Genomic DNA, 57,168 nt, shown 5'->3' with positions numbered 1-57,168 from the left:
AGAACGCGACGGCTTCTTGCGCGACGCCGATAACGTCGCAAAGGCCATGGTCAGTTCGTGTTACGTTGGGTGCAGACATGAGATCATTCAGCGCCGAACGTTCGCTCGCAAGCATGGGAAGATTATCGTTCGGCGCGGTTTCTTCAATGAAGATGAGCTTCAGCCTTCCCGGTTCAACGCGTTCAATGAAAGGCAGGGACAATCCCAATTCGCCGCCCATCGCCACGATCAGGTCAATGGTTCCCGGCAGATACTGCCCCGCAGTCAGGTACGGAATCAGAGTTGAGCGCCAATCCCCGAGTGATATAAGTGAGCGCGGACCACCAATGGCTGGCTTTGAGCCTTCCAGTGAGGACGCCTCTTGGTTGAGATCGTATTTTCCTCCCGCATAGATGCAGTCAAAGCACGCAAAGTAGTCTCTCGTAAAACCTAACCCAATCAGGAAAAGCAAATAGCTCTTCGGAATGCACGTTATGTCTATCAGAATCCGCAGGGGGCGCTTGACAGCTACATATTTCTCGCGAATCCAAGCCTCCAAGGTCGAGAAATTCTCCTGAGAGTCCGTTGAAGGCGCTAAGCTCACTGTCTCGGCAATCGTCGCAAACTTCCTGATTTCTGCGAGCATCGCCAACTTCCTGTCTTCGATCGCGTCGTTCCATGACTTGAACTTGATTAAGCTTAAGCGGGGCAGGTCGCCCGAAAGTGTGGCCAATGCCGCTGTTGCGCGCGTCTCCCAACTGAGCGCGGCGATCAGCAGGTCATATTTGCGCGGCGGCCTCCAGTCGACAGTCAGGTCTTGCTGCCGAACGGTCAGCGATCCGATCGCTGCCTCCTTAGAAATCATCGTGCAATTCTCTAAATGGGAGGGCAATCTGCGCGTCACCGAACTTCCCCGCCATTCCTGCCATAATCTTCGCCCAGGCGAAGGGGCTCAGTTCCTCCGGCTTCAGACATAACTGACTGATCTCGTTCGGAGTTAGCCGGACCGCCTCATAGGCACCACGATACGAGAAACGGAAATGAGGCGCGAATCGCCTATGGAGCCGGAAGGCGAGCGCTTTCGAAACATTGTCCGCTTGGACTGCGCGTACGGCCCTAGGCGTCTCAACAATCCGGAAATAGCCGGCCAGAACGGCCTGTTTGAAAGCGGCTTGTACAAACGCATATTCGTCTTCTCGGGTTTGACTGGAGGCAGGGGGATAATCAATCAAGAAGACGCCACGTTCTGCTGCTCCAAACACGCGAGGGTCACCGGGATTACTTTGGAGAAAGGCGGTTAAGTAACCTAGGCCGTTAACAAGGCGCCCAACGACGTCCGAGTCAATTTCTGATCTTGCTGCAATTCCGTCCAAGTACTTCTCACTCGCGGAATAAATGCCATCATTTTGAATCTGCGCGGATATCTGCGAGCGTGAAGTTACGAAGCGTGCGAGGTTTGCTGGATCATTACTGTCGAGCTTGTGGAAATCACCGTACTTCTCAAAGATCTCGCCCATAACCTCGAGGAAATCTCTAATCGAACTATCGGCAAGCGCGATCACAACGTTCGCGCCGGCTAGCGGGATACGCCGCGCACGCAGGCTTGCCGCAAAATGGAGCAAAGCGTTTTGTTGTTTGCGACGAATCCAGGCATTGAACGCCTGGTCTGAATAGATCGTTCCGTATTGGTCGAGTCGAGCGATGTCCTCTGGCCCGAAGCTGGCGCTGAAGGCTTCCTCGCGTCCCCGCCAATGAAGCAGAAGATAAGCCTCGTAGTAAGGCAGGCGTCCACCTTTGATGTCGAATTTGCGCGCACTCCGCGGATCTATCTTTCGGACGGCTCGTAGAAGATGCTCTGCTGCGGATTTCACTTGCGCAGCCAACGGGCGATGTGACCGACTGACCAACTGTCCCATCATCTCGTTGACGTCTCGCGATCCCAGTCGTTGGTCAAGATCGAAGAAGCGCGAAATCTCTTCCTGGCTGGTGAGCGTTCGTTGATCCTTGGGAAGGGAGAAAAGCAATCGCAGGCTCACTACAGACTGACAGAGTGCTTTGAAGTCGATGGTATCGCGACTGTCGAGTGACAAAACTCGACGGTCTGCATCGGTAAGTGGCTGCGCTTCAATGAACGTGTCGCTGTCGTCCTGAACCGAGCCCACAGAGCTAATTACCCAGGAAATCGGCGCGCGGCTGAGCCTCACCAGCGTGTTGAGACTCTTCCGCTGGATAAAACTCAATGCTTCACAGTCATCAAGACAGAATTTGAAGCTGATCGACCGAGGTTCGAACTGAGTTACCAGATGGACCGATTCCGCGAGGCGCTCCATCAGGAAAGAGAGCAACTGATAAGGTTCACGTGCGGGCAAGGTCTCGACGAACGCAGCCACTGATCCGCGCCCGCAAGCCTCATTCATGCGTCGTACAATTATGCGGAACACGCGAGCGAGTTCAAGAAACGTCCTCGGCGCTTGGTTGGAGAAGGTGGCAATCTCAGGATATTCGGTCGCGCAATCCTCTACGATGCGAAGCTCTTGGCTGGGCTGATAGATTACTGACCCCAAGACGCGCAGCGAATGGCAGGCATCAAGTGCTCGTTCGGCGCATGTTAGTTCCACAGCCAGTGAAAAGAAGCGATGATATTCGAGTACCGGATTTGGCGACCTCGGAAACTGTGCTTCCCATCCGTGATGAGACATTGACGCCGAAACGTGATCCGGAAAGCGGACGTAGATACCCAGGTGCTGGAAATCCGCCAGCTTACGCTGCAGACGGAGCGACTCATTCTGCGACAGGTCTTCCCAGCAGATCGCCTTCAGCAGCGTTGTCTTGCCGACTCCTCGCCCACCATAGACGAACACCGATTTGTCTCCAGCCAACTCCTCAGCAGTAGAGGTGAACCATATCAAGGGACGACCATCACGGTGGTGTTCCCAACGCGTGGGGCGAAAAGGGTTCAAGCCATAGTCGTTCATATCTTGGCCCGTACTATCCAGTGCGAGGCATCGAATTCATAATTTTCGACAGCTATAGATTCGTCTGCTAGAAGAAGTTCTATCGCTTCTCGCAGACTCTCTTCGAGATCAATGGAGAAGAACGCCGGATTGTGATTGACCAAGTCACTCCAATAGCTTTCGCCAACCGACAGAAGATGGCTGTATATCCTCCCCAAGCTAGGATCATGTGAACGTCTGCGGTGCCCAAGAAGAGGGATCGTACAGGGGCTGCCTCGATGCAGGACGCCCGACGCATTGAACCGCCAAGGGTAAATCCGGCACGAGAGTGGCAGCCCCTTCCTGGTGTAGTTAATCTCGATCAGGTTAAACCCATCTGTTGCCGCGGGGGCAGAGATGGTGATTAGACATTGCGATGACGGCGTCGACAGGATCTCGATCGGATCCTCGTGGATGTGACCGTGCAGATACAGGATTGGACGACGTGTCTCCAGTAGAGAGGCACGAAATGCACCCGAATTCACCAGTTCAGTATACGGAGCTAGGCGAGTGAGCCTCTGTGGAAGCAAATTGTGGTGCGCAGCGATTATAAGTAGCGCTTGGGGTTCGGCGGTTGCGGCGTGTTGGACGATTTCTCCAATGCTCTCGTTGGAGAAGGCAGGCGTGTCAAACTGCCGATCATAATAGGCTTGCAGCGCCGAAGCGCCTCCCGCTGCAATCGCCGTCTCGATAGCCTTTCCGATCCCTTCCCTGAACTCAGACGGTATGTATTCCGCCGCGCCACAACCCCAGCAACTGTTCATCAGATTGATATCCGCAACAGAATTGCCTTTGCGCACCGCCATCGAGATGGTCCGCTCAACGGGGAGCATGGGCAAGCCGTTCTTACGAAGATGATCGTTCAGCGGCGCAAATTTCGTCGCCAGGCCTGGCTGTTTCGCGAGATCCCGGTTGATGTCGTGATTTCCCGGCACGATACCAATCTTAACTGCGGCATGATTTCGGTTGCCGCCGATCTGCAGCGAATTGGCAAGAAAGGCAGACGAACGTTCGTAGTGGTCGAGCGCGCCACGGTCCGTGAAATCGCCCATGAAGATCAGTGCGTCTATGCCGCTCTCATCAAGCAGCTTGTAGATCTGTTTGAAAACCACCTTCGTTGGTATTGCCGAGATGACGTTTCGTAACTCGACGGAAAAGGCAGAATCCTTCTGGTCGACATTTCGCTGCGCAAGCGCAGCGGTTGGAAGATGGACATCACCAACCTGCAATATGCGGATTTTGGAAAGCATTAAATAAATTTCTGTCTTGAACTATGCCGTATCACAATTGAGCATCCATCCTCGCCGTTCTGTACCTAATGTAGGTCCGACCCCAGCATCGGTTCAGAAGTGCCACAGAGCGGCAGCGTTTGATACGCACGGGGATAGAATGTAGATCGGGTAGAATTCGTTAGGAAGCCACTTCAACGTCTATGTCGGCGAACGACTGATAGATGCCGTACGGCAGAATGCTACCAAGGGCAACACAGGGTTATGATTTCCGGTTCATCGCCGCTGCAATAACCGATGCGTCACAGACGCTGCACTTCGCGCTAGACTGCAGCTGCGGCATTCTCGATCATACGCTCAACTATCCTGTTCACACGTCGTTGCCGCCGTTCGCCGCACCTATCGATCGGAGGCCTTCCAGCCTCGCGGTGGCCGCGCTATGTGTGGCTGCACGCAACCTTGACGACGAACAGGAGCAAGAATAGACGATAGAAACAGGCACAAGATCGCCCTCCCCTGTCCTTGGATCGTGTTCATGCGAGAACAATCAACTGAGTGCTGCGGGTAGCGATTGGTCCACTTCAGAGCGAAGTTGGTCAAGTGGAAGTGGCCGACGAGGCGACCTGCAGTGCCAAGGACAAACCCAGCCGCGACCACAGGCTGGGTCGTTCTCATCATGCCCCTCCCAGGAGAATTCCGCGCAGGCTGAACCATCGCGGGTGCCATAGCGGAGTCGAGGAAGCTCTTGAGTGCGCCGAAGGCGATCTCGCCATCCGCCGAGCCTTTGAATGTCAGATGGGCTTCCTCGACGAGATCGAGGAAGTAGTTATCCCAAACATCCATCTCGATGATGCGCCAGCGGCCGGCGAAGGCCTGGCGAAGCCGGGAACCTTGGCCATCAGCCGGTCTCCGCCATGAGCTTTGGCAGTCGCACCAGATTGTAGGCAGCGGCTGCGAAGGTGAAGGCCGATCCGAGACGGTCGCGGCCGCGGAACCTGGTCTTGTGCTGGCCGGCCACGACCTTGATCCAACCGAACGCCTCTTCGATGCGCTTCCTGATGCGCTGGCTGACGGCATAGCCGCCATGTCGCGTCGTGCGCCCGTCGACCGCGGAACTGCGGCCGCTCGTGTTCTGCGTCCGCATCCGCCCTGGTGATGTAACACCGACCGGCGACGAGCGAGACCCGGGCCCGCCTGCTGCGATGGTTAGCTAGGCGGGTGCTCGTCCGGCCGTCCCAAGTCTCGCTCCGCGTTTTCGGGACGCGACGCAAGAATCCTGCTATCGTTGGCAACATGGCGATCCTCCTTCTGCTCTGATGATGATGCCGGTCGACAACGGTGATCAAACTGTCTTCGGGGAAGATGATGTCCTGAAAGAAGAACTGATCGTCCTCCGCGGGCGCGAACTGCGCACAGATAGCAAGTGCGAGGGGTCAACCGCCTCCGAAAAGCGTCGCGACTACCTCATTGGACTGGGCCTTTCCGGCGGTGGTATCCGATCTGCCTGCGTGTCGCTCGGGGTTCTACAGGTTCTCGCCGCGCACAAGATGCTGAAGCATTTTGATTATCTGTCCACCGTCTCGGGCGGCGGCTACATCGGTGCCGCCCTGGCCCTGCGATATGCACAGAAGGCTCACAAGGAGAGCGATCCCGACGCTGCCTTTCCCTATCCCGACGAGAGAACGGGCGAGATCGAGCACCTTCGTCATCACGCCACTTACCTCGCCCCTCGCGGCGTGCGCAGTTTCGCGACTGGCTTCGTCGTCGTCGCCCGCTCGCTCATCCTGAACACCTTCATCTGGATAGTGATCGGCGGCATCGTGCTCGCGCTGCTCATGCTGCCGTTGGACGAAGGTCGTCAATGCTGGATTCTTCCCGATACTTTGTGCACCGCCAAACCCAACGCCTTCTTTGACTGGCTTCTGGTGCTCGCCGCGGGACTGGGGCTTGTGCTCCTCGCATTGATGGCGGGCGCGTCGCTCTCGAGCTGGTGGGTGAAGGGCCACAGGCAGCCACAGCGCGCCTGGTGGATAAAACACGTTTTGCTTCCGGCCGTCATAAGCGTTCTGCTGTTGATCATCTGCTATGCAGTGCTACCGCAAGATGCCTTTCTGAAGCCCTCCTCTGCCATCAAGGGACACCATGTCGTCTTGCTGGTCATCCCCGTCGGCCTCCTTTTGGCGATCGTGGTGCCGTTCCTCGGTCCCAAGTTCCCACGATGGTTCCTGCTACTTTTGTTAGGAACGGTGAGCGGGATAGCGGCATACCACGGCAGTAAGTCTCACGCATTATGGGCACTGGCGCTTGCCAGCGGCGCGGCGACGGTATTCGTCCTGCGGAATATCATACCCGCCAACAACAACAATCAGGAGGTTCCTCACGAGTCAGTCGCTGCGGACACTGACGAGTTTACCAACCAGGTCCCCTCGCACAAATACATGCGCCGGCGGTTTCTCGATTCTTGGTCGGGAGCACTCGTGGTGGTCGCACTTGCCTGCGGTGTCGTCGGCCTAGTGCCGATGACAGGATGGCTGCTGCAAAAGCTATTCGGCGGCGTAGGCACAGACGAAACCAACTATGACGAGAGTCTCATATCGCTAATCAACTATATGGGGGCCGCGGCCTCGGCGCTTTATGGTTATTATCAAGCGCACCTGAGAAAGAATTTCGGGATCGGCACCGCCTTTGTAGTGGTTGTAGGCTCGGTCCTTCTTTGCTTCGCGACCCTGGTTTTTGCGCACCGAGTCGCGCTCGACTTGGTCGATGCCTCTCGCAGCCTCAGGATTAACTTATGGACCCTCCCCTGGCACCAAGGGGTCCCGCTGGCGGCGGCAATCGCCGCACTGGCACTTGGTTTTTTTGTCAATACAAACGACCTGGCATGGGGACGTTTTTACCGTGACCGCCTGATGGAGGCCTTTATGCCGAACCTGAGGCAAGGAGTTGGAGGCGCTGTGCAGGTGGGCCATGACCAACCCGCCAGCACTGCCGACCGCTATCGGCTGTCGGCAATCGCACATGATCACCCGCTCCTTGGCCCCTACCCGCTGATCAATACCAACGTCCTCGCACGCAGGTCGCCCGACTTCCGGCAGCGGCGACGTGGCGGGGCGAACTTCGTGTTGAGCCCGCGCTACTGCGGCTCAGACTTAACTGGCTGGAAACACACAAGTGAGGTGCTCGACGATCAGCTCACCGTCCCGACAGCGATGGCAATCTCTGGCGCCGCGGTTAATCCGGGCGGCGGTCTGGCGGGTCAGGGCGTTACCACGAATTATGGCGTCGCCGTCGCGATGTCCCTGCTCGGTCTCCGCCTGGGCTACCACTTCAGGTGGCACGACAAGGGAGGTGTTGCGCACGTCGCCCGACGCTTCCTGAACCCGTTCGGCAATCACTTCATCCCGGCTGCCAGCGAGATTGGCGCCGAGTTGCTCGGGATGCGCTCGCACCATCCCAACTTCGTCGAGCTGTCTGATGGCGGTCACTTCGAGAATCTTGGACTCTACGAGCTCGTTCGTCGGCGCTGCGGCCTGGTCGTAATTGTTGATGGCGGCGAGGAACCTGGGGCCTCCTACGCCGCCTTCACATCGGCGATGACGCTCATTCGCGAGGATTTCGGCGCCACCATTGAGCTCGACCCGAGGGCAACACCTGCCCAGGTGGTCGCCCGGTCGGTCGACAACGAATATCCTCGCGCGGCCGAGTTCGCGAACCGGGGTTACTTCCTCGCCTCGATTCGCTATGCCGCGTCGGATCAGGTCGGCACCGACGCGGGGTGGCCGCAAACAGGGCTGCTGATCTATCTGAAATCAGCGATGATCAAATCCCTGCCGATCTCGGTGCGTGGCTACAAGGGGGCAAATCCGGACTTTCCGTACCAGTCCACTGCGGACCAGTTCTTCTCGCCCGAACAGTTCGAGGCTTACCGGCAGCTCGGTATCGGAATCGCCGAGCAGATGCTCGACGAGACCAAGCTCGGGGAGCTCTTCGCGCCGGAAGAGAGCAGCCGTCCGACGTTCGGGGATCTAACTGCCCGCTTCGTTGAACAGCCGGACCTCTGCAAACCGCCGATTGCAGACCCAGTTTAAGCCAAGACCAACGGCTGCTCTGGGTCATGAATACCGGTTCCGGCGAACGTCCGCTATCCGGGAGCAAAATCAGGCTGCGAATGTCTGCCCAGGGTCAGGAACGCTGGTTGCGGTGAACGTCGGCTATCGGGCAGCGAAAAGGGCTGGTGAAGGGCGGCTTAGGGTCATGATTTCCGGTTCATCGCGCTGCAATGACCGATGAGTCACAGACGCTGCATTTCACGCTAGACCGCAGCTGCGGTATTCTCGATCATACGCTCAGCCATCCTATTCGCGCGTCGTTGCCGCCGTTCGCCGCACCTATCGATCGGAGGCCTTCCAGTCTCGCGATAGCCACGTGTGTGGCTGCACACAACCTGACGATGAACAGGAGCAAGATTAGACATAGAAGCCAGCACAAGATCGCCCTCCCCCCTGTCCTTGCTCGTTTTCATGCGAGAATAATCAACTGAGTGCTGCGGGGATAGCGAGGCCGATTTGGCCCACTTCAGAGCGAAATCGGCGATAAGCCATTGACATTAAAGATTTTGGTGGGCGCGGAAGGTGCTTGGAAAGTCAGAAATCAAAGGCTTATTCCCGATTCCACAAGCATCCGGTCCTGAGTGGGCAGACGGCCTTCCTAATGGTAATTAGCCAGCGACACGTTGACCGTTCTCGTCATGCGCGGGTGAAATCTACGTTCGACCATATACGTCGTCGAAGCGAACGATATCATCCTCGCCGAGATAATCGCCGCTCTGCACTTCAATGATCACCAGGTCAATTCTGCCTGGGTTCTCCAGCCGATGCTTATGGCCGCAGGGGATGTAGGCTGATTCGTTTGTCGCCAGGAACAACTCCTGCTCGCCATTGACGATTTTCGCGGAGCCGCTGACCACGACCCAGTGCTCCGAACGATGATAGTGCATCTGCAGGCTCAGCCGCCGACCGGGCTTCACCTCGATGCGTTTGATCTTGAAGCGCTCGCCTTCCTCAAGAACCGTGTAGGTACCCCACGGCCGGTGTACCGTGCTATGGACCAGGTGAGCTTCATTTCCGGAAGCCTTGAGGCCCTCGAACAGCTTCTTGACGTCCTGAACGCGGTCGCGGGATGCGACGAGCAAAGCATCCGGGGAATCCACGATCACCAGATCGCTGACGCCGACCGTTCCGATGACGCGCTTGTCGGAGCTCACGTAGCTGCCGGTCGTGTCGACCATGTGAACATCGCCGCGGATCCTGTTCCCGCTTTCGTCGGGGGCGATCAAATCGGCCATTGCGTTCCAGGATCCAATGTCGTTCCAACCCATGTCGCAGGGAACCACGGCAAGTTTATTCGTCTTCTCCATGACAGCGTGGTCGAGCGAGATTCGCGGCGCGGAGCCGAAATGCTCAGGCGCGAGTTCGATTTTGGCAAAGCCTTCGCCTTGACTGAACCGGCCGTTCTCGTAGCTGTCGGAGACGGCCTGGATCACCGCGGGGCAATGCGATGCCATCTCGTCGAGCATGGTTTGTGCGCTAAAGCAGAAAATGCCGGCATTCCAGAAGAAGCGCTTGGACGCGACATAGGCTTTGGCTGTGTCTAGATCCGGTTTTTCAACGAAACGGACGACTTTCTCACCATCCGCTTCGATATAGCCGAATGCCGTGTCCGGTCTGGTTGGGGTGATGCCCAATGTGGCGATCCGCCCGAGCTTCGCATGTTCGATTGCCCGGCCCATGACGTCTAAAAATACAGGCAGGTTTCCAACCATGTGATCGGCCGGGAAGACGCATAGAATTGCGTCAGCGCCTTGCGTTGCCCGGGCATGGATCGCGGCTGCCGCCACGGCGGCGGCCGTATCCCGGCCTTCAGGCTCGAGCAGAAACGTGCGTGGCAGAACCACGGACTCTAGTTCGTCGAAGTCGTCCTTGGTAAGGAAGAGGTGTTCCCCAGATGTCACGGCGACGAGTTCCACTACGCCCTTTATCGAACCGGCGCGCAACACAGTGTGCTGCATCAGTGAATGCCCGTCTGCCACTTTGAGGAAAGGTTTAGGGTGCGATTGCCTTGAGGCGGGCCATAGCCGCGATCCGGCTCCGCCGCTGATGATGACGGGAACCACTTTCATATAACAACCTCGATTTCGTCTCTGGAGTGATTGCCCGCGCCCTTTCGAGCGTTAGCGTCACGATCGCCGTCGCTCTGGCTTGGTCTGCGGCCTCCGAGTAACAGCGAAGTTCTGGCGCGTTGCCGAACGGCCTCAGATGACGACGCTATCGGTATCGTACGACGCTTCCATGGCCTCGATGAGAAATGGACATTCAACTATGCCTGTTGGTTGCATCCGCCGAATTGTGCAGGTGACGGGTCTTAACTGAGACCAGAGATTCTTTGGCTGTCTTCTATCAAAATCAAACGACTTGGCTCCTTCAGATCGAACTCAATTACGCGTGGTACGAAAAGGCGTGCATATCGTGTAAAGGCGCTCGTCGGAGGAAACCGAATTACAGTATCGCAGCGCCCGAGAAGATACATCTCAACGAGGGCGGAAATTGCGCCGTCCATCCCAAGTGCTGCAGTGTGTAAGGGGCCGTCTTGATCGGATCGGAAATGCTTGGGGACGGTGAGAAGATCGGGAAACCTGGCCGACAGGTGATCCAGGATTTGCGCGCTGTCCGTGCACAAGAACAGCCGCACAGGCTTGGGGTGCGGTAACGCTTTAGCCTTATCAACCGCAGTGCACACTTGTCGAACGGCGAACTCCGGATCGGCCCAGTAGGGCGCATGGTCCATGATGTCTTCACCGTTACCATGTCGAACATGAACCCCGATGATGCTGTGCCCCTCAAAACATTCTTGGTAAATGGCATCTATGCGTGTTTGAATTTCAGACCGAGGCTTGACACTCTGGAAGACCTGCCGCTCGGCATCCTCATCGCAGCGCCACATCAAGCAAGCGTCACACACTACTGTGTTCGCTTCGACATCGTGTTCGGCCTGAAAGAGCTCGCCCAACTCGTCGCGCTCTTGGAAAATCTGCTCATCTGGGCGGTAAAGGCAGTCGATCGCTGGCCTATTCCACCACTCCGGGAAGAATGGACCCGGGAAGGAAAAGTCGTTGATCCGGTCGTCGCAAATAGCCGGTACGCCAGCGATGTCATTGATCGGTTCGAAGAACACCGGAAAGGCATTTGTGAAGGGTTGGTCGAGATAGCAGGACCCGCGCCAGTCGACGGCTAGCGTTCGTCCTGACCGCTGAGCGTAGCGCCAAGCGGCCGCCAGCGACCATAGACAATCACCGAACCCCGTACGCCTCTGAGAGACGACGAACCTGCGCTTTACCAATCCACTGACCTGCATTTTCGGAAATTTCGTTTCAGAGACGAGGTTGCATCTGGCTTGGGATCTCTTAATCGGTACTAGTCGACCGTTACGCCGGGCGATTTGGTAGAGGCTGCGCGTGGGGCAGAAGAGCTCCCTCTGCACTGCCTATCCTTATCTCTGTGACGCTCGCAAATCTTGACGCCGGGTACTCCCGCTTCCGGTTAAATTCAGCGTTCTCTAATGCGCCGGGCGACATCTGTAAAATTGATTGCGTGGATGTGGCCCATCCATGTGTTGGATACTAAGGCATTCCTTGACGATGGGCCTCTGCTGACGCGAGGCCGCGCTTTGCTAAGCGAAACAGCCGTTCGAGGCAGTCCACAAAGTCCCTTTTTCAAGTCCAATTCTTAACTGCCTCAACGTAACATGTCATTTGCGGGCGTTTCCTGAAGGACGGATGTGCAGGACCCGCCAGCCGTCGAATGTCAGGCGCAGGCCATCCACGTCATTTATGGCCATCATGGCGTCCGGTCCCATCGAAAGATGCGACACGGCGCCCTCTGACGCTTTCAAGTGCGCCAACATGGCGCAACTCGTGTCGACCGGATAGCTTTCGATCCGGCCGGACTGAGCGACTGGCACGCGATGCTGTGCGACGACGGCCGAGAGAGGAATTTTGCGTCTGCAGCCATGTGGAGGATCGTTCCGACGGTCCTGCGGGTTCTCGGTGTCGGAGCCGACACCTGTGCGAACCCGCTCTCGTCCGTTTTCGACAGGCCCTTGAGGTTCATGACCCTGTTGTTCGCCGAGATCACCCGCCAGTTCAGCGATCCAGGTGAAGATCGGCACGCCTGTCGATGCGGCGATCATCGCCTCGGCCAGCGAAGATGATGAAGAGGGCCATTGGGTCAAGTACAAGCGCCGACCAGCGTTTCATTGCTTCAAAGCCCATTTCGGTGCCTACGCCGATACGGCCCTTGTCGAGGAGATCGCCGTCACGGCGCCCACACCGAGGACGGCAACGCCGTTCCTGATGCTCTGCCCGACAATCCCGGCGAAGTGTTTGCCGACAGCGCCTACCGAGGCAATCATCTCGGCGACGCGGTGCGCGCCAAGGGTGGAAGGCCGCGCATCGTCGCAACCGCTGTGGGGGCGCGACGAGGCCGAAAGCTCGATGCCTGGAACCAACCGATCCACAGGATTTGTACTCGGATCGAGAAGATCTTCGGCACCTGTAGCCGGATGCGATGGCGAGGGCTGGCAAAGGCGGCCGTTCAATTCGCCGCACTGCGATCGCCTACAGTATGAAACACAGTTTGATGGTCGCCTCGTCCCCCAATCGTTGAAGCCCAGCTACCGTTTTCGGGCTAGCGCGCCCGAAATTCCTTGGAGGTCAATACGTAATGCCCTACCCGGCTTTTCGCCGCCGTCTCAAATGTGCGGTTCGCCCAAAGCCCCCGACTGCCACGAACTTTGTCTTCGCGCGGAGCGAAACCTCGCGCCCACGACTTTGTGCCGCCGATGTGCCGCGCTGCCCTGTCAAACAATCCATTTTGTGGATGCACCTCATCCAAACAATCGATTTCACTGATCAAAACAATTTCCATTAGAAGACGCTGAAGCAGGCAATGATTAAGATTACTTGGTTAGCGCAAGAGAGCGGTAAGGTGGAGTTGTCGGCTTGGACCCACATGCCCGCCATTTTATCTGGGAATGGCTACGTGCCCTGTTGGCGCAGGGCAAGACGATTCTACTGGCCACCCACTTCGTGGAAGAAGCGGAGCGGCTATGCAACCGACCTGCGTGCTTGAGAACGGACGTGCGTCCTCACTCGCTGATTGATGAGCAAATCGGGTGCGACGTGATTGAAATCTATGTCGCTCACCCCGTGAGCTGAGTTCGGCACTCAGGCCGCATGTGCGACTTAGGCAGGTTAGCGGCGAGACTCTGTTTTGCTATGCCTCCAAGCAGGAGCAGGTGTGCTCGCTGGCTGACACTGTCAATGACGAGCTCCGCGCCGCATCTGTCGAAATCCTACCATAGGGTATGGGGCGGGCCGCAGTTTGCTGGCGGTGTGGCGAGCCGGAGTCGAAACTTCAACTATAATAGAGCAGGAAGAAAATGGGCGAGAATAGGAAAGTTGCTCTGGTTACGGGCATAACGGGACAGGATGGTGCCTATCTTACCCGTCTTCTGCTGGAAAAAGGCTACGTCGTTCATGGGATTAAGCGACGTTCCTCTTCCTTCAACACGGGTCGCATCGAAGACATCTACCAAGACCCGCACGATCCCGATCCGCGCCTAATTTTGCATTACGGTGACCTCACTGATGCGACTAATCTCATCCGAGTAGTTCAGGAATCCCAGCCAGACGAGATTTACAACTTGGCCGCTCAGAGCCATGTCCAGGTGTCGTTCGAAACGCCGGAATACACAGCAAACGCCGACGGTATCGGAACATTGCGACTTCTTGAGGCGATCCGCCTCCTCGGTCTGAAGGACAAGACCCGCTTCTATCAGGCCTCGACTTCAGAGCTCTACGGCCTCGTGCAATCCGTACCGCAGAACGAAACAACGCCCTTTTATCCGCGCAGCCCTTACGCCGCCGCCAAGCTCTACGCCTACTGGATCGTGGTCAACTATCGCGAGGCCTATGGTATCCATGCTTCCAACGGCATTCTCTTCAATCATGAAAGCCCACTGCGCGGCGAAACTTTTGTGACGCGCAAGATCACCCGCGCCGCCGCTGCTATCTACCTCGGCAAGCAGGACAAGCTTTATCTCGGCAATCTGGATGCTCAACGCGATTGGGGCCATGCGCGTGAGTACGTGCGTGGTATGTGGATGATGATGCAGCAGGATCAACCGAATGATTACGTGCTGGCGACGGGCAAGACGACCCCTGTCCGCCAATTCGTCGAATGGGTTTTCGAAGATGTCGGCGTCGAGCTCGAATGGCGTGGTGAGGGAGTCGACGAAAAGGGCTATGATGTCGAGACCGGCAGATGCCTAGTCCAGGTAGACCCACGCTACTTCCGCCCCACGGAAGTCGATCTTCTCCTGGGCGATGCCACCAAGGCGAAGGAGAAGCTCGGCTGGGTGCATGAGACATCCGTGCGCGAGCTCGCCGCGGAAATGGTGCGGGAAGACCTCAAGGTCATGCAGACATCGGTAATCATGAAGGAAGCATAATGTACGATCTGAAGGAAAAGCCGTGTGGGTCGCGGGCCACAAGCATGGGTGGGCAGCGCTGTTGTAGGCCGCCTCGCGTCTGAAGACTGCAAAGTTATGGCCGCCCTGACGTTTCCCCCAATTTTATCCAGTCGTGAGTTCGTTTCCGGGGGTGGATTTGCCCTGATGGCCGGTGGACGCGACGGGTGCTGGCGCGGAGCGTTTCACGTTGCGCAGCGCGAGCGACCGTCGCGGGTTGAAGGTCGATGCACATTCGTTGGGTGTCTGCCATCCGATGTGCGAGTGCGGACGCGCGCCGTTGTAATCGGCGCGCCATACATTGAGCCTCGCGCGGGCCTGGGCCAGGGACGTGAACCGCGTCTCGTTGAGGAGTTCATCGCGAAGGGGGCCGGAGCCAGCGGGCTTGATTGGGATGGCCCGCGCGGACGGTCAAGGCTGCGCCGGCCGACCAGGCGGAGGGACCACCTCGGTCAACGGCACGGCCCGATGACGGCGTGCCGATGTACCACAACATACGGCGAGATAGAGCCTTCCGGCGTCGCGGAAAAAAAGCCCGCCGGTTTTGAGCCAGCGGGCAAGTTCTGGAGTGGCTGAGATCAACCCAGCATCAGTCAACGACCGGCGGAAGGGTTGGTTGCAGTGGATGCCAGCTAGCCGCAGCATGCTGTGAATCGTAGCAAAGTGAAAAACAAAACTCTGGACTTCTAGGTCGGACTCGCCCCAATATTTGTTTGGGGGATTCACATGAAAATTGGAGCACTCATCGCAAGTGCAGCCCTGTGCGTCAGCGGCTGCTCTACGAGCGCTGTCGTGTCGGACAGCGATCTCACGGCAATGAATACCGTTGCGCTATGTCACGTTCTCGCCAGCAGCACGGACGAACAGTATCGTAGTCGGGTAGCGGCCCTTCTAGTGCGCAGGCGCGCAACAGCAGAGAAGTGCACCAGGCTTGTGAAAACCGACAATGCTGTCGCGACAGGCATAGCGGTCGCGGCTGTCGGCGGCGCAGCTGTGGGTGTCGCTGCCAACAACGGCTATGGAGGCGGAACATATTACCGGTCACCGCCACCACAAATCTATGGCGTCGCGTGGGACCAATTCTATGGCCAGAACTACAGCGTTATCTGGCGCTGCCGCGACCGCTCCACCGGGCGGTTCGTTGACGATTACTATTGCGCCGGCCTGCCCATGGTCGACAGCGCATGGCCGGGCTGGTCGGCGTAGCGGATGAGCAGGCCATACCGCAAATATCGATCCAATCGGTGGCAGAGACCCACCGGTGCCAAGCTGTGGCGGCGCCAACTTGCGAGCGTGCCGGCAATGCTCAGTCTTACGGCAGCGGCGGCGGTGGCCGCCTTCCTGGCGCCGTCGGGCGCGCAACGTAGCGACGATGCATCAAAGGCCAGCCCACGAAGGGCGGCGCCCGCCTTGCTTACCGGTGTCGCATCCGTCATTGACGGCGATACGATCGAAATCCACGGCCAGCGCGTCCGCTTCAACGGCATCGACGCGCCAGAGAGCCGACAGCTGTGCCGCGATGCGAATGGCGCCGAGTATCCTTGCGGCCGGCGATCGGCCGAAGCGCTGGACACTTTCCTGGCCGCGTCGAGGCCGCTCGAATGCACATTCGTGACGTGGGACCGCTACCACCGCTTTGTCGGCGATTGTCGGCGCGCCGACGGCGCGGGCGTGGCCGCCTGGATGGTCAAGCACGGCCAGGCGCTGGATTGGCCTAACTACAGCCAGGGCGCCTATGCGGGGCAGCAGGCGCAAGCCCAAGCCTCAAAGATCGGCCTGTGGGCCGGGACGTTTCAGGCACCCTGGGAATGGCGCGCTGCGCACGCCGACGCCGCGGCGCCGTCGAGTCGCCCGCTGGGCATCATCAGCCGTAAGCTGGTCGCGCAGAGCGGCTATTCTTGCGAGCCGCGGAGAACGTGCAAGCAGATCGGTTCCTGCGATGAAGCCAACTGGTACCTGCAAAACTGCTCATGGGGCGGAAAACTCGATCGCGATAAGGATGGGATCCCATGCGAAACACTCTGCTAGCTGAAATGTAACGGAGTAAGCGCGCCACGGCCGTGGGTCGCCTGGTTGAAGACGCCGAAAAGCTGGACGATGTTGGTGATGTCGGTCTCGATGAAGACCTCGAGCTTGTCGTGCAGCATCCCCTTCTTGCCGAGAAGATAGCGGATTTTCGCCTTGCGGGTGGGCTTGCCTTGGGCGTGCGGTCACACTGGGGGTCGGCGCCTTCGACCTCGCCCTCTTCGGCCAAACCTCCAGGATTTCCGTGAATATCTCCCGCGCACTGGTGCAAAAGTGGCGTGCGGCGTCAGGGTTGATTGGGTTCAACGCAAAGATCGCACCCCTCCATCGGTCGCACAGGTCTTCGGAGAGCCCTGTAAGATATGAATGCCGGTGCCGTCCGCCGGGATGTCGCCAGCGGAATCGTGCCGTCTACCCTCGCTGAGGAGTTCAGGATGCCCGGCAGGGGATGCGCTCCCTGAAAAACGCCTAGCGCGACGGGGGCTTTATCATATCGGTCGCGCCGAAATTAGTTCAGGTTGTCTTCCCAGAACTCCAGGTCGTCCGTGTCCATCGTGTTGCCGGAGCTCTCGTGCTCCTTCACAAAGTCTGCCGCCTCCTCGCTTTCGAGGAATTCGTCGAGCGCCCTAACGGCCGCCTGCACCTTTTTCAGCTTCTTGCCTCGCCATAAATACGCATGCGGCGGATCGGGGTCCATGATGTTGTATTGGATCGCCATTTCGGCATTCGATTTCTGGTCGCTATCGTACCAGACAATGGGGACGGCCTTCCCATAGAGGTCCATGATGAGATTGCGGTAAAAGTAAATGCTGACTCGTGGTCGAAGGTCGACGATCGTTTTCAGGATTTCCTTGAACCGGGCCTCGGCATCGACGCTGGTTTTCTTGGACATGATGGCCTTGACTGCAACAGGGTCCTTCGCGGCCTTGAGCTCTTCGATCGTTTCGCTCGCCTCGTCATACACATCTTGGAGGCCTGCCAGTTCCTGTTTCAGCTCCGCGAGCTCGTCTTGTAGGGCCTTATGCTCGGAGGCGGACACGTTGGTTGCGGGAGCTAGGTTCTTCAATAATTTCTTCAGGTCGACCTTCCACGCCGCCCGCTTCTTGTCCCAGTCATGCTCAGTCCGCGGTTCAAGTGCGGTTCCAGTCCCCTGAATCATTTGGCGTAGATCGACGAGCTTTGCATCGTTGTCGATGCTCCACCCCTGCTTCAGCCCTAGCGTACCAGAGACAGCGCTGAACCTGATCGGCGGCACTACGATGGGGAGCGCTTTCAACGATTTCGCCCAGGTGGCGCCAAGTTCCATCAGGCAGAACCAACTCTCCATGTAACACGGTGTCATCATTAGGATGACGAGCTTCGGGCTCTGTATCTGCTTCTTCATGTAATCGTTGAAGTCATCTCCAAATGGGATGTTTTGGCCGTCGACGCTGGAGCAGAAGATCGATTTGGCGGGCACGCCGATAGCCTCTTTCAGGAAGGCAACGAACTTATTGGCAAGCGCAGCGTCGGCCACTGCGTGGCTGATGAAGATGTCGGTCATTGAGGCCCCCGATAGAGGTCGGCAAGTTATCTGCGCCGGGCTCCCAAATGCAAGTGCCGCCAGCGTTCCGCTGCCCCCTTGTCAGAGCATTTCAGTTTTCGAGCTTGGGTGCGACGCGATTGGCATCCGCCCATTCGGCGAGTGCATTGCTCAGGAAGAGACGCGCATACTCGCGTTCTTCATCTTTTCCGGTGACGCGCGAGAAAGCGAGCGAAATTCCGTCGTTCCGGACGTGGCGGTCCACAGTGAACGGATGGGGCTGGAGCCGATCCCGCGCCCATTCCTTCATGTCTTCGATATGGGTGTCAGCAAAGAAAAAGCAGGCGGCCGACATAGCCCGTCTCAGCTTGTCCATCCGCCTCGCGGCTTCGCCGATGTACCTGACCGCCTTGGCGGCCTCCTTGCGCTGCAACAAGCTAATAGTCGCCTCCATGGCCTTTTCTTCGTCGTCGCAGCCGTCGAAGGAAAGAAGCCACTGTTCGTAGCGCCTGACTTCGGTCAGGAACTTGCAGCTTGCGCCAACCAGCGTGTCACCGCGCATGCTTCCGAAGTAGCTGTTCCGCGCGAGCTTCTTCGGGAGCCGGGGATCGAACTCGGCAGCCTCGTTGTCGACCATTTCCGTCAGGACGTATTCGCCGCCGGCCTTGCGGACCTGCCGCAGGGCTCTGTGGATCGTCGGCGCGTCCTTCCGGAAGTCATGGAAGATGCCTTCGATCTCGGTTGCGATCGGCTTCAGGGCTTCTAACTCCCGCAGCATGCTGGGAACGTGCGTCAGCCGCGCCATCAGGAAGTCTTCCTGATGCCTCCGCTCGTCGTCCTGCTTCTTTTTTGAGAACGCGGCATGCTTGACCTCCGCTGAGGCGCAGTCGTGGCCGATCACCGCGATGCACTGGCGGTTGAAGATAAAGACGAAGGAGCCTTCGAGAAATTTCTCCCGCCGCTGGCACATCGGACAGGGAATGTAGTCGCCCTCGGGCCGTTTCTTTCGATCCACAGCGAACGTGTGGATGATTTCGAATGGCTCATTCTTGTTCACGCGACCCCAGTAAAGTCCGGGGAAAGTTTCAGGCTGATAGGACTGCTTGACGTGTTCTATGAACTGGTCCCGCAGATGATAAGGAGCCTCACGGTAGGTTGCGTGGCCAGTGTATTCCTCAGGAAACGTGTACTCTATTACATTGCGAGCGGATGCTTCCATGGTTGGGTTCTCGTCCCTGTTGTTGCCATCGTCTCCTCCCTGGCAGGTTGCGACTCATGCGAGTCTTGCCGTGAATATAGAAGATTCGCGGTTGTAAACGGAGTCCGAAAACACGTTTTCTGTCAGTAGACGGTGGAACTTGGGGATTAATGGCAATGGATGGGAAGCCGCCGTCAATCATCGTAGATTGGGAACAAACACGTCCTTGATTGAAAAAGGCAGCTGGCCTGTCTTACGATTCATCACCCTCCACCCCTCGCCTGTCGTTCCAACGCCGCGCCGATGTCCCGGCCTGGGACATAAAGCTCTGTCCTGGTGCGAACCTTGCCCGACCCGTCGCGAGCATAGAGCTGCTTGGTCGCATATCGAGTAATGCTCGTATTCAGTGCGGCGACGTGGTCGCTGCGATGATCTCGCTGGGGGGCTGTTTGACGAAAAGCCCGACCAAAGCGAGCTCGGGCGAGATCGTGAACATAACGATCGTATTTTGGAGGCCGGACCCCGGCGAGTAAGGTCTCGGCTTTCCGTCAACCCAATCTAGGATTACCGGATCGTCGGATGTCGCATAGGTGCAGCCAGGCGCGGCCGAGACGAAGGACCAGCTCCTGCGAGCCAGTTGCTCAACAGCCGTCGGGACCGATTCGAGCTCCAATCCAAACAGGTAAGTCTGATCGATCGCAACCTTACGTTCGCCTCGATCGATGAGGTCCTTCATATCCTCGTAGTTGATGTCATCGCGGACTAAGGGCGCCATTCGCTCGCGCCTGCTTCACCGAATCGTCGAAGCGACCCTTATCCTGCAGCATCATTTTCATAATGCCGTTGACGACTTTCAGATCAAAATTTTCGGTCATTGACCTGAACCGTGGATTACGCACGGCCACGTTCCCCATCAGAAGCATAACAGAAGAAAAATGCGCCTCCGATGGGAAGCTGATCGCCTCTATCATCTCGGCCAGATGCACTGAGATTTCACCCTCGATCTCGGCCATCCCGTCCTCGACGTGGTTAGGGTCATAGCCCTCGACATCGATCCGGAAGAAGTGGCGCCGACTGCCGACTTCCGGACCAAGGTCTCGAACGATTTTCTCGTCGACTGATCGTAGCAGAAGACCTTGGCTTCCCACTTGTCACAGCCGACGATGAAATTCCGCAGATAGAACTGAGGGGTGAAGTGGTGGTTTGCCTTCTCTGCCATTATTGCCCGCAATGCTTGCAGACCCGTGGAGGCCTGCTCCAGGGATCTGGCGATCCGGAACCGGCTCAAAACAGTCCGCGTTTGCCCGCGTTGCCGTGCTCGCCTGCGAACACATGCTCAAGCACCCCGTCCGGAAGTGGGAACGGCGGATCCTGGTTTTCGATGATTATGAACTGCGCCTCGTCGCAGCGTTCTATCAGATAGTTGTAGAAGTGCACGTTTAGACCTGCCGCGGCTACGGTAGCTTCGTCAGAGCTGAGTTCCTTGTGCTTTGACCTCAGCGGGTCGCGGTAGCTGAGAAGCGGGCTGTCGAGGACGAGAATACCCGGATGCGGCAACTCGCGTTTCCGGCAGACATCCATGACCCCAATCTTGAACGCTGCGTTGAGCAGCGCCCTTACACCCTTGCCGTTGGCGTTACGCTGCTTTCCGTTTAGGAGGATATCATGCGTCTGCTCGTGGAAAGTGATACGCGGATCCCCCGGATACTTCCACTTCCTGAAGATGTCCTCCACCGCAGCTGCGAGTTCATCTCCAACGACCGTCCCGACACCGACCGCGACGCTTCCCTTGGCGACCCCTTTCGTCTTGAACTTCAACAGCTCGGCCTGGCGGACCCGAAGTCCGCTGATGCGCCTCTCAACGGACGTTGCGTCATGGAGCTTCTTTCGGGCCACATCGATCCCCTCATACTGGTCGCGTGTCTTGACGGCGGCTTCCCGTGCGGTCTCGATCTGCTCATCTTTCACTTCGATGTCGCCGGAAAGGGAGGCGATCCGCCTCCGCATTCCGATCGCTTCGGCCTGAAGTGAAGTGATCGCCTTCGTCAGCCCGGCGCTTTCGGCTCGGACTTTGCGCAATTCTGCCGAAACGGCCTTCTGGGAAGTTTCGACAGCCTCGAAGCCGTGTTCGACATGCTGATGCTCGGGATCAGCACCACACAGGACGCAAGGACGCTTCGCTCCGGCCATAAGGGCCGCGGCCCCCTCCTCCAGCATCATAAGCCTGCGGATATCGCTGGCAAAGCTTGTTGCGAGCAGTTCGAACCGTTCAATGGTCAGGACCGCCTCGTCCGCCCTCTCCGTCAGTTCATCGCGCTCGGACACCAGTCGTCGACGTTCCATGGAGAGCGCGTCGAGAGCGGAATGTCCTGCAGCCAGGTTCGATCTGAAGGTTTTCAACGTCGCATCTAGCCGCTCGGCCTGTTCGTCGAGTTTCAAGATCGTCAAGTCTTCGACCTCGGGATACATGGCGGCGAGTTCTGCGACCGCCGTGTTCAGCATCTCCTCAACGATTTCAATACGACCAGCGTTCGTCTGTCTCTGCTGCTTGGTATCCGGCACTTTCACCATCGACTTGTCGTCGACACCTGTGAGGATGAACTTCAGGACGTTCTTGTTGAAGGTGTCGCTACTCTGGCGGTCGACGACGATTGGGCTTTCCTCCGCGATCATCGGGGTCTCTTCCGTGAACAGGTAGCTGGCGAAATGCCGGATCGTGAACGTCGCCTTGTCGCCGGTCTGAGTCCTGGCAATTTCCGTGTCGCCGACGCCGAGTTCTCCAAGCAGGAAAGTCGAGAGGCTCTCCTTCTTGGTCGTGTGGTTTTCGGCCAGCGTGCGGTCACTTTTCCGGCCGAGTGCCTGCTCGAACTCACCCTCGAAAAGGTCGTACCCGCCTTTTGACAGCGAACGGGCGAGAGTGATCCGCCCGCTTTTTGGCACATCAATTTCTAACCAGCATCTGTCGTATGCGACGGCCTCGGCCAGGCCCGGCAGGGCGGACCCTCCTCCGAACATGTAGTCGAGCGCCTTGACGGCGAAGGATTTGCCAGCCTGCGAACCGCCCCAGACCACCGTTAGTCCCGGCGCGAAGTCGAGGTAGACGGCCAGTCTATCCGGCCCGGTGAAGGCGAGGCGCCGCAAGATGAACCGGGACGGTGACATGTCAGACGCCAGCCTGGGAGTTGCCATGCCCGAAACTATCGGTCCATTCCCCGATGTTACCGACGACCATGGACCTGAATCCGGCCTTTGACAGTTCGCGCACCTGTCCGGCCACCCAGCTGGCGCAGATCTTCAGGTCTTCAGAGTAGGGGGATTCGAGCAACTCGACATACGAAGCGGCTTCCTCGGAGGCTCGCCACGCGAATCCCTCATCGTCGGCGACCTTCTCCAAGAGATGGCATTTGCGCATAAGGTCGAGCCCTGCCTCCACAATGCCGCGCCGGACGAGCAGCTCGCCCTTCCGGCTGCTGACCGCGGCGTGAAGCGACATCGGTCCGCCGACATCGGAGGCGTGGACGACGACGTGATCGTAAAGGACAACCTCGCTGAGGTCGGCGGTCATCGGCCGCAGATGCTCGAGCACGACCACGGCACGAATCCCGGCCTCGAGCGGCGTATGATACAGGTCTGAAATGCTCGCGCTCATGGGCTCCATCTGATCCTTCCGTCCGAAACGAGGTGATGGCACGTACCCTGCTTCACGGGAGGCCGGGCCAAGGTACCCAGAATTCCTGCAGGCGCCGCCCCCGTGTGTTTCATCACCGCGTCGATCCTCGCCAAAGGCGATGGGTGCGCCTCGTTATAGACGTCGATCAGTAAATGGTAGATGTCGTTCTTGAATACGTCGACCGATCTGGCCGCCGTATTGTCGCGGTGGAAGTCGCGGAACGCGCACGCCTGATAATAGCGCTGTCTCTGGATCCTAAGGTGCTCCCCGAATTTAGGGTCCGTAAAGACGTCCTCCAGCGTCGCGAAGTCCAATCCGGCCGATCCCGCATAGACTTCCTGAAGCTGCGTCAGATACGTCAGCTCTATGTCGCTGATTTCATCGGGCGTTTCGCCTTCGGGCGCTTCGCCAGGCGGCAGGCCCAGCACCTGGACAAGAGCCGGAAGCGCGGCGGGATCCTTGACCAGTTTCGGCGCCGTCAGGCACTCGACCGCCGTGAAGTCGTAGCGCTCGATCGAGGCCCGGATTTCGGACGTGAGTTCGACGGGATTTCTGGCGGTTATCCTCATCCGGCAATGCTTGTCCCAAGCCTCCAGCAGCGCCTTCCCTATTCGGGACGGGTTCTGCAGCAGCGTAGTCAACGAGCCGTCGATGCCTCGCGGCGAAACGAAGATGTACCGTCGCGGCAGCGTCGCGTAGGCGCCGGCCGCATGATGGTGGAAGACCTTGCCCAGCTCCGTCATAGCCTCGCCGATTCGAAGCTTCGAGCCGCGTGTCTTCCGCTTGCACTGGTAAAGGTCCCACGCGCCATCATGGCGGGCGCGCGAGAGAAATCCTATCACGTCCCGGCCCTTGTCATTGGCCGCACCAACGCGCTCGACTTCGACGTAGTCTTTCGATTTCCGTTCGGCGTATATCTCGACGAACTCTTCGAGTTCGTTGTCCTCGAGTTCGACGATGCGCGTTGCTGGCTTCGTCACGTCCGCCCCTGAATCGATCCCTTTGCCTGAGTATCGCATCGGCGCGCCGCGTCGACAACGCTCAAACCGGCATCGATCTGAAGACATTGTTGGATGGTTTCGCCGACGACATCATTCGCGCGACGTCAAATCTCCGTGCTCTTTCCGGATAGTGGGATAGCCGCTTCCCACCCTGTCATGGACAGTTCATCAACCTGAACGGACCGGCAGCTTTGAAAAGATTGCCTAGACGGCCTGAACGACTGAAATGAGGCGCAGAGCCGGCATTGGTTCGGGGCAGATCAGCTCGTCTATTATGCCCGATGTTTCGGCTTGCCGCCGGCAAATTGCTTCAATGCATTTGCCCGCCTAGAAAGGTGCCCCCTCGGACTCACTGATCGCTGTCACTTATTCGGACCCTGAAATTGCCTGCCGCCGCGATTTCTCTGACTTGTCGACGACAGGGAGCCCTTCCTTTCTGGCCTTGGCAAACGCTCGATCGCTCTCCAGGAACTCCGCCAGCATGAACGGGATCAGTTCCGCTACCGATTCGGACTCGCCATAGGTCTGACGATAAAGGGCCGCATAGTCCTTCAGTGCTTGGTTCAGGTCTGCACTTACGCTTATGGTGATCTTTGAAGGTGTCCGATCCGGAAGTTTGCCGAGTTTCAGATTGGTCATGATGACTCCAGTCAATTCGGGTACGGCCGTAGCACAAGATCCTTGTGCACGATGACGCGCAGTGGCCAACCAGGGCGGACGGTGATCGTGGGCTGAATATTGAGGTTCTTCTCGGTGATGCGCTGGCCAGCTTGACTGACGTTCTGCTGAGCGGATTCGCGGATTGCTTTGACCAGGTCGCTTTCGTCTTGCCCGAGGCTCAGCTCCGTGCCGACCTCCAGCAACGTGGCCAGCGCAACGCCTTTCATCAGCTGCCAGGTGTGGAAATCCACCTTGTCCTCAAGCCCGGCATAGCCGGCGGTGTCCGTCGCCGGCAGATTGTCGATTTCGATCGAAGAGCCGTCGGGCAGCAGTATCCGTTGCCAGACCAGCAGCGCGCGCCTTTGTCCAAAGGCAACAACGCTGTCATAGGTGCCAATCAGGCGAGAGCCTTGCGGAATGAGCAAGGTGCTGCCGGTGACTGTGTCGTGCACATTCTCGGTGACCTGTGCGACGACGAGGCCGGGCAAGTCGGAATTGATGCCAGTGATCAGGCTCGCTGCGATGACGCTGCCGGCCATCAGCTGATAGGGCGAAGCCGGCGTCTGCAGTGTATGCAGATTGTAGATTCCACTTGTGTTCCGCTGGCTGACAAAATCGAGCTTGCGCTGTTGATTGTTTTGGTCGCCCTCGGCCGGTGCAACGGAAGCTGAATCGCGTGCGGCATCGGATTGTGGAGCCGTTGCCTCAAAGGGTGGACGCCCGCCCTGCCCGTTGCCGGCGGCATCTGCTTGCCGGGGTCGATTTTCGATCCGGAAGAAGACTTGCGATTCGCGCGCCTCGATCGCCTGCTGTGCAAGGCGCTGCTCCTCCGCCGAAACCTCCTGGCCCGGCGCGATGCCCAGCTGGCGTTGGTGCTCAAGGATGGGGCGGCCGAGGTCGCCGGGCAGCGGTGGTCCAAGCACCGGAGGCTTGGGCTTGATCCCGGAATAGTCCTTAGGCAGCCTTTCAATTGCCTCCGCGGTTGGCTTCCGCTCAGTGTTGTAAAGCTCTTCAGCCTGCTCTTTGATGCGCAGCGCCGGTCCCTGCAGCGCCATCATGGTGACGCCTAGAACGGTCCCGGAACCAACAGCAGCAATGGCGACAATAATGCCGCGCTTGAAGCGCACAGCGCGGCGAGGCGAGGCCCGCAGCTGCAGCTGTTCTGGATCGAGTTTCGGTGAAGCATCGGAGCGGGAAGTATCCGTCACGGGCCGTCCCTCACCTGCTGGAACGCGAAAAGAGCAATTTCCGCAGCGGCGCTTGCCTGCCGTCGGTCCTCGTGATGCGCACCACCTGTTGCTGCTTGGCGCCGAGGCGCAGTTCGGCCGCGGCGAAGAGGCGATCGACAATGTAATAGTTGCCGCGTATGCGGTAGTTGACGAGCTGGTTGTCCCCGTCAGCACCGACGATGAAGAGCGGCGGGGCCTCGCCCTGATCGATGCGGCGCGGAAACTCGATGTAGACCTTGCTGCCATCATCGAACGCGCGCGTCGGCCTCCAGGGCGGCATGTCGCCGGTAATCGAATAGCGGAAGCGAATATTTTCGAGAGCCACATTCGACGCCACTGGCATAGCAGCCTCGGCCTGCGCATCGCGCCGGCGTAGCGCGATAATCTGGTCCTCGCTGTAGGTCCAGGAGATTGCCGCCATGGCGGTCTTATCCGTGCTTTGAAGCTGCAAGTGATAGCTTCGCCGGTCCGTGGTGATCACCAGATTGGTGGCAAGTCCTGGCGCGAAGGGCTTCACCAGCACATGGGTGCGCTGGTCATCGCCGGAGCCACTGACGGTGTCGCCAATTACCCAGCGCACTGTATCGCCGGCCGACACGGATTGGAGTTTCTCGCCTGACTGCAGAGCGATATCGCTGACGCGCTCCGGTGCGGCATAGAGCTGGTAGAGCGCGCCTTCGGCAAAGGGGTAAACCTGCACCGCATTCACATAGCCATATTTGGTGGGTTGCTGCGTCGCCGCCTTGTTGGCATCGGCGACACGTTCTTCAGGCGAGCGCCTGTCTTCAGCAGCCTTGCCCGGCTCGGGCTGCAACTGGCCGGGCAGCGGTAGCGGTTTCGGCACTTCCACGACTTTGACGGGCTTCTCCGGCGCCTTCTCGATTGCCGCCGGTTGGAACTTGGCAGCATCATAGGAAATCTGAGGTGGCGGCACCGGCTTCGAGGCACAGGCGGAGATGACCGCAGCCGACGTCGACAGGACCAGCGCAGTGCGGAGCGACGAGAGTCTATTTATCATTGGCGGGCTCCTGGGGGAACGGAAGTCTGCGCGGCACTGTCGAGCTCGCGCGACCAGTCGATGGCATTGATGAAGACGCCGAGCGGGTTTTTGCGCAGCTGATCGGTATTGTTCGGCGGCCGGATCACAATGGTGAGGATCCCGGTCCAACGCGTTGTGCTGGCGAGGCTGCCGCGCTCAAAGACCTGCTCGGTCCATTTGACTTGAAAGGAGCTGTCGGACGCTCGAACCACGCTCGTCACCTGCACCGAGACGCTGCGCGTGCCGATCTTGCCGAACGGGTCGTTGGCCTTAGCGTACTCGTTGAGAAAGAGGGCTCCGCGGTCGGTGGCAAAGTCGTAGGCCGAGAGCCAATTCTGCCGCACCAGCACCGCATCGGTGGAAACAGAGCGGACATTCTGGATGAAGCGGCCGAGATGCCAGGCGATCTGGGCATCGGTGGGCTCGTAGTCCCGGATTGCTGGAGCGACGGCGCGCGCCTCGCCGAAACGGTCAACCTCGACGACATAGGGCACGACGCGGCCCTGCATCGACTGCCACAAGAGTCCACCAGAGAGCCCGGTGGCCAGAGCGAGGCAGCCAAAGGCCATCAGGCGCCAGTTCCTTGCCTGCACGCGCGCAGTGCCGATGCGCTCGTCCCAAAGTTGGGCGGCCTTCTGGTATGGTGTGACGGGGTGGGGCGTCTTCCCGTAACGCTGAACAGGTCGCTTGAAGAGCATCTAGTCTTCCTTATCGTTGAGAGAGGGGTTGGCGCCGCTTCCACCCCGATCGCCATCGCGGACGGCCTGCGTGGCGGCGTGGCGATGGGCGCGCGCGGTCTGTTCGGAACGCAAGCGCCTCGCCCACGCCGGCGCGGCATTGGCACCTGACGCGGCAGGGTTTCCGGTCATTGATGCGGTCGGCGTGCCGCCCGTCGCGGTCCAGGCGGCATCGCGGCCGGCATCGGCGCTGCGCCGGAATGGTTCTGTTGCAGATCGCATTCCCCGAATCGCGGCGCCGCCAGCTGCGCCGGCAACGCCCTGCAGTCCAGCAGCTACGCCGGAGAGGCCGGACTCGGGCGATGTTGCACGCCTCATCTGCCAAGCTGTGGAAGCAGCCGATCCCATGGCCGTGCCGGCTCGAACGGCGGCGAGACCGCCGCCGGTTGCCATGCGCGCGCCGGCAAGCGCCGCACCTCCGGCAACGAGCGTTGATCCGGCGGCCGCCGCGGTGGTTCCGAGTGCGGCTCCCGCGCCAAGCTGCGGCGCACCGGAAACAAGACCCGAGGCAATTCCCGGCCCGAAAATGCCGAGCCCAAGCAGCGCCAACGCGCCCAGTACCTGTGACATGGCCGCGGCCAAGTCCGGCTCCTTGCCTTGCAGGGCGGAAGCGAACTCGCCGAAGAGCGTGGAGCCGATGCCGACGATGACGGCAAGCACCATCACCTTAATGCCCGACGAGATCACATTGCCGAGCACGCGCTCGGCCAGAAACGCCGAGCGGTTCCAGAGCGCGAAGGGCACCAGAACAAAGCCGGCCAATGTGGTGAGCTTGAACTCCAGGATGGTGATGAAAAGCTGAATTGAAAGAATGAAGAAGGCGATGAGGACCAGGAACCAGGCGAGAAGCAGCACGAAGATGGTCAGCGCGTTGCCAAAAATCTCGGGGAAGCCGACTAGCTGGCTCGCTTGATTGAGCAGCGGCCAGGCGCCCTCGAAGCCGGCCGCGGCAATGCGGCCTGGCCGCAGGAGACTGTCGGCGGACAAATTGCCGGACGAAGCGTTGATGCCGAGCCCGGCAAAGGAGCGGTAGATAATGTCGGCAAGGCTTCTGAAATTGTTCAGGATGAACGCGAAGGCGCCGACATAGAGCACCTTTCGGACGAGCCGACCGAGAATATTGGGTTCGCCGCCGAACGCCCAGACCAGGCCCGCCAGCGTGATGTCAATGCCGATCAGGATGGTAGTGAGAAAGGCGACGTCGCCCGAAAGCAGACCGAACCCGCTGTCGATATAGCGGATGAAGGTCTGCATAAAGCGATCGATGACGCCGAGGTCATTCATGTCGCCGTCTTCCTCGTTGTCTTGAAGACTGCTGATCAGTTGCCGGGATAGGCCGTACCGGTGCCCAGGAAACGCTTCGTCGTCTCGCGGGCGGCTTCCTCAGACTGCGCCTTGCGGGCAGCATCTTCGGCTTCAGCCCGGAACTGGGTCGCGAGCAGCGTCTGGATCTGCATCTGCTGCTTGGTCGAAAGCGCGATCAGCTGATTGGTGGCCTGGCTTGCCTCAAGGGCACCTGCCGCGCCCTGACTGCGGTTGACGAGATCGGTAAGCAGGTCGCCGTCGGCCCGCACGTTCTCCACGATCTGCGACTGCGCGCTCATGGTTTGGCGGAACGCCTGCATGGCGTTTTGCCAGCGCTCGCGCGCGGCGCTCGCCACATCGTTGACCTCGATTGTGGCGTCGTAGCTTTCCGGATATTGCACACGCCACTGGTTCTGAAGCTTGTCGAGATCGAAGCTCAGGCCGCTGGCCTGGGTCATCAGGCCGTCGATCCGTTGGAGCGAACCTGTGAGCTGGCCCACGGAAGAAAAATCCAGGCGCTGAAGGTGCCGCGCCATGTTCTGCAGCATCGTCGCCTGGTTCTGAAGCGACTGGATCTGGTTGTTTATCTGCTCCAGGGAACGTGCCGCTGTCAGCACGCTCTGCGCATAATTCGACGGATCGAACACGATCAGGGCGTGGGCTGGCTGGACGTAGTCGGCCATTGGTTTTGCGATCAGGGAAACGGTGATCAGGCTGGTGAGAAGGCGGCGCCGCATCATGACGATTGCTCCTTGTCTGGTTGAGGGAATTGCTGGAGAAGCTCGGCAGCCCAATCGAGGCCGCGCGCAATCAGAAACCGGGCGGCAAAGCCCTCCTGTCCGTGCTCTGACAGCACCTTGTCGATTAGGGTCTGCGTGGCCGGATCAGAGGCGCCGCAGAGCGCAAGAGCGATCGGGCCGAGCCCGAGCTCGAAGAGGCGGTTGCCGCGGCGCGACTGCAGATAATACTGGCGCTTCGGTGTGGCACGGGCGACCAATTCGATTTGCCGCTCGTTCAGGCCGAAGCACTCATAGGCTGCCCGCACCTGCGGTTCCACGGCACGGTCATTGGGAAGAAAAATGCGCTGTGGGCAGCTCTCGATGATTGCCGGCGCGATCGACGAGGCAGCGATGTCTGCAAGTGACTGCGTGGCGAAAATGACGGAGACGTTCTTCTTTCGCAGCACCTTCAGCCATTCGCGGATGCGGGCGGCAAAGAGCGGGTTGTCGAGATAGACCCAGGCCTCGTCGAGCATGAGCAGTGTTGGCCGGCCGTCGAACCGCTCCTCGAGGCGATGGAAGAGATAGGTGAGCACCGGCAGCACGGCGCCTTCCTGGTGCATCAGCTCTTCGGTCTCGAAACACTGCACATCCGACAAAGCCAGCCGATCTTCATCGGCATCGAGCAGACGCCCGAACGGGCCGTCGAGCGTGTACGGCATCAACGCGGATTTCAGCGCATTGGACTGAAGCAGGACCGACAATCCAGTGAGCGTGCGTTCCTGCGCCGGCGCGGTGGCAAGGCTGGTCAGGGCCGACCAGATCGCCTCCTTCACCTCCGGCGTTACGGTGACATTCTCACGGGCGATGAGGCCGGCGATCCATTCGGCTGCCCAGCTGCGGACAGCCTGGTCATTGATATTACGCAGCGGTTGGAAGGCAAGCGCACCGTCCGCACCAAGCCCATGGTGCTCTCCACCCATGGCGAGTGTCGCCGCGCGGGCCGAGTTGCCCTTGTCGAAGACATAAACCTGTGCGCCGGCATAGCGGCGGAACTGCAGAGCGACGAGGGCAAGCAGAACCGACTTGCCGGCACCGGTCGGACCAACGATCAGCATGTGACCGACATCGTCGACATGGGTGGAAAGCCGAAACGGGGTGGACCCGCTGGTCTCGGCAACAAGAAGCGACGGTGCTTCGATCCGGGTGACTTTCGCGAGATGCTCGTTTGTCGCCGGACCGGCCCAAACCGACGATAGCGGCATGAGATGGGCAAGGTTCAATGTATGAATGAGCGGCTGGCGAACGTTGGCATAGACATGGCCGGGCAATGAGCCGAGCCACGCCTCGACCGCATTGATGCTTTCACGGATTGTGGTGAAGCCGAGTCCGTTGACGATGCGCTCAACCGCGCGAAGGTTCTCCGCGGCGGCTTGGCGATCCTCGTCCCATACCGTCACGGTGGTGGTGAGATAGCCGAAGCCGACATGATCGCCGCCCAACACCTGAAGTGCTTCGTCGGCATCGAGGGCCTTGTTGTCGGCGTCACTATCGACGAGAGGGACGGGTTCGTTGGTCACGACCTCGCGCAGGATGGCGGCGACCGATTTGCGCTTGGCAAACCACTGACGGCGCAACCGTGACATCGTCTTGGTGGCTTCCGTCTTGTCGAGCGGGATGAAGCGCGTCATCCAGCGATAGGCGAAATCCTGATGGTTGAGCGCGTCGAGGATCCCTGGCCGGGTGACGTTCGGGAAACCAAGGATGGTGAGGGTGCACAGATGCTGCTCACCCAGCATCGGCTCCAGGCCGCCGGTAAGCGGCGCGTCAACCAGAACACCGTCGAGATACATTGGCGTTTCCGGCATGGCGACCGGATGGCGGTAGGTCGAGATTGTGCCGTGCAGATAGGTTAGCGTCTCGGCATCATCGAGGGCGCGCACTTCCGGCATGAAGCCGGACAGCAAATCCAGGACGCGGTCGGTCTCGTCGCGAAACCACGCCAGCTCCTGGCGCCAGTCTCTAGCCCCTCCCGAGTGATGCGAGTCGACCAGTGCGCTTTCCGCCCGCGCCTGGCCATCTGGCGCCGGCATGAAGACCAAGGTCAGATGATAGCGACTCTCGAAGTGCGCGACCTTGCCCTCGAAGGCCGCGCGCCGTTCTTCATCGACCAGCCATGAGGCAGCATCGGGAAAAGCCGAGCTCGGATAGCCCAGCGCTTCAACGCGCTCGGCCTCGAAAAACAACCCCCATCCGGAGCCCAACCTTCGTAGCGCATTGTTGGCTCGGGCGCAGATGCCGACCAACTCGGCTTCGGTCGCGCTTTCAAGGTCGGGGCCACGGAACCGGAAGGTTCGCTGGAAGCTACCGTCTTTATTGAGCACGATGCCGGGCGCGACCAAAGCGGCCCAGGGCAGATGATCGGCAAGCCGATCGGCTTTGCCGCGATACTCCGAAAGGTTCAGCATGCAAGCCACCCCTTCAGGCGAAGATGACGGACAAGCACGCTGGCGAAGTCCGGATCGCGGCGAGCGGCAAAGACCGCGAGGGTGTGGCCGGCCATCCAGAGCGCCAGTCCGGCGATCCACTGCTGCAGGCCAAGGCCTATTGCCGCGGCCACCGTGCCGTTGAGGATCGCCACCGCTCGCGGCGCGCCGCCCAGCAGGATCGGCTCAGTCAATGCCCTGTGAACGGGGACTTCGAAACCCTCGATATGCTGCTCTCCGGTGGCCATCAAACGAGTGCCCCGCCGCCGAAGGAGAAGAAGGAGAGAAAGAAGCTCGATGCCGCGAAGGCGATCGACAGGCCGAAGACAATCTGGATCAGCCGGCGAAAACCGCCTGCCGTGTCACCGAAAGCAAGGGTCAGGCCGGTGGTGATGATGATGATCACCGCGACGATCTTGGCGACCGGTCCCTGGACCGACTCAAGGATCTGCTGCAGCGGCTGTTCCCAAGGCATGCCGGAGCCCGCTGCGTGGGCCGGGACGGTGAGAAGAAACGCGAGCGCGGTAGACGAAAGGAAGCGAAGCTTCTTGCGCATGAGGTGACCTTTCAAAACTGCTGGAGTTGCGGAAGCGTGAGCGGGGTGACGGCGTAATCACCGCTGCTGTCGAGACCGGTGACCTCAGCGATCGCGTCAATGCGGCGCGAGGATCCGCGCCCAGCGATGAAGACGATCAGATCTACCGCATCAGCGATGAGGCGGCGGGGAACGGTGACGACGGCTTCCTGGGCGAGCTGCTCGATACGGTAGAGAGCGGAGCGCGCCGAATTGGCGTGAACCGTCGCGATGCCGCCGGGATGCCCGGTGTTCCATGCCTTCAGCATGTCCAGGGCTTCCGCGCCCCTGACTTCGCCCACGATGATGCGGTCGGGTCTGAGCCGCAGGGTCGAGCGCACGAGATCGGCGAGCGTGACCGACCCCCGCCTCGTCCTCAAGGCAACGCAATCCTTCGCCGCGCATTGCAGTTCGCGCGTGTCCTCGATCAGGATCACCCGCTCGTCGCAATCGGCGGCTTGTGCCAGCAGCGCATTGGCAAGTGTTGTCTTGCCCGACGACGTGCCGCCGGCGACCAGGATGTTGCGCCGCTGGCGGACCGCCTTCTTCAGCGCATCGGCCTGCAGCGGCAGCATGACCCGGTCGGCGACATAGTCGGCCAACGTGTAGAGTTTCGCCGCAGGCTTTCGGATGGCGAAGCATGGCCCCAGCACGACAGGCGGCAGCAGACCCTCGAAGCGCTCGCCCGATGGCAATTCGGCGCTGACAATCGGATTGTCCGCATGCGCCTCGGCGCGCACGTGGGAGGCGACCAGGCGGATGATGCGTTCGGCCTCAGAAGGATGCATGTGCACGCCGATGTCGACCCGGCCTTCACCCAACCGGTCGAGCCGCAGCGCACCGTCGGGATTGACCATCACCTCGATGACGGTCGGATCGGCAAGGGCTTCGGTGATCGCCGGACCCATGGCGGTGCGCAGCATGGCGCGGCGGCGATGGTCGGCTTCCGGATGAGAACTCATCCTTCCCCTCCCCTGCGATCGTCGGTGCCAAGTGACCGTTTCCCGGAAGCGATTTGGCGGCCGACTTGTTCGACGAACTTCTCGAAGCGCTCCTGGGCAATCGCTTGCGTCGCCTTGTCCGGCACCGGCGTGTGAGCATGAAGCGTGATCGAAAAGCGGATGAAGAGCGCCAGGCTCTCCAGGATCATCTCGACATCGCGCCTGACATGTCCGAGGTCACGGGAAAGACGGTCGAGTCTCTTGCCGTAGCGGTGGTCGAGTTCATTCTCCCCACGCCGCTCGATAAAGGCCTCGACCGCGTGCGCCACAATGGCCGATTTGGTGGTCGATGGATTGCGGCTGAGGTTCTCCAGCTTCTCGCTCAACTCGGGTCCAAGCAAAAACTGGTGACGAATGCGGTGGGGCTTCATGCTGCTTGTTCCCTCTGACCGGCGCTGATGCACCGGGGACGGGAACGAGCATCGTCGAGATCCTCGAAATCGCTTACGGCCGTTATCTACGCTGAGATGCGCCCGCGTATGGCGCGCCGTTCAGAAGCCGGGCACGATGTCCTTGTCGTCGCCCATTCCCTCATTGAGGCCGTACGCACGTGCTGCGGTGGAAATCCGATCCATGACGCGCTTGTCGGCGAGCGTCTCGCAGTCATCGTCTGCGGGCGTGAACAGATCGCCCTGATCAGGCTCCTGGACGACGAGGGTCCGTTCTTCGCGCAGGCCCGGATGGCGCTGCTGCTGGACACCTCCGTCTTCGATTGCCGCGCCGGCACTGTCGTCATCGCCAGCAAGACGCCGATCCACGCCGCGCACCTGTCCGCTCCAATCGTCCGGGCGCGACGTGGGCCGATCCGCGTAGGCACCGTCGCGCAGCACCGGCGAAGGCAGCACTCGCTCCGTGAAATTCGGATCCTGGTAATAACGCAACTTCTTGGCGCGAATCGGCGGCAATCCCGAAACCAGGATTAGTTCGTCAGCCTGCGGCAACTGCATCACCTCACCCGGCGTCAGCAGGGGGCGAGCGGTCTCTTGGCGGCTTACCATGACGTGGGACAACCAGGGCGCCAACCGATGGCCGGCATAGTTGCGCATCGATCTGAGTTCCGTCGCGGTACCGAGCGCGTCCGAGATGCGTTTGGCCGTGCGCTCGTCATTTGAGGAAAAGGCAATCCGCACATGGCAATTGTCGAGAATGGCGTTGTTCTCGCCATAGGCCTTGGAGATTTGGTTCAACGATTGCGCGATGAGATAGGCGCGGATGCCGTAACCCGCCATGAAGGCGAGCGCAGTCTCGAAGAAATCGAGCCGTCCCAGCGCCGGAAATTCATCCAGCATCATCAGGAGCTGATGCTTGCGGGTCTTCTTTGGATCGCCCTCCAGGCGCTCGGTCAGCCGCCGGCCGATTTGATTGAGCACCAATCGCACCAGGGGCTTAGTGCGCGAGATATCCGACGGCGGCACGACCAGATACAGCGACATCGGTCGCTCGGCATCCACAAGGTCGGCAATGCGCCAGTCGCAGGCCGATGTTGCCGCGGCAACCGTTGGATCTCGATAGAGCCCGAGAAACGACATGGCGGTCGAGAGAACGCCTGAGCGCTCGTTCTCTGACTTGTTCAGCACCTCACGAGCCGCCGAGGCTACGACCGGATGGACCTGGGGCTTGTCCACCGTGCCGAGGTGGTTGGTGGTCATCATCCGCTGCAGTGTCGCAGCGAATGAGCGTTGCGGGTCCGACAGGAAGGTGGCGACACGGGCGAGTGTCTTTTCCTCTTCGGCGTAGAGCACGTGCAAGATGGCGCCAACTAGAAGTGAATGACTGGTCTTCTCCCAATGGTTCCGCCGTTCCAGCGCGCCTTCCGGATCGACGAGAATGTCGGCGATGTTCTGAACGTCGCGGACCTCATCTGGACCTTTGCGCACTTCCAGCAGGGGGTTGTACCGCGCCGATCTCGGATCGGTCGGATTGAACAAGAGACAGTGCGAGAACTTCGACCTCCAGCCAGAGGTCAGCTGCCAGTTCTCGCCTTTGATGTCGTGAATGACGGCCGAGCCGGTCCAGGAAAGAAGGGTTGGAACAACGAGTCCGACGCCCTTGCCCGAACGTGTCGGCGCAAAGGCCATGACGTGTTCCGGTCCGTCATGGCGCAGATAGCGATAATTCAGTCCGCCAAGGAAAACGCCGGCCGGCTGAAACAGCCCCGCCTTCTCGATTTCCAGCTTCATGGCCCATCGTGAGGACCCATAGGTGGTGACCAACCCCCGCTGCCGTGCGCGCCAGAGGGACCCAGCTATCGCGGCGGCACAGCCCAGGAACCCACTGGCTCCGGCAAGTATGCCAGCCTTGTCAAAGACCTCAGGCGCATAGGCGTCAAATTGGAACCACCATTCGAACAGCTTCCACGGCTGGTAGATCGGCCAGCCGACTGTCACAAACCATGGTGGGCCGAGTGACGGCTGATAGGAGAGCATGTGGGCGCACCATTGGGTTGCAGTCCACACGCCAAGAATGACAATTGCGAATACGACAGCGATCTGCCCAATCAGCAACTTCGTGGGTGTCAATGGCTTGCTCCGCTCTTCTGGCCAGACGGACCAAACATCGCGCCGAGCGATGAGAATTCGAACGGCCGCTACATGCGACCAGGTGCGATGACAAGGTTGATAGGCATTGTTCAGCTGCGAACAGCGAAAATCCGCCGCAGCAACCGATCGGCAGTGCCAGGTACGCGGTTTGGTCGCAGAAGATGTTGGGGCTTCAGGCGCGGGCACATTGAAGATGTGCTGACAGACAAACCTTTGGAGCCGACGCGTTTGTGCGAGTAGCGAGCTGAAGGGCTCGGCGAGAAGTCGTCGTTCTCAATCGGGCGACGGGGGATACATCGGCGAAGACGGCATAAGGGAGGATGGGCCAGACCGAGCCGACGGAAAGGTCGTAGCCAAGGCGGCCTTGGAGCGCATAGCGCCTGGCCGGGAGGCCGCCGCCAGCCAGGCTTACGCGGCGCGTCGTTGAGCGAGGTGAAGACCCCCCGAACGGGCTCGACGAGGGTCCACGGCGGTCACAATGTGGTGGTGGTGATCGCAGTAGACGCGATCCGGCGAAGTTGGCCCAGCACAAAAACGATAACCGCCGGGTACAGAAGCGTCTTCGCTCACCGGGAAGCGGCACTGATAGAGGCCTAGCTGAATGAGGGGGACATCTCTCGAAGTTGGTCTGATATTTTCAGGCATGATGGTTTCCTAGTTCGTAGCAGTTACCAGCTGACGGCCGCAGTGCGACCCGTCGGGACGAGCTTCTCTCGTTTTGGAGGGCTATGGGTCACCATATGGTGTTGGTAGCACCATCAATGAAGCCCTACGCCCTGCTTCTGAAGCCAATAGTTTGCGACTTAAGGCCACACGCGCGAACGCATTAGCAATCTACCATCGTGTCCCCGAGGCACTCGCCCGCCGCGGTTTGCCGGCGGCGGGGTGGCACTGGCTTGTGGGGCCCTAGGCCCACTCGCGGCGCTCGCACTGGATCTCGGTGCGGGTTTCCCTTGTCTCATCGCCCTGTCAGCGCCTTGCAAATGAGCGAAACCAAGCTGTCGCGCGCTCGCTCGTGGAGTGCGCCTTTCGGCCGCCATGCAAGGAAATCATCAACGCTCATCCAATCAGCCGGGTTTGTGTCGGCGTCTGGCTGGCTGAATTCCACATACAGATGCAGTTCGTCCGGCACGAAGACGACCCTCCACAATCCTTCGATGTCATTGGCAAGGTTGTAGGCGAGGACGGTCATGGCGGGGCACTCCTTTCGCCGTGGAGCGTGCCTATCTCACGGGAAAATTCCATCACCAGAAGTTAGTATTGACGCTCGCGCTTTCTCACAAATCCAACGTCCGCGTGATGCCGAAAGGTGCAGCCAGCTTTTTGTGTATCTCGATTGGGAACACGGGACCGCCGCGAAAGTTCGGTGCACCCAGCGAATCCTCCCCCTCCAGGTATTGCTGCAGATCGGTATCCCGATCGGCCCGCGCTCCCCGCAAGGCGCGGGCCCTGGGGCTGTGGTGCTCATGCCATCTACTTCGATCCGCAAGATGGAATATGATCGGGATAGAAGAACCCTCTCGGTGTGGTTCGTCGCCAGCCGTAAACGGTACGAGTTTGAGGGGGTACCGCCGGAAACCTTTGCCGCGTTCCGGGCCGCGTTCGCCAAGGGCCGCTATTTCAACGACCACATCCGCAACAATTTCCGCTACCGTCTGGTTGCGAGCGATAGCGACCCGGGATGACCTGACCTGCCGGCGGCTCAGTCGTCCTATCGCTCCAACCGGCAGTTGGTGGACGCGTTGCCGCTGTGGCGCTTAGGGTTGGTTACGGTCCGCGCTCACCTGGCAAGCCCAACCCCCCGCATCCCCCCGCCTGGTGCAAAGCGTTTGATCGGTCCCGCCGTTCTGGCAGTGCGGCGGGACTTTTTTGCGGTCCAGGTGGAGCATCGGCGCGCGGGGAAGGCGCGGTGCACGCAGCACCTTTTCTCATCCAACGTACGCGGTGGCGCGCTGAAGGGTCTCGACGTCGGTCTGCCGCCGGAGCTCAACTAGCTGGACTATTGCTCGACCGGAAGCGGCTCGTGCTGGGACTCAGCGTGGTGGAAGACCTGTCCAAGGTCGCGCGCGTCGAACGTTTGGCCGCAGACTGGGCAGTAGACCAAGTGCTTCGACTCGTCCTCTACCGGCCCGTCATGCGGCCTGCCCTCATAGCCTGTCGCGATGTTGTCGGTTCTAATCCGGGGCAACGACAAGTGCCTTTCGTCGGTTTGGCGGCCTATATTTCTCTACCAACCGGACCTTGTCACGGTCGACCGTGACCAGCGGCCCGAGGTCCATCGTCACGGTGTCCTCGTCGATGCGCGTGACCTCGCCTTTTAGGTCGATTTGCTGGCCTCGGTTCACCTTGGTGTGGTCGATGATGGATGTGGGAAGTCGTCACCTGGGATAGAGACGGCTTACGCAGTCCTCTGTTATCCGCCTTCGAACCGTGGCAGCACTCGCCACCTGGTCACCAATGCCTATTTCGCGAGCCATGCCATGGATTCTGGTGCGGGCAGCGTCTTCTTCAAGAGGCTTCTAATATACGCCCGTCATCCTGAGGCTGACCTAGGACCAGAGTTACAAAAGTTGAACTTCATCGGGGAACACTCCTTCTGTCTGCCTGTTCGATTTGCCAGGCGCATCCCGCGCATTCAGACAGGAGAAAGAAGATGAAACGCATCCTTTTGGCTTCGGCCGTGCTGGCGGTGTCGGCTGGGCTTTCCTTTGCCCAGACGACGAGCGGAACTTCGAGCGGAACCTCGACGAGCGGCACCTCGACCACCACAACCGTGCCCAGCACGACGGATCAGGGCACCGGCACGACGAGCAGCGGGACCAACATGTCCGGCGATCAGGGCACCGACACGACCACCACCAGCGGCACCACAAATCAGAACTCGGCCAGAGACTGCGCGCCCGGCCAGCAGACTGGCAGCGCTCAGCAGGCTGCGCCAGGTCAGCAGGACACGACAGCCAATACCGCCGCGCCGGGCCAGGTGAAAAAGACCGACGAAGGTTGCTGATTGGCACATCGGCTCGGGTTGGAATCACCAGCGTGTGGCTGGCTGGTCTCCCCCGACCACCGGCAAAGATAAACTCGGCTGGCGAGCAAGTTGCCGCCAGCCGAGCATCGATGTGCGCCTATCGCGACCCCGCTTCACCTGCCGTCCAGCCGTTCGCGCATTCGCGATCGTCGCTCTCGGCAACAGGCGGCGCGCGCGGCGAGGACGTGTCGCATGTGCGCGCTGTCGAAGGAGGCGCCCAGCAACATTGCGCGTGAAGGCACGCGGGCATCCGATCGATCGTTAACCTTTCTCTGCAATGAGCGCCTTGTCGCCGACGATGGGCCTCCGGCTCTTACGCATTATGGAGATCACATGTTGGTCCCGGCACCCGATGCCGGGAGCAGGTCTGCTTCGGAGTGTCGTGACAGAACTGGGCGACATGGTTGCGGTGGAGTAGGCGCCGTCGCCCTGGATGAACAACAACTGTCGCATGCGGTGCATACATTGTCGAGCTTTCGGTCGGCCGCGGCCGCATCGACGACGACCACAACGGCATCAAGTCGTTGCTGAAAGCCCGCAAGGTATCGTCAAGACATAAGTTGCCGGCGAAGATCCGCCCTCGCGACAGGGATTCGTCAGGCCGATCGGTCGGCAACGCGACCGGCCAGATGAGCGAGAGCTTACCCTCGGTGCTGGTCTCGACCCGGCTCGTATAGAGGCCTGAAGGGACATCTCCAAACGATCATCGACGGTCGTCGATCACTGCCGACTACGAGTCGAGGTCGTATGGCTCGTGGCCTAGCTCGTTGTGATGAAGCGCCTCTGCCATACACCTGATGTCGAACCCTTGGCCGCACGCCGGGCAGAGGACGAAATACTCCTCCTCCCGAAGTGGCGATGCATCGTGGTCTTGGGGGATGACGATGTCATTGTATTCGTCGGGCATTGGGTCCTCCGGCAACGCCGCCCGCCATGCTGGAACGCCTGCCGGCAGGATTTGTTTCAAAGTTACTGCGCTTAAGAAGAGGGCCGGAACGGGTGAAGCACAATGTCGGTAAGCGCAAGGCGACGGCGCCCGAAACTCACACGTGAGCTGAACGACTGCTTTTGCCAACTCGATGCTCGAAACCTGCCGATCTGCTTAGGCCGGTTCCGGACATTCGTGACCGGCCTCATAAGTCATAAGAAGCGCCCACCACCTACGGGACTCAAGCCGACATTCCCCGAGCCTTTCGCCAGGCACGGACTCTTTGCCAACCGCACATTTGAAGCCTATGCTTCCCACATCGGCCGCCAGCGCGTCGGACGCAGCCGACAGTAAGAGGTACGTGCTCTTGCCCGCATGGGAGAGAGAGCCATGCCCCAATCCCTTCTTCGCAACCATGTATTGAAAACCCTCTCCTCGGAGGATTTCGCGCTTTTGAGGCCGTCACTGCGTCACGTCGAACTCAACATCAAAGACCAGCTGGAAGTCTCTTATCAGCCGATCGAGCGTGTGTATTTTCCAGAGATGGGCATCGCGTCGGTGGTCGCTACGATGACCGGAGGGCGGCAAAGCGAGGTCGGCATCGTCGGCCACGACGGCATGACAGGAGTTGCCGTTATTCTCGGCCAGGACAAGTCGCCCAATGAAACCTATATCCAAGTCGCAGGTAATGGCTGGATCCTCCCGGTTGAAGCTCTTCGCTCTGCGATTGCGGAGAGCCAATCCCTTCGCGAGTCACTGCTTCGCTATGCCCACGCGTTCCTCATCCAGTCGTCCCGGACGGCACTGGTCAACGGCCACTCCAAAATCGAGGAGCGCTTGGCCCGCTGGTTGCTGATGGTCCAAGACCGCGTCGAAGGAAATAAGATCTACCTGACGCATGAATTCCTGGCGACAATGCTTGGTGCCCAGCGCCCCGGCGTTACCACGGCCCTCCAAATGCTTGAATATCGGGGGCTGGTTCACGCCAAGCGCGGCGAGATCACGATTATCGACCGCGTTGGAATGATACGACTCACGCATGGTGCTTACGGGGAGGAGGAGCAAAGTCACTTCGGCCTAGCCTCCGCCTAACTGTCCTAAATCAGACAAACCCTTGCAAGCTACCGAATTCGTGCCGTAAATCGTGTGGGTCAGGGTTCAGGGAGGAATTCTCGATGACCACCACTTTTGACACAGTCATGGTTGAAAGAGCCGCCGAAGCCTATGTTCTCTCCAGAGGCAAGGCCCACTTCCTTTCGATAGCACAGGCAATCCGCGCCATCCGAACACTCATGCCCGCATGCAGGGCCACCGACCGCGAGCTGGAGGAGCTCTTGGCGGCAGCATCCATTATTCACGGTGTGCCAGTCGCGTTCGACTTAAAAACAGCCGTGGCCGCAGAACCACGGCTCCATTCATAGGGCCGGTGATGCCTGCGCTCGCGCAGACGCCTACCTTATCGGACGTTCGCCAAGCGATTGTCCGCCACCTGATCGACAACATCGGCAGCCCGAGCATTTCGATATCGGAGGTTAGCCACACCGTGAGGAGAATGCTTCCCTTTTGCGAACTCACGGACTGGCAACTTGGCGATGTCATTGCGCGAAGCGCGATCGATGCGGGATTCGCGATTGAATCCGACGGGGTGGGTCCGGAAAACGCATGTCGAGGCTCAATAGCGGAACAGCCGCTTTAGTCATGTGGCTCCCAATCACGGACGGTCAGGTTGCGGCCCCCAAAAAGCCGCCAGGCGGCAACGCGCCTGATATCGCACTTTGAGATCAACTCTGCCGCTTCCTGTTAGCCGAAGTGCAAGCGGCCCCGCTAACAATCGTGGTTGCGCCTTTAGTGCATCGTGGTTCAGACCGCTGGCGGATTAGAACTCATATTGGCTTTGCGATCGGCTCGTCGCTGCCGACAATCGGTGACCTATATAAAGGGGCATGTCCACGCGCCGAAAAATCAATGCAACAGCGAAGCTGATTGGAGAGTGGCCTTTAACCCCGGCTGCAACGTTTGGATCGTCCGTCAGAGCGAGGGGTATTTTTCTCGAAATACGCGCCCGCCTTCCAACGGAGTTCAGGAAACTGCTCAATATCGAGTCCCGCGTGCTTACCCTGCGCCTGTCTGAGGGCGCCGAGAATGATGTGCAGGTGGTATTCGGGATCGTATCCAAAGCACTGCATAATATCGAAGACCTGCCCGTAATCCCCCGTGAAATCGAGGACATTCTGACGATCTCGACGGCCGAACGGCACCGCTGGTTGAAAGATGGTCGCTTGCAGAGCGCCGGGACGAAAACGGTGAAACTCCGCGGGCGGGCAAGGAACATCACCTTTCACGTGTTCGACCCGCAGCACGTGGAGGATGTGCTTGACCGCGACCTGGTTACGGTCTGGCGCGAACAGGACGCAGCGACAGCTGCAGACAATAGGCGGCGAGCCGCGGGGAAGGCCGCTATGAAACGTGCTCAAAGAAGCGGTCGCGGAACTGCAGCTTCAGCTGGCCATGGCCCCGATGAGAACTCGCACTCCAGTTTGCGCGGCTGGGAAGATTTTGAGAATGACGGACTCCTGCGCTGATAGGCCGGGCGCACAGGCAGGTTAAAACGTTTGCCTGCGCCGTGCGAGATGCGCAAGGAGGGCCGTCAAACGCATCGCGTTCAGGACCCGCTTCGCAGGGACACCGCCCTTGCGCGCCATCTCGACACCCCAATGCATGTGGTCGAGCTCGCGAATCGAATGAGCGTCCGGATTGATGCTGAAGATGCAGCCCTGATCGAGTGCCTTTTGATGCCAGCGCCAGTCGAGGTCGAGTCGCCACGGATGTGCGTTGATTTCGACAGCGACGCCGTGTTTCGCACACGCTTTGAGGACTTTGTCGACGTCGAGATCATAACCGGGCCGGCGCAACAGCTGGCGACCGGTCATGTGCCCGATGATTGTCGTCCGAGGATTTCCGATCGCCTCAATGATACGCTCCGTCTGTTCCTTCTTGGGCAACTTGAAGCGGCTGTGCACGCTCGCGACGACGAAATCGAACTGCTCCAAGATATGATTCGGGTAATCGAGCGAGCCATCTGCCAGGATGTCCGCCTCGATGCCCTTCAGTATGCGAAATTTTCCATTGTATGCCTTGTTCAGCCGGTCAGCTTCGCGGTGCTGTTGTACCCATCCGGTGAAGGCTTCACCGGATGGGTACGGCCATGCAAACACGCATCGCGAGGTCCCAGCAAGGCCACGTTTGGTCCCCTTCATCAGCTCCTCCCCGGCTGCCTCGGCGTTGTTGACGTTGCGGATGATCCCGGGACGCTCGGTCTTGACCGGGACCGGAGGGTTGAACCAGTGGCGGGCCATGCGGTCACTCTTTGTCGACCTTATCAAGTTCCTCCAGCAAATACCTTCGCTCAGCCGGCAGCTCCCGTTCTACAGGCAGCAGGTTGCGAAGGTAATTGCGGATTACCTCTAACTGTTGAAAATGGGAAAATAGCGCAGGACGGCGCGCTTTGTTGCGATGCCACAGTGACTGAAGTTGGCTGACAGCTACTCGCCACAGTCGAAAGCCACGCAGAGGCCCATGGCAGTTGCTGCCTCGACGATCGCCTCGGCTAGTTCTTCGTCGGAGGCCACCAAATAAGGCGCAGCCTCCCGCGCTTCGCGTAGCGCCGCATTTATCGAGACCGTGTCGCGACGGTCCGCCCTGTTGAGGAGTACAGTGATTGCTTGCTCTAGAAGCGGACCGACCCTTTGCGCGACGCTCATCCAGCCCTCCCCAGGGACACGCCGAAAGGGAATCTACTCACTTCCTGACCGACATCAACGCCATGTACGAATCGTACAAATTGGCACGGTGCTGGCCGCAACAGTCAGCAATTTTTTTAGCTAGAGTTTCTGATCGGGTGATCGGATAATTGGCTCGCGCGAAGACCCCCTCTCGACCTATAGAGCGCGCTTCGGCCGAATGAGCAATGCGGTCCCTGTCAAAAACAGCGCCGGAAACAGGCGAACGGCTTCGGCCGCTCTACATCCACGGGCAGAGGCGATCACGGTCCAGAGGGCCATTGATCTGTTCAGGGCACGACTACAACGTAAGCGACGACACACTCAGGCGGCTGGTTATCAAGCACCGTCCTCACAACCAGACAATGCCCGGTGCTCCGTGGAGAATAAGCGCTCGCGGTTTGGTATGGCGCTCGCCGGCGATGATGACGCGCTTGCGCGGTTGAGGCAGGACGATCGCGAGCACCCGGACCTAACTCGGTATTTCAAGCGGCTCGGCATCCCGCGACCCTGACTTGCTATCAAAGTTATGGTCGCGGCGACTGTCTAGAGTAGACATTAAGTAGATGTCGCGGCCCGACAGAGCCCCACACAAGAGCGAACCGTTGCTGCCTTGCGCATCGCCCTCTAGGCCGCCGGCGTCGAGTTCATCCCGGAGAACGGCAGCCGCGCCGGCGTGAGGCTCCGCAAACCTTAGGCCGTAGACTCGTTACTGCGCAGCCACACACCTGCTTTTCGCCATCGGACGAAGCGGTTGCAACAGGTGGTGCGCGGGCTATAGCTCTGAGGCAGGTCGCGCCATGGAGCACCGGAGCGCAGCACTCAGAAGATGCCGTTCAGCACGCGCCGATCATCAACACGCGGCACACCTCTTGGCTTGTTGGGTAGACGCTTTATTCCATTGCTGTCCATTGTCCAAAAAGCGCTGTTAACCAAATTTTCTCACCCGCCAATGCTTATTCGCGCGACTGAAGGGGTGAGGTGATCGATGTGTGATTCAAACATAAGCGCGTTTCCGCTGCATCGGCGGCGGAAGTTGGTCGAAGGGATCGCCCGGGTCCTGGAGTTCAAGAACGGGGAGGACGCGAACGCCTTCTGGCGCAACACCGCCAAGGCAATTCTCGTTCAACTGTCCGAATCAGGAATTGCACCCGGGGTCGCCGAACAGGAAGTTGGAACGCTTCTTCATGCTGTCTTGGGCGATATCGCCACCCGCAGTGCTGCGAAACTTGCACAATAGCATCGGCCGGCCGGCGTACTGATGGCAGTTGAGATGCTCAGGTCGTTTGCAGGCTTAGCCACCACAAACTATTGGTCGATCGATCCATGGACTTGCCAATCGCACGGGGACGAACGCTGCGCCCGCGGCAGCCCGACTGCCAATTCTATTCAAGGCCGGAGTACGAGCCGGTTATTCGGAAGCTTTGGGGGGAACGGGCTGAAGCGCGCTAGGTCGTTTTGCCATTGTGGCTACCTGCGCGTTGCACAGCCTAGGTACCAATGAGCGAGACTGATGGCAAAAGAGAATCTCCCCTAGAAGGGCGTTGGTGCATCGGTCCGGACTTGAGCGGATGTCGATCTTTGGAGCGGCAGACTATGCCGTGGCCGCCTTGCGGCGGGCGGATTTCGGGCGTGCGCAGGCAAGCATGCGGTTGAGGACGGCGCAGCCGATGGCGACTTCGGTCTGCTGAAGGGAAGCGACCGTGCCCGCAAACGCCGCCCGATGGTGGACTTGTATCGCCCCATGGCGGTCTCGACCAGCGAGCGTTTGCCATAACCGTTGGAGACCTGCCATTTCATCCGGCCGTCTCTGCCGATTGCGGCGATATGCTGGTCCCTTTGGCCGGCAGGTCTATCGTCGAATGGTTCGACCGCGTTGACACGAGGCGGAATGACGATGGCGACAGCCGCGCTGTGATTGATGACTGCGTCGTAAGTCGGTTTTCCGTCATAGCCGCCGTCAGCAGTAAACTGTCCGATCGGACCGCCAATCTGGTCGAGTAGTGGCTCAACTCGAGAGACATCGCCAGTGTCCTGATCAGTCAGGGTATGGGCAATGATCTCGCCGCTGTCGGCATCCAGTGCCAGATGCAGCTTGCGCCAACTGCGACGGGATCTGGCGCCGTGCTTCTCCTCCAGCCACTGACCCGCGCCGTAGACCTGCAGGCCGGTGCTGTCGATGAGAACATGCACTGGTCCCTCCGGCGGAACCTGGCGATCATGCCGTTTGTTGGGCGATTGCCATGTCCGCGCCCGACGGCTCAGGGTGGTATGATCGGGGACAGCAAGCGCCAGCGCCATCAGTTGCAGCACCGATTCCAGCAAGCCTTCTGCCTGGCGCAGCCGCAGGCCAAACACAAGGCCCAGCGGCAAGGTGGTCTCGACCGCCAGATCAGAATAGCGGTGCTGGCCGCCACGTGTCTTGCGTCTTGGCGCTTGCCACCTGGACAGGGCTTCCGGCGTCACCCACAGGGTCAAACTGCCGCGATGACGAAGTCCTGCCTCATATTCTGGCCAGTTCGTCACCCTGAACTTCATCTTCTCAATATGATGGCGGCGGCTGGCATTGTGTTTGAAAGGCATGGCTACGCTACACAGGCTATTGCGGTTACCGCTTGCCTAAACCCAAACCAATAAAAGATCCGTGCACCAACGCCGGGCGGTAAGGGATCTGCTTGCATCAAAGAATGGTGACATGGGGACGCTCCTTAGATAGCTGCTCAACAGCGCCGAGGGTGCCACACGCTCGCCGCCGGCCATAGCATCTACACTGGGCCTGGAAGAAATCCGCCCTTAGTCCATCCTCGAAGCGTGATCGGGTCCACGTAAGCGCCACCCGGCGAACGTAGTCCTCTCCCGGCCAATCACAGGTGCATGGCTTGCCAAACATCCATCGTGCGGATGCGTTCCATCAATACAATCGATTTTACGAATTATAGAGAATAGCGGATATGAAAACGTCGGCCGGGAGAACAGGTCTACTGAGAATGCGAGCTGCCACTCGCCGACTAGTCAAACTGTCCAACTTCTTCCGAAAGATTCATGGACCGACCGGCGCGGTCGAGGCGGGATCATTCGAAAAAAATCGCAGTTGGCTAGCGCTAGCCCCCGGAGTTCCGGTTGATATACCTTCCAGGATGTCGCGTGTGCAATTGAGGCGTTGAGGTAAAGTTCGATGGAAATACATATGCAGGAGCCGATCTCTTCATTAAAAGTACATCGGCATATCGTTTCACTTCTGCAAAAAACCGATCCCGTCATCCTGGACATCGGCTGCAATGACGGAACCGATACGCGACGTTTTCTCAGCCTTTGCCCGAAGGCACAGCTCTACTGCTTTGAGCCAGACCCTCGCGCGGCTGCTCGCTTTAAGAAAAACATGAATCCGTACCTGGACAAGGTGAAACTGTTTGAAATCGCGCTCAGCAACCGAAATGGCACGATTGATTTCCATCCAAGCAATGGAGAAGGAAGCGCGGAGGAATGGGACCAATCTGGCTCGATACGCCGACCCAAGAATCATCTTGTCGAACATGCTTGGGTTCGGTTCGATCGCCCCATGTCAGTTGAAACTCGAAGGCTTGACGACTGGTGCAGCGAAGCGAACCTGAAAAAGATCGATTTCATCTGGATGGATGTGCAGGGAGCCGAGTCAGATGTCATTGCTGGCGGCATACAGACCTTGAGCAACACGCGCTTTATCTACACGGAATATAGCGACCACGAGCTCTATGAAGGTCAGCTGTCCCTGCAAGCCATTCTTGATCTTTTGCCTTCGTTCGAATTGCTGACCCGCTATCCACGCGGAGTGGAGGGCGATGTTTTGCTTAGGAATACGAGCCTCTAGAACAGGCCCGTTCTGCTTCCGTCCTGCTGCAGCCCTCCATCCTCATTGCAGATCACAAGCGGCTGGATTTGGGTGCGAGGATCGCACCGTGAGCGGTCGCAGCATGCTTGATTGGACCGAAGCCTGGTTGCCCTTACTGATCCGCCGGAAACAGGTTCTGCGAGGCCAGGCAAGGGAATTGGTCCCCGTGAAGGACTCGAATTTTCAGGCTTGAGGCCACCTGAACCGCGGCCTTCGCCGAACTCGGTGAATCGAACGGAATGACCAGGCGCAATCGCGAGAGGATGTTGCCACACATGATCGCGACCGCCGCTGCGCTCGAGGTTTGCGACCAGGCACGGGGATTTTGTCCGCTCGGCTGCAGCCAGTCGGCCCTCGATACCATCGCCGCGATCCGCGCAAACATTCGATACTTTGCGCCGACTCTGGCGCGCTCGCCGCGCCCCCTAGGGGAAATGCACGCCCCCAGAATAATGCGATGCGCCGATGGGTCCAAGGGCTTGTTCAGTCACGATGATTTCGGAGAAGGCTCCGGCCTTCGCCGCAGCGGAGGCGGACATCATTCCTTGGATGCCCCGCCGATGATCAGTAGTCGACGAGTCATATCCCGCTGCCCATTTCTTCGGCCACGGGGTCGGGCCAGCTCTCGATTGAGGTACGGCTGATGAAGCCAGGATGCTCGGGGTTCGCGCATGGCGCGCGCCCCAGAAGGCTGTCGAGGATGCGGCGCGCGCCAGGCCAGCAGGGTAAGATTCGGATCGGCGAGCCCGCGCTGCCCAAGGTTCGCGTTCTGTACGAAGATGCGTCTTTCACGCGGTCCGTCCCAGCACACCGAAAAATCCTCGCGAACAGCCAACTCATTCGCGATTTGTTCCAGCCGGTCCGCGATCGGTTCCAAGAAGCCTGGCACCGCGTTCTCGTAACCGGTGGCCAGGATGACGATGTCGGCCGTGACTTCTTCAACCTCGTCCATGCCGTGCTGCAGGGTCAGCCTGTGACCCGCGCCGGCGTTGATGCAGTGCGAGACGGTGCAGCCCGGCGGCGTTGGTGCACGGATCTTTTATTGGTGTGGGTTTAGGCAACCGGTAACCGCAATAGCCTGTGTAGCGTAGCCATGCCTTTCAAACACAATGCCAGCCGCCGCCATCATATTGAGAAGATGAAGTTCAGGGTGACGAACTGGCCAGAATATGAGGCAGGACTTCGTCATCGCGGCAGTTTGACCCTGTGGGTGACGCCGGAAGCCCTGTCCAGGTGGCAAGCGCCAAGACGCGTGGCGGCCAGCACCGCTATTCTGATCTGGCGGTCGAGACCACCTTGACGCTGGGCCTTGTGTTTGGCCTGCGGCTGCGCCAGGCAGAAGGCTTGCTGGAATCGGTGCTGCAACTGATGGGGCTGGCGCTCGCTGTCCCCGATCATACCACCCTGAGCCGTCGGGCGCGGACATGGCAATCGCCCAACAAACGGCATGATCGCCAGGTTCCGCCGGAGGGACCAGTGCATGTTCTCATTGACAGCAACGGCCTGCAGGTCTACGGCGCGGGTCAGTGGCTGGAGGAGAAGCACGGCGCCAGATCCCGTCGCAGTTGGCGCAAGCTGCATCTGGCACTGGATGCCGACAGCGGCGAGATCATTGCCCATACCCTGAGTGATCAGGACACTGGCGATGTCTCTCAAGTTGAGCCACTACTCGACCAGATTGGCGGTCCGATCGGACAGTTTACTGCTGACGGCGGCTATGACGGAAAACCGACTTACGACGCAGTCATCAATCACAGCGCGGCTGTCGCCATCGTCATTCCGCCTCGTGTCAACGCGGTCGAACCATTCGACCATAGACCTGCCGGCCAAAGGGACCAGCATATCGCCGCAATCGGCAGAGACGGCCGGATGAAATGGCAGGTCTCCAACGGCTATGGCAAGCGCTCGCTGGTCGAGACCGCCATGGGGCGATACAAGTCCACCATCGGGCGGCGTTTGCGGGCACGGTCGCTTCCCGTTCAGCAGACCGAAGTCGCCATCGGCTGCGCCGTCCTCAACCGCATGCTTGCCTGCGCACGCCCGAAATCCGCCCGCCGCAAGGCGGCCACGGCATAGTCTGCCGCTTCAAAGATCGACATCCGCTCAAGTCCGGACCGATGCACCAACGCCCCCTCGGATGCCTCCGTGATCGGGACGACGCCGCTGCTGCGCGAACTCATCCTGGCGTTTCTCGAAGTACCCGTGCGGAGGCCGGCAGCGCCCGCGCCGAACGACTGGTCGCTGTCATTCTCGACCAGCTCCGGGCGAGCCCGGTCGCGCCGTTGTCTCTTCCCTCGCCGATATCCGAACGCCTCCGGGCCCTCGCCGAAGACGTCCGGAACGACCCGGGTGCAGACTGGCCGCTCGATGAGATTGCGTCATGCGCCGCCATGTCCCCGCGCAGCCTCCAGCGTCACTTCCAGTCGGAGGCTGGCATGAGTTTTCGCGCCTGGCGGCAGCAGGCGAAACCCCTCAAAGCGGTGGAGTGGCTCGCCGCCGGCCGAAGCGTCGGCGACATCGCCTTCAAGAGCCATCTCCGGAAGCGTAACGCGCCGGACGCGCGGCGGCTTGTCGCTCATTCTCCAGCCTTATCACCTCAGCCGAAGATGAGATTGGCACCCGGTTTCAGTTTGCCAATTATGCGACTTTTCGAGCACAAACCAGGAACATATGGCCGTTTTCCACTCATCGCCTAAGACCAATTTCGCGCTGGAAAAGCCAAAATGCGGGAGTTCAGAAATGGCAGCAATGGGGCCGTGTATGGACGGCTCTCCGTTGGCAAAGGATTTGTGAGCTTTTGCAGTTGCTGGTTGGTGCGGCCATGTATCCGACCTGTAGGTGCGGCCTTTCATGCGCCGCTGGCCATAATGCCATTCGCGCGTCTCAGGTCCCGATCGAAAGCTCGCACTTATGGTGCACGGCCCCAGTGGGTTTTCCCGATCCGGCGGTTTCAACCGGCTTTGTGCATTAGCTCCTGTCCGCCCTTTCCAACCTCGTCGGCGATAGCACGCCTTGTTTCGTTCTATGCGATGACCGGCTCCCTGTAGCGCTCGCCGCCGGTCATCAATGCCCAGACCATGCGGGCTGTCTTGTTAGCCAGCGCAACCGCCGCGACCTTGGTCGTTCGTCGTGCCATCAACTGCACGAGCCAGGGGCGCCTGGTCCCGTTCCGCTCCGCGTAGCGGATGACGGCCATCGCCCCGACGACGAGCAGCTGGCGCAGGTAGCGATTACCTGCCTTGGAGATGCTGCCGAGCTTCTCCTTACCCCCGCTCGAGTTTTGCTTCGGCACGAGCCCGATCCAAGCCGAGAGGCATCGCCCCGACTTGAATGCGTGCGGATCGGCGACGGCCGCCACGAACGCACTCGCCAGCAGCGGGCCAACGCCCGGAATCTCCATCAACCTGCGACCCAGTTCAGTCTCTCGCGCACTCGCACGGACCCGCCGATCGTTTTCGAGGATCTGTTCCTTCACGACACGAAGCTGTGCTTCAAGCATCCTCAGCCAAAGCCGTGCGTCGGCCGGTATCCTGGCATCGTTCTCGTCGTTGATGACCACGAGAAGTTGCTCAATTCCATTACGCCCGATCGGCGCCACGACCCCGAACTCGGATAGGTGCGCCCGCAACGCGTTCGATATCTGTGTGCGCTGGCGATTGAGCATCAAACGAACCCGGTGCAGCATCATCACACTCTGCTGCTCGGGCGACTTCACCGGCACGAAGCGCATCGTCGGTCGTGTCACGGCCTCGCAGATCGCCTCTGCATCTGCAGCATCATTCTTCTGTCGCTTCAGATACGGCTTCACATACTGTGCCGGCAGCAGCCGCACATCGTGGCCACGTGCGATTAGCTCGCGAGCCCAATAATGCGACGAACTGCACGTCTCGATCCCGACAAGGCATCGCGGCAAGCTCTCAAAGAACGGCAGCACACGCCCACGCGTCAACTTCCTGCGAACTGCGACCTCACCAGCCGCATCCACGCCGTGGACTTGAAACACGGACTTCGCAATATCCAGACCGATTGTCGTAACGTTGCTCATCATAGCGCTCCTCCAGCTCTAATCCCGCGATGATACCGCAGGAGGGAGGAGAGCCGTCCACATGGGGTAATCGCGGGAGCGACGCGCCCTGGAACCGACCATAGTCTTGGAGGGTGGCTGTTCCCCGATAAGATGAAATACGGGCTCACGACTGGACGCCGGGCCCAGCATCAACGGAGAACAGCCATGGAAGAACATATCGGTCTCGACGTGTCGATGAAAGAGACGGCAGTGTCGATCCGCCGTGAAGGCGAACGGATCTGGCGCGGGAAGTGCGCATCTGATCCCAGGATCATTGCCGAGCTTGTCCGCAAGCGGGCGCCGGCCGCAAAGCGCGTCGTGTTCGAAACCGGCCCGCTGTCAGTTTGGTTCTATCATGCGCTGCGCGCCGAGGGATTGCCAGCCATCTGCATCGATGCGCGCCATGCCAAAGCCGCTCTCGATATGGCGGCGAACAAGACGGATGCGAATGACGCCGATGGTTTGGCGCGTCTTGCTGAAGCAGGATTCTTTCGCGAGGTGCGCGTGAAAGGCTTCGACAGTATGTTGACCCGCACGCTCGTGGCAGCACGCACTCGGCTGGTCCGGATCACCGTCGAGCTTTCCAACCAGATCCGAGGGATCATGAAAACGTTCGGCTTGCTCGTTCCCGCCGGTAAGGGAACTACATTCGAAAAGAATGTCCGGAGCCTTCTTATCGATCAGAGCGAGCTTGCTCCTGTCGTCCTACCGATGTTGGAAGCCTGGCGCAGCATTCGCAACCGTGCCGCCGAGCTTGGGCGCCAGCTTGTCGCAGATGCACGTCAAAGCCAAGCATGCCGCATACTCATGTCGATCCCCGGCATCGGCGCCATTACCGCAACCTCTTTCGCCACTGCCATTGAAGATCCGGGCAACTTCAAGAAGTCCCGCTCTGTTGCCGCTTGGATCGGCCTGACAACTCGCCGCTACCAATCGGGAGAAGTCGATTATGACGGCCATATATCCCGACGCGGCGATCGACATTTGCGGGGACCTCTCTATGAGGCTGCGGCGGTCATCCTGACACGCAGCTCGATCGACAGCAGCCTGCGCACGTGGGGCCTCAAGCTCCGGGAGAGGGTTGGCTTCAAACGAGCTGCCGTGGCTGTGGCGCGCAAACTGGCGGTGATAATGCATTCGATGCTCAAGACCGGTGAGTTCTTTGATCGAAATGCAGGCGCCACAGCATGAAATCTTGCGAATAGCGTTCAGGATCTGAGCGCCTGAGACGTCCCTGCCGGGACGTGAGCCGAGCCATTCCGCTGATGGGGTTGCACCGCTGTCTCAGCAAAGTGCGTCGTCCACATTGAAGGCTCGTCCGCGGAGCTCCATCATGCGGCGACTGATGTCGACCGCGAAGACAACCATGCACCCGGCAGCGTCGTCTCGACGCAATTACATGCTTGACGTCCCAGCGGCGATTAGACAACCGCATCAAAAGCGGACTTGTCGGTTCTCAGCGTCCGAGCAGCCGATAGCAGACGTTCAGGTCGGCGCAAATGTCCTAAAACTAGACTCGAGATAGACGACCGCTTCCCCCTAATCGCGGCAGAGAAGATGCAGCGAAGGCGTCAAGAGCGGATCGTGCCGCTCTTGCGAGCGGTTTTAGTCTCGCCTAAGCATCGTCCATGATGTCAAACACCTACGAGCAGCTCATCCCAAGACGCCTACGTGATTCGTTCGAAAGGGCGCTTGCTATGGACTCTGGATACGTCCTCGATTTTAGCGACCGTACCTTTGCGGACTTCTTCTTTGAGGAAATGAGTGTCGACATTCCCGTCTCGAATCTTTTCGACGGCAGGGGAACGTCGAAGGCGAAGCGGCTCCGCTCGTTCATCGAAAAGGCGCCTGCTGGCGTGGTTGCGAAGGCGCTTCGCAACCTGTGGGAGTATCGCGAATCCTTGTCGTGGCCAAGCGTCGGCATCAGAGATAACTACTTTGCCGTTGTCGCGATATTTGAAGGCGCGAGCGATCACATCGACTCATCCGCATTTGAGGCGTTCGAACCGAGTCAGACACTGGACGAGCTGATTGCGGCGATCCGTCGTGATCTTGATGCGAAGAAGCCCCAAGCGGGTCTTGACCGTCTGCACACGTACTGCATGAAGCGGTTCGCTTCGCTGGTGCGCAAACAAGGTGGGGGCGAGTGCGGGGAGAACGATGCGCTGCACGCCAGGGTCGGTCGGTACGTTAAACTGCTTACTGCGCAACGCAATCTAACCGAGATGTCGGAGCGCATAATCAAAAGCTCAATTAGCGTATTCGAGTCGTTCAATACAATTCGGAACAACAAGTCATTGGCACACGACAATCCCTACCTGATCCAACCAGATGAGGCGCGCTTCATTTTCGACAGCATTGCTGCGTTTCTGCGGTACATCAAGGCGGTGGATGGTCGGCTGTTCGAGGACTGATTGAATGCCAGAAGCCGCTTGGCCGCAATCAGGATGAGTATAGCGGGTAGTTACCGTTGAACTTCCGGATCTATCCACAGCCTCGTTGATTGCTGCTATCCGGCGACGACGCCATAAATGTGGACGCGTCGCGCTATTCACAACACATCAGGTCTCAGTTTCTTCGTCATTGCTGGGAATTCTAAGTATCTTCGTTGTTGGCCGTCAGCTGCGCGGTCGTTGAAAAAACCATAATTCTTATACCATTTTGGCTTGGTTTTCAGTTCGAACAACGGCTGGCCATCCAGTTCCATCTGGATGAGAGAGCTGGCAGCGGCAATGATTTCAACATGGAACCCGCTCAGGATTTGATCTCCCTCAGGTTCCAGGCACACGTAGAGTGTGCCTGGTGGCTTGACCCCGATACGGTCCAGCGGCCCACCGAATGTCATGTGATTCGAGGCCTCCTCCAGAAGCCTCTGCCTTTCATTTCGGTTCGCGTCGTAGTGCACGCCGCCGAGCTTATTCGCTGCGAATGTGATGATCTCGGACAAAATGATGTTCTGTCCTTTGAATATGATGCGGTTCTGATTGATAAAGGCGCTCAGTGACACCGTTTTGTAGCCTGGCAGGTCGAGTTTTCTCACTAACTCAAGCGGCTCGGGCGTTGTCGAATGATAGTACATCTTGAAAGCCCTGCCATTAAACAATGCGCCGCCGGTTAGCGCGTAGGTCAAGCCAGGATCGGTCCGCAAGGTGGTTAGCCATTCGTCATTATCGAGGACGCGAAAGGTCGGCCTCTGTTGGCCGGCATGACAGATACGGCCAAGCAATCCGCCGTCTACAAGCCATTTCCGCAGGATCGAGCTCGCCAGACGTATATCGGCTTCTGCAACCGGCGTCCGATAGGTGTAGACCATGCGCGCAAGGGCTTCTATATCCTGCAGGAAGGAGCGCTGCAGTCGGCTTATCTCTTCCGGCGTCATTTACTAAGTTTCCTGTCAGGCGGCAGATCCCTACTTCAGATCAGTATCCACTCACCCGGGTTGCCAGAAACTGCAACGATGATTTTGTCGCGGGCCGATCCGACCTACGGGCTCGGAGCATGCGCGGCGACTCTGGTGAGCTTAACCTGATCATTTCTACTCGCGCCGATGCGTCCCGCAAGGCCCCTCGCGAACATCAGGGTCAATACCGGCGACGGAAGTGCCGCTTGCTCCTAGGTGGTCGACCGAATTCTTGACGCTTACTACTTGCGCCAGCGTTGTCGCAGGCGACGGCTGATTTCAATACCGGCTCCTGGCAGGTTATAAGCAACGCCCCTGCCAAGATTGAAAATTGCTCGTGGGGATTGAATGGCAATCACTACTATGGCGCAGAAGACGGTAGATCGTGGCCCAGTCAGAACAAATGCGATCCCGGCACACCATCCTCATCAATGAAGAGCATGTGGTCGGGCAGCGGACCTCGACCCCCTTTCCCACCGACTGGGTACCAAGCCATGGTTTCGATCACCGCCGCGCTCTCGTTCCGCGATGTGACGAGCTCGTTCATAAAGTAATTACCATAGACCATCCGCAGTCCCGTGGCGCCCGCCTCGAACGTGCGCATCTCACGACGGTTGAGTTGGTGACGCCGGCCGTCGGCACTGTTGCCGCCGACCGCCTCGTAGCCGACGTGAACAACCCCTGGGCGGTCGCCGGGGAGTTGATTGGCGGCGCGCGAGACGAGCCCGCGGAAGTGCATCGCCTTGCGCCGCGCTGCTTCGTCAGAGACGCTGCGCCACGCCACCAGACTGACGTGGTCGACCCAGGTCGCGTGCAGCGGGCGCCCCTCGGCCGCTTCCCAGTCGCCTACCATCGTGAAATCGATCGAAGGGTCGTACGCGCCTACCAGCAGCTCGAACATGCGGCTGGAACCGAAATAGATGTCGTCGTGGGCCATCACTCTGTGCAGTGGCTGCCACAGAACGTCCATGACGACGCCGTCACCACCCTCGTCCACCCACTCGAAAGGCGCGTCCCCGTTTAGGAAGCGCTCGACCTTGGCGACTAAATAGTCGTCGCCTAGGAGGTGGAGCTCCTGCTTATAACGCGCCATCACGACTAGCGGCCGACCCGCCGCACGCGACAGCAGATGCGCCTGCTCGCCGATGCGCTCGCCAGTGAGCCGCTCGTCCCGGGCATAGCCAGAGCGACCTGCCCGCTTGCACTCCGCTGCCCAATGTGTCGGCCGAATTGAGAAACTGACCCCCTGACGAAATGAAGAACTGACCCCTCGGTTATGAGAGGAGGCATGGATGACGGTTGAGATTTCGGCGATTCCTGCATTGTCGAGAACGATGCGGGGGGAGGAGATGCTTCAGCCTGAAGAAGTGGCAGCGATGCTGCGGCTGCATGAGCTTGGCTGGGGAGCGAAGCGACTTGCGAAGGAATTCGGATGCGCGCGCAACACGGTGCGTCGGTATCTGCGCGAGGGTGGGACTTTTCCGTTTCGCAAGCCTGTGCGGCGGACCGCGTTTGACGGGCTGGACGATTGGCTGCGGGAGCGCTTCTTCCGCCATGGCGGCAACGCCGATGTGGTGCGCCAGGAACTGGAGAGCGAACATGGGATCG

Annotated in this window: 50 protein-coding genes and 9 pseudogenes (1 of these 59 only partly in view); 17 read left to right on the top strand and 42 right to left on the bottom strand. The window is 59.4% G+C overall.

Annotated features, from left to right (window positions below; all coding sequences use genetic code 11):
* The 5 genes and pseudogenes from NKH04_RS22170 to NKH04_RS22150 form a co-directional block, all read right to left on the bottom strand.
* Nucleotides 1-844, bottom strand: partial view of a hypothetical protein gene (locus tag NKH04_RS22170; RefSeq protein WP_353044965.1) — the 5' portion only. Its footprint begins 218 nt before the window's first position; the window shows 844 of its 1,062 coding nt (coding positions 1-844); it begins with the start codon at nt 842-844; its stop codon lies beyond the left edge, outside the window.
* Nucleotides 834-2,954: an ORC-CDC6 family AAA ATPase gene (locus NKH04_RS22165; protein WP_353044964.1), complete on the bottom strand. Its 2,121-nt coding sequence runs from the start codon at nt 2,952-2,954 to the stop codon at nt 834-836. The genes NKH04_RS22170 and NKH04_RS22165 overlap by 11 nt, the downstream gene beginning before the upstream one ends.
* On the bottom strand, nt 2,951-4,222 hold the full coding sequence (locus NKH04_RS22160; RefSeq protein ID WP_353044963.1) for a metallophosphoesterase family protein: 1,272 nt from the start codon (nt 4,220-4,222) through the stop codon (nt 2,951-2,953). The genes NKH04_RS22165 and NKH04_RS22160 overlap by 4 nt, the downstream gene beginning before the upstream one ends.
* Nucleotides 4,223-4,792: 570 nt before the next feature.
* Nucleotides 4,793-5,100 (bottom strand): annotated as a pseudogene (locus NKH04_RS22155) (hypothetical protein); the annotation flags it as partial.
* Nucleotides 5,100-5,336 (bottom strand): annotated as a pseudogene (locus NKH04_RS22150) (transposase); the annotation flags it as partial. The pseudogenes NKH04_RS22150 and NKH04_RS22155, both read right to left, overlap by 1 nt.
* A gap of 181 nt (nt 5,337-5,517) precedes the next feature.
* On the opposite strand from NKH04_RS22150, the gene NKH04_RS22145 reads away from it, so the two are divergent.
* Nucleotides 5,518-8,289, top strand: coding sequence for a patatin-like phospholipase family protein (locus NKH04_RS22145; protein WP_353044962.1), 2,772 nt, complete (start codon nt 5,518-5,520; stop codon nt 8,287-8,289).
* Between the two features lie 674 nt (nt 8,290-8,963).
* Here NKH04_RS22145 and NKH04_RS22140 read toward each other — a convergent pair.
* The 4 genes from NKH04_RS22140 to NKH04_RS22125 form a co-directional block, all read right to left on the bottom strand.
* Nucleotides 8,964-10,379, bottom strand: coding sequence for a mannose-1-phosphate guanylyltransferase/mannose-6-phosphate isomerase (locus NKH04_RS22140; RefSeq protein WP_353044961.1), 1,416 nt, complete (start codon nt 10,377-10,379; stop codon nt 8,964-8,966).
* A 242-nt stretch (nt 10,380-10,621) separates the two neighbouring features.
* Entirely contained in the window at nt 10,622-11,611 is a 990-nt protein-coding gene (locus NKH04_RS22135) for a nodulation protein NodZ (RefSeq protein ID WP_352704213.1), read from the bottom strand.
* A gap of 393 nt (nt 11,612-12,004) precedes the next feature.
* Nucleotides 12,005-12,487 (bottom strand): hypothetical protein, encoded by a 483-nt coding sequence (locus NKH04_RS22130; RefSeq protein ID WP_353044960.1) that lies wholly within the window; start codon nt 12,485-12,487, stop codon nt 12,005-12,007.
* A gap of 48 nt (nt 12,488-12,535) precedes the next feature.
* On the bottom strand, nt 12,536-12,772 hold the full coding sequence (locus NKH04_RS22125) for a hypothetical protein (RefSeq protein WP_353044959.1): 237 nt from the start codon (nt 12,770-12,772) through the stop codon (nt 12,536-12,538).
* 481 nt (nt 12,773-13,253) lie between these two features.
* Between NKH04_RS22125 and NKH04_RS22120 the strand changes: the two are divergent.
* Both NKH04_RS22120 and gmd read left to right on the top strand, forming a co-directional pair.
* Nucleotides 13,254-13,555, top strand: a pseudogene (locus tag NKH04_RS22120) (nodulation factor ABC transporter ATP-binding protein NodI); the annotation flags it as partial.
* A gap of 141 nt (nt 13,556-13,696) precedes the next feature.
* Nucleotides 13,697-14,767 (top strand): GDP-mannose 4,6-dehydratase, encoded by a 1,071-nt coding sequence (gene gmd / locus NKH04_RS22115; protein ID WP_353044958.1) that lies wholly within the window; start codon nt 13,697-13,699, stop codon nt 14,765-14,767.
* Between the two features lie 123 nt (nt 14,768-14,890).
* Here the strand turns inward: gmd and NKH04_RS22110 are convergent.
* Nucleotides 14,891-15,160: pseudogene (locus NKH04_RS22110) on the bottom strand (integrase core domain-containing protein); the annotation flags it as partial.
* A gap of 558 nt (nt 15,161-15,718) precedes the next feature.
* Between NKH04_RS22110 and NKH04_RS22105 the strand changes: the two are divergent.
* Nucleotides 15,719-15,991, top strand: a complete 273-nt coding sequence (locus tag NKH04_RS22105; protein ID WP_353044957.1) for a hypothetical protein — start codon at nt 15,719-15,721, stop codon at nt 15,989-15,991.
* Between the two features lie 96 nt (nt 15,992-16,087).
* A complete protein-coding gene (locus tag NKH04_RS22100; RefSeq protein ID WP_353044956.1) occupies nt 16,088-16,813 on the top strand; it encodes a thermonuclease family protein in 726 nt (241 codons plus the stop codon).
* Here NKH04_RS22100 and NKH04_RS22095 read toward each other — a convergent pair.
* From NKH04_RS22095 to NKH04_RS21985, 21 genes are all read right to left on the bottom strand, one after another.
* Nucleotides 16,810-16,932: a hypothetical protein gene (locus tag NKH04_RS22095; protein WP_502900516.1), complete on the bottom strand. Its 123-nt coding sequence runs from the start codon at nt 16,930-16,932 to the stop codon at nt 16,810-16,812. The genes NKH04_RS22100 and NKH04_RS22095 overlap by 4 nt on opposite strands.
* 386 nt (nt 16,933-17,318) lie before the next feature.
* Nucleotides 17,319-18,353 carry a toll/interleukin-1 receptor domain-containing protein gene (locus NKH04_RS22085; RefSeq protein WP_352509250.1) on the bottom strand — a complete coding sequence of 345 codons (1,035 nt, stop codon included), beginning with the start codon at nt 18,351-18,353 and terminating at the stop codon, nt 17,319-17,321.
* A gap of 91 nt (nt 18,354-18,444) precedes the next feature.
* Complete coding sequence (locus NKH04_RS22080) at nt 18,445-19,551, bottom strand: hypothetical protein (RefSeq protein WP_353044955.1); 1,107 nt, start codon at nt 19,549-19,551, stop codon at nt 18,445-18,447.
* 382 nt (nt 19,552-19,933) lie between these two features.
* Nucleotides 19,934-20,266 carry a hypothetical protein gene (locus NKH04_RS22075; RefSeq protein ID WP_353044954.1) on the bottom strand — a complete coding sequence of 111 codons (333 nt, stop codon included), beginning with the start codon at nt 20,264-20,266 and terminating at the stop codon, nt 19,934-19,936.
* Nucleotides 20,267-20,282: 16 nt separating this feature from the next.
* Entirely contained in the window at nt 20,283-20,585 is a 303-nt protein-coding gene (locus tag NKH04_RS22070) for a DUF4238 domain-containing protein (protein ID WP_353044971.1), read from the bottom strand.
* A 229-nt stretch (nt 20,586-20,814) separates the two neighbouring features.
* Complete coding sequence (locus NKH04_RS22065) at nt 20,815-22,692, bottom strand: coiled-coil domain-containing protein (protein ID WP_353044953.1); 1,878 nt, start codon at nt 22,690-22,692, stop codon at nt 20,815-20,817.
* A gap of 1 nt (nt 22,693) precedes the next feature.
* On the bottom strand, nt 22,694-23,179 hold the full coding sequence (locus NKH04_RS22060; protein ID WP_353044952.1) for an ABC-three component system middle component 2: 486 nt from the start codon (nt 23,177-23,179) through the stop codon (nt 22,694-22,696).
* Nucleotides 23,176-24,267: an ABC-three component system protein gene (locus tag NKH04_RS22055; protein ID WP_353044951.1), complete on the bottom strand. Its 1,092-nt coding sequence runs from the start codon at nt 24,265-24,267 to the stop codon at nt 23,176-23,178. The genes NKH04_RS22060 and NKH04_RS22055 overlap by 4 nt, the downstream gene beginning before the upstream one ends.
* A gap of 300 nt (nt 24,268-24,567) precedes the next feature.
* Nucleotides 24,568-24,840: a DUF2274 domain-containing protein gene (locus NKH04_RS22050; protein ID WP_023680069.1), complete on the bottom strand. Its 273-nt coding sequence runs from the start codon at nt 24,838-24,840 to the stop codon at nt 24,568-24,570.
* 11 nt (nt 24,841-24,851) lie between these two features.
* Nucleotides 24,852-26,069, bottom strand: coding sequence for a TraB/TrbI/VirB10 family type IV secretion system protein (locus NKH04_RS22045; protein WP_353044950.1), 1,218 nt, complete (start codon nt 26,067-26,069; stop codon nt 24,852-24,854).
* A 10-nt stretch (nt 26,070-26,079) separates the two neighbouring features.
* Complete coding sequence (trbG, locus tag NKH04_RS22040; protein WP_352746265.1) at nt 26,080-27,108, bottom strand: P-type conjugative transfer protein TrbG; 1,029 nt, start codon at nt 27,106-27,108, stop codon at nt 26,080-26,082.
* Nucleotides 27,105-27,827 carry a conjugal transfer protein TrbF gene (trbF, locus tag NKH04_RS22035; RefSeq protein ID WP_352746268.1) on the bottom strand — a complete coding sequence of 241 codons (723 nt, stop codon included), beginning with the start codon at nt 27,825-27,827 and terminating at the stop codon, nt 27,105-27,107. The genes trbG and trbF overlap by 4 nt, the downstream gene beginning before the upstream one ends.
* Nucleotides 27,828-29,150, bottom strand: a complete 1,323-nt coding sequence (trbL, locus tag NKH04_RS22030; RefSeq protein WP_352720253.1) for a P-type conjugative transfer protein TrbL — start codon at nt 29,148-29,150, stop codon at nt 27,828-27,830.
* Between the two features lie 35 nt (nt 29,151-29,185).
* Nucleotides 29,186-29,911: a P-type conjugative transfer protein TrbJ gene (trbJ, locus tag NKH04_RS22025; RefSeq protein WP_353044949.1), complete on the bottom strand. Its 726-nt coding sequence runs from the start codon at nt 29,909-29,911 to the stop codon at nt 29,186-29,188.
* Complete coding sequence (gene trbE / locus NKH04_RS22020) at nt 29,908-32,358, bottom strand: conjugal transfer protein TrbE (RefSeq protein ID WP_353044948.1); 2,451 nt, start codon at nt 32,356-32,358, stop codon at nt 29,908-29,910. Before trbE ends, trbJ begins: the two co-directional genes overlap by 4 nt.
* Complete coding sequence (locus NKH04_RS22015) at nt 32,352-32,624, bottom strand: VirB3 family type IV secretion system protein (RefSeq protein ID WP_352746273.1); 273 nt, start codon at nt 32,622-32,624, stop codon at nt 32,352-32,354. Before NKH04_RS22015 ends, trbE begins: the two co-directional genes overlap by 7 nt.
* Nucleotides 32,624-32,932, bottom strand: a complete 309-nt coding sequence (locus tag NKH04_RS22010; RefSeq protein WP_352528997.1) for a TrbC/VirB2 family type IV secretion system protein — start codon at nt 32,930-32,932, stop codon at nt 32,624-32,626. Before NKH04_RS22010 ends, NKH04_RS22015 begins: the two co-directional genes overlap by 1 nt.
* A gap of 11 nt (nt 32,933-32,943) precedes the next feature.
* On the bottom strand, nt 32,944-33,912 hold the full coding sequence (trbB, locus tag NKH04_RS22005; RefSeq protein WP_353044947.1) for a P-type conjugative transfer ATPase TrbB: 969 nt from the start codon (nt 33,910-33,912) through the stop codon (nt 32,944-32,946).
* Nucleotides 33,909-34,322 (bottom strand): CopG family transcriptional regulator, encoded by a 414-nt coding sequence (locus tag NKH04_RS22000; RefSeq protein ID WP_352458763.1) that lies wholly within the window; start codon nt 34,320-34,322, stop codon nt 33,909-33,911. The genes trbB and NKH04_RS22000 overlap by 4 nt, the downstream gene beginning before the upstream one ends.
* Before the next feature lie 120 nt (nt 34,323-34,442).
* A complete protein-coding gene (locus NKH04_RS21995; protein WP_353044946.1) occupies nt 34,443-36,470 on the bottom strand; it encodes a conjugal transfer protein TraG in 2,028 nt (675 codons plus the stop codon).
* Between the two features lie 979 nt (nt 36,471-37,449).
* The gene (locus NKH04_RS21985) at nt 37,450-37,683 is read right to left on the bottom strand and encodes a hypothetical protein (protein ID WP_352508341.1); all 234 of its coding nucleotides are present in this window, start codon (nt 37,681-37,683) and stop codon (nt 37,450-37,452) included.
* A 205-nt stretch (nt 37,684-37,888) separates the two neighbouring features.
* Between NKH04_RS21985 and NKH04_RS21980 the strand changes: the two genes are divergently transcribed.
* Nucleotides 37,889-38,176, top strand: coding sequence for a KTSC domain-containing protein (locus tag NKH04_RS21980; protein ID WP_353044945.1), 288 nt, complete (start codon nt 37,889-37,891; stop codon nt 38,174-38,176).
* Nucleotides 38,177-38,665: 489 nt separating this feature from the next.
* On the opposite strand, the gene NKH04_RS21975 is transcribed toward NKH04_RS21980, so the two are convergent.
* Entirely contained in the window at nt 38,666-38,836 is a 171-nt protein-coding gene (locus NKH04_RS21975) for a hypothetical protein (protein WP_353044944.1), read from the bottom strand.
* 308 nt (nt 38,837-39,144) lie between these two features.
* On the opposite strand from NKH04_RS21975, the gene NKH04_RS21970 reads away from it, so the two are divergent.
* A complete protein-coding gene (locus tag NKH04_RS21970; protein ID WP_352772390.1) occupies nt 39,145-39,498 on the top strand; it encodes a hypothetical protein in 354 nt (117 codons plus the stop codon).
* Between the two features lie 751 nt (nt 39,499-40,249).
* Here NKH04_RS21970 and NKH04_RS21965 read toward each other — a convergent pair.
* Nucleotides 40,250-40,426, bottom strand: a complete 177-nt coding sequence (locus tag NKH04_RS21965) for a hypothetical protein (protein ID WP_353044943.1) — start codon at nt 40,424-40,426, stop codon at nt 40,250-40,252.
* Between the two features lie 411 nt (nt 40,427-40,837).
* Between NKH04_RS21965 and NKH04_RS21960 the strand changes: the two genes are divergently transcribed.
* The 3 genes from NKH04_RS21960 (at nt 40,838) to NKH04_RS21950 (ending at nt 43,029) form a co-directional block, all read left to right on the top strand.
* Nucleotides 40,838-41,539: a Crp/Fnr family transcriptional regulator gene (locus NKH04_RS21960; protein ID WP_353044942.1), complete on the top strand. Its 702-nt coding sequence runs from the start codon at nt 40,838-40,840 to the stop codon at nt 41,537-41,539.
* Between the two features lie 83 nt (nt 41,540-41,622).
* Nucleotides 41,623-41,868, top strand: coding sequence for a hypothetical protein (locus NKH04_RS21955; RefSeq protein WP_352784633.1), 246 nt, complete (start codon nt 41,623-41,625; stop codon nt 41,866-41,868).
* A gap of 522 nt (nt 41,869-42,390) precedes the next feature.
* The gene (locus NKH04_RS21950; RefSeq protein WP_352958876.1) at nt 42,391-43,029 is read left to right on the top strand and encodes a hypothetical protein; all 639 of its coding nucleotides are present in this window, start codon (nt 42,391-42,393) and stop codon (nt 43,027-43,029) included.
* A gap of 21 nt (nt 43,030-43,050) precedes the next feature.
* On the opposite strand, the pseudogene NKH04_RS21945 reads toward NKH04_RS21950, so the two are convergent.
* The 3 genes and pseudogenes from NKH04_RS21945 to NKH04_RS21935 all read right to left on the bottom strand — a co-directional run.
* Nucleotides 43,051-43,617, bottom strand: a pseudogene (locus tag NKH04_RS21945) (PHP domain-containing protein); the annotation flags it as partial.
* A 372-nt stretch (nt 43,618-43,989) separates the two neighbouring features.
* On the bottom strand, nt 43,990-44,208 hold the full coding sequence (locus NKH04_RS21940; RefSeq protein WP_353044941.1) for a hypothetical protein: 219 nt from the start codon (nt 44,206-44,208) through the stop codon (nt 43,990-43,992).
* A gap of 732 nt (nt 44,209-44,940) precedes the next feature.
* Nucleotides 44,941-45,138 (bottom strand): annotated as a pseudogene (locus NKH04_RS21935) (transposase); the annotation flags it as partial.
* Between the two features lie 76 nt (nt 45,139-45,214).
* Between NKH04_RS21935 and NKH04_RS21930 the strand changes: the two are divergent.
* Nucleotides 45,215-45,466 (top strand): DUF6074 family protein, encoded by a 252-nt coding sequence (locus tag NKH04_RS21930; protein WP_023722593.1) that lies wholly within the window; start codon nt 45,215-45,217, stop codon nt 45,464-45,466.
* Nucleotides 45,467-45,820: 354 nt separating this feature from the next.
* On the opposite strand, the pseudogene NKH04_RS21925 reads toward NKH04_RS21930, so the two are convergent.
* Nucleotides 45,821-46,809, bottom strand: a pseudogene (locus NKH04_RS21925) (IS5 family transposase).
* A gap of 616 nt (nt 46,810-47,425) precedes the next feature.
* Here NKH04_RS21925 and NKH04_RS21920 point away from each other — a divergent pair.
* Nucleotides 47,426-48,073 (top strand): FkbM family methyltransferase, encoded by a 648-nt coding sequence (locus NKH04_RS21920; RefSeq protein ID WP_353044970.1) that lies wholly within the window; start codon nt 47,426-47,428, stop codon nt 48,071-48,073.
* 133 nt (nt 48,074-48,206) lie between these two features.
* Here the strand turns inward: NKH04_RS21920 and NKH04_RS21915 are convergent, their stop codons facing one another.
* Both NKH04_RS21915 and NKH04_RS21910 read right to left on the bottom strand, forming a co-directional pair.
* Nucleotides 48,207-48,479 (bottom strand): hypothetical protein, encoded by a 273-nt coding sequence (locus NKH04_RS21915; protein ID WP_353038696.1) that lies wholly within the window; start codon nt 48,477-48,479, stop codon nt 48,207-48,209.
* Between the two features lie 153 nt (nt 48,480-48,632).
* Nucleotides 48,633-49,046, bottom strand: a complete 414-nt coding sequence (locus NKH04_RS21910; protein WP_353044940.1) for a hypothetical protein — start codon at nt 49,044-49,046, stop codon at nt 48,633-48,635.
* A 141-nt stretch (nt 49,047-49,187) separates the two neighbouring features.
* On the opposite strand from NKH04_RS21910, the pseudogene NKH04_RS21905 reads away from it, so the two are divergent.
* Together NKH04_RS21905 and NKH04_RS21900 are read left to right on the top strand one after the other, a co-directional pair.
* Nucleotides 49,188-50,170 (top strand): annotated as a pseudogene (locus tag NKH04_RS21905) (IS5 family transposase).
* 60 nt (nt 50,171-50,230) lie between these two features.
* Nucleotides 50,231-50,619 (top strand): annotated as a pseudogene (locus NKH04_RS21900) (helix-turn-helix transcriptional regulator); the annotation flags it as partial.
* A gap of 497 nt (nt 50,620-51,116) precedes the next feature.
* Here the strand turns inward: NKH04_RS21900 and NKH04_RS21895 are convergent.
* Nucleotides 51,117-52,139 carry an IS110 family RNA-guided transposase gene (locus NKH04_RS21895; protein WP_353044939.1) on the bottom strand — a complete coding sequence of 341 codons (1,023 nt, stop codon included), beginning with the start codon at nt 52,137-52,139 and terminating at the stop codon, nt 51,117-51,119.
* Nucleotides 52,140-52,325: 186 nt separating this feature from the next.
* Between NKH04_RS21895 and NKH04_RS21890 the strand changes: the two genes are divergently transcribed.
* Entirely contained in the window at nt 52,326-53,351 is a 1,026-nt protein-coding gene (locus NKH04_RS21890; RefSeq protein WP_353044938.1) for an IS110 family RNA-guided transposase, read from the top strand.
* A gap of 437 nt (nt 53,352-53,788) precedes the next feature.
* The gene (locus tag NKH04_RS21885) at nt 53,789-54,574 is read left to right on the top strand and encodes an abortive infection family protein (protein WP_353044937.1); all 786 of its coding nucleotides are present in this window, start codon (nt 53,789-53,791) and stop codon (nt 54,572-54,574) included.
* A gap of 137 nt (nt 54,575-54,711) precedes the next feature.
* Here NKH04_RS21885 and NKH04_RS21880 read toward each other — a convergent pair whose 3' ends face one another.
* Together NKH04_RS21880 and NKH04_RS21875 are read right to left on the bottom strand one after the other, a co-directional pair.
* Entirely contained in the window at nt 54,712-55,539 is an 828-nt protein-coding gene (locus NKH04_RS21880; protein ID WP_353044936.1) for a hypothetical protein, read from the bottom strand.
* Between the two features lie 415 nt (nt 55,540-55,954).
* A complete protein-coding gene (locus NKH04_RS21875) occupies nt 55,955-56,653 on the bottom strand; it encodes a hypothetical protein (protein WP_353044935.1) in 699 nt (232 codons plus the stop codon).
* A gap of 199 nt (nt 56,654-56,852) precedes the next feature.
* Here NKH04_RS21875 and NKH04_RS21870 point away from each other — a divergent pair.
* Nucleotides 56,853-57,168 (top strand): helix-turn-helix domain-containing protein (locus tag NKH04_RS21870; RefSeq protein WP_353044934.1); only part of this gene is annotated, 316 nt, incomplete at its 3' end.

The organism is Mesorhizobium sp. M1365, assembly GCF_040317865.1.
Classification (GTDB): domain Bacteria; phylum Pseudomonadota; class Alphaproteobacteria; order Rhizobiales; family Rhizobiaceae; genus Mesorhizobium.
Note: the sequence above shows the minus strand (reverse complement) of the source record. Positions and strands in the feature narration are given on the sequence as shown.

What these genes read in the sequence shown, in the direction of transcription:
- NKH04_RS22060 (WP_353044952.1), bottom strand. Translation starts at nt 23,179, where the DNA reads ATGAGCGCGAGCATTTCAGACCTGTATCATACGCCGCTCGAGGCCGGG.
- NKH04_RS21970 (WP_352772390.1), top strand. Translation starts at nt 39,145, where the DNA reads ATGAAACGCATCCTTTTGGCTTCGGCCGTGCTGGCGGTGTCGGCTGGG.
- NKH04_RS21985 (WP_352508341.1), bottom strand. Translation starts at nt 37,683, where the DNA reads ATGACCGTCCTCGCCTACAACCTTGCCAATGACATCGAAGGATTGTGG.
- NKH04_RS22100 (WP_353044956.1), top strand. Translation starts at nt 16,088, where the DNA reads ATGCTCAGTCTTACGGCAGCGGCGGCGGTGGCCGCCTTCCTGGCGCCG.
- NKH04_RS22160 (WP_353044963.1), bottom strand. Translation starts at nt 4,222, where the DNA reads ATGCTTTCCAAAATCCGCATATTGCAGGTTGGTGATGTCCATCTTCCA.
- NKH04_RS21895 (WP_353044939.1), bottom strand. Translation starts at nt 52,139, where the DNA reads ATGAGCAACGTTACGACAATCGGTCTGGATATTGCGAAGTCCGTGTTT.
- NKH04_RS21965 (WP_353044943.1), bottom strand. Translation starts at nt 40,426, where the DNA reads ATGCCCGACGAATACAATGACATCGTCATCCCCCAAGACCACGATGCA.
- NKH04_RS21915 (WP_353038696.1), bottom strand. Translation starts at nt 48,479, where the DNA reads ATGTTTGCGCGGATCGCGGCGATGGTATCGAGGGCCGACTGGCTGCAG.
- trbE (WP_353044948.1), bottom strand. Translation starts at nt 32,358, where the DNA reads ATGCTGAACCTTTCGGAGTATCGCGGCAAAGCCGATCGGCTTGCCGAT.
- trbF (WP_352746268.1), bottom strand. Translation starts at nt 27,827, where the DNA reads ATGCTCTTCAAGCGACCTGTTCAGCGTTACGGGAAGACGCCCCACCCC.
- NKH04_RS21950 (WP_352958876.1), top strand. Translation starts at nt 42,391, where the DNA reads ATGTCCACGCGCCGAAAAATCAATGCAACAGCGAAGCTGATTGGAGAG.
- NKH04_RS22065 (WP_353044953.1), bottom strand. Translation starts at nt 22,692, where the DNA reads ATGTCACCGTCCCGGTTCATCTTGCGGCGCCTCGCCTTCACCGGGCCG.
- NKH04_RS22010 (WP_352528997.1), bottom strand. Translation starts at nt 32,932, where the DNA reads ATGCGCAAGAAGCTTCGCTTCCTTTCGTCTACCGCGCTCGCGTTTCTT.
- trbL (WP_352720253.1), bottom strand. Translation starts at nt 29,150, where the DNA reads ATGAATGACCTCGGCGTCATCGATCGCTTTATGCAGACCTTCATCCGC.
- NKH04_RS21880 (WP_353044936.1), bottom strand. Translation starts at nt 55,539, where the DNA reads ATGACGCCGGAAGAGATAAGCCGACTGCAGCGCTCCTTCCTGCAGGAT.
- NKH04_RS21890 (WP_353044938.1), top strand. Translation starts at nt 52,326, where the DNA reads ATGGAAGAACATATCGGTCTCGACGTGTCGATGAAAGAGACGGCAGTG.
- NKH04_RS21930 (WP_023722593.1), top strand. Translation starts at nt 45,215, where the DNA reads ATGTGTGATTCAAACATAAGCGCGTTTCCGCTGCATCGGCGGCGGAAG.
- NKH04_RS22080 (WP_353044955.1), bottom strand. Translation starts at nt 19,551, where the DNA reads ATGGAAGCATCCGCTCGCAATGTAATAGAGTACACGTTTCCTGAGGAA.
- NKH04_RS22085 (WP_352509250.1), bottom strand. Translation starts at nt 18,353, where the DNA reads ATGACCGACATCTTCATCAGCCACGCAGTGGCCGACGCTGCGCTTGCC.
- NKH04_RS22095 (WP_502900516.1), bottom strand. Translation starts at nt 16,932, where the DNA reads ATGCTGCACGACAAGCTCGAGGTCTTCATCGAGACCGACATCACCAAC.
- NKH04_RS22135 (WP_352704213.1), bottom strand. Translation starts at nt 11,611, where the DNA reads ATGCAGGTCAGTGGATTGGTAAAGCGCAGGTTCGTCGTCTCTCAGAGG.
- NKH04_RS21960 (WP_353044942.1), top strand. Translation starts at nt 40,838, where the DNA reads ATGCCCCAATCCCTTCTTCGCAACCATGTATTGAAAACCCTCTCCTCG.
- trbJ (WP_353044949.1), bottom strand. Translation starts at nt 29,911, where the DNA reads ATGATGCGGCGCCGCCTTCTCACCAGCCTGATCACCGTTTCCCTGATC.
- NKH04_RS22165 (WP_353044964.1), bottom strand. Translation starts at nt 2,954, where the DNA reads ATGAACGACTATGGCTTGAACCCTTTTCGCCCCACGCGTTGGGAACAC.
- NKH04_RS22055 (WP_353044951.1), bottom strand. Translation starts at nt 24,267, where the DNA reads ATGTCTTCAGATCGATGCCGGTTTGAGCGTTGTCGACGCGGCGCGCCG.
- NKH04_RS21910 (WP_353044940.1), bottom strand. Translation starts at nt 49,046, where the DNA reads ATGGACGAGGTTGAAGAAGTCACGGCCGACATCGTCATCCTGGCCACC.
- gmd (WP_353044958.1), top strand. Translation starts at nt 13,697, where the DNA reads ATGGGCGAGAATAGGAAAGTTGCTCTGGTTACGGGCATAACGGGACAG.
- NKH04_RS21885 (WP_353044937.1), top strand. Translation starts at nt 53,789, where the DNA reads ATGATGTCAAACACCTACGAGCAGCTCATCCCAAGACGCCTACGTGAT.
- NKH04_RS22015 (WP_352746273.1), bottom strand. Translation starts at nt 32,624, where the DNA reads ATGGCCACCGGAGAGCAGCATATCGAGGGTTTCGAAGTCCCCGTTCAC.
- NKH04_RS21940 (WP_353044941.1), bottom strand. Translation starts at nt 44,208, where the DNA reads ATGAGCGTCGCGCAAAGGGTCGGTCCGCTTCTAGAGCAAGCAATCACT.
- trbG (WP_352746265.1), bottom strand. Translation starts at nt 27,108, where the DNA reads ATGATAAATAGACTCTCGTCGCTCCGCACTGCGCTGGTCCTGTCGACG.
- NKH04_RS22000 (WP_352458763.1), bottom strand. Translation starts at nt 34,322, where the DNA reads ATGAAGCCCCACCGCATTCGTCACCAGTTTTTGCTTGGACCCGAGTTG.
- NKH04_RS22075 (WP_353044954.1), bottom strand. Translation starts at nt 20,266, where the DNA reads ATGAAGGACCTCATCGATCGAGGCGAACGTAAGGTTGCGATCGATCAG.
- NKH04_RS22050 (WP_023680069.1), bottom strand. Translation starts at nt 24,840, where the DNA reads ATGACCAATCTGAAACTCGGCAAACTTCCGGATCGGACACCTTCAAAG.
- NKH04_RS22145 (WP_353044962.1), top strand. Translation starts at nt 5,518, where the DNA reads ATGATGATGCCGGTCGACAACGGTGATCAAACTGTCTTCGGGGAAGAT.
- trbB (WP_353044947.1), bottom strand. Translation starts at nt 33,912, where the DNA reads ATGAGTTCTCATCCGGAAGCCGACCATCGCCGCCGCGCCATGCTGCGC.
- NKH04_RS21955 (WP_352784633.1), top strand. Translation starts at nt 41,623, where the DNA reads ATGACCACCACTTTTGACACAGTCATGGTTGAAAGAGCCGCCGAAGCC.
- NKH04_RS21875 (WP_353044935.1), bottom strand. Translation starts at nt 56,653, where the DNA reads ATGGCGCGTTATAAGCAGGAGCTCCACCTCCTAGGCGACGACTATTTA.
- NKH04_RS22140 (WP_353044961.1), bottom strand. Translation starts at nt 10,379, where the DNA reads ATGAAAGTGGTTCCCGTCATCATCAGCGGCGGAGCCGGATCGCGGCTA.